Raw genomic sequence first — 57,671 nt, forward strand, 5'->3', positions numbered from 1 at the left:
CGCCCCCGCCAGCACCATCCCGTAGTGGTGGGATTTGTGGCAGTCGCGGTCGACCAGCACGATGTCACCGGGTCGCACCAACGCCTGCACCACGATCTTGTTGCAAGTCGATGTCCCGTTCGTGGCGAAGAACGTCTGCTTGGACCCGAAGGCGCGGCTGGCAAGCTCTTGCGCCTCTTTGATCGGCCCGTGTGGTTCAAGCAAGCTGTCCAGTCCGCCCGAGGTGGCAGAGGTTTCAGCCAAAAAGATGTTCGGCCCGTAGAACGCGCCCATGTCCTGAATCCAATGCGACCGCGTGATCGACTTGCCGCGGCTGATCGGCATCGCGTGGAAAACGCCCGTGGGCTGTTTGGAATATTCGACAAGCGCCGTGAAGAAGGGCGATTTGTTCCGCGCCTGCACCCCGCGCAGAATGTTCAGGTGCAGCTCCATAAAGTCTTCTTGGTTATAAAAGACCCGACGGCAGATCCCCAAATCCAGCCCCGCGATATCCTCGACCGACCGTTCGGTCACCAGATAGGCGTCCAGCTCGGGGCGAACCTTGGCGATCATGCGGCAAAGCTCGGGGCCATAGTTCTCGGGCTGGAGCTTGTCGATCTCTTCTTGCCCGCCGGCGCGGGCGAGGTAGCGCACCAGTATCGTCTCGTCCATCTTGGACTTGAGCGTCAGCCCCGGGCGCACAACGATGGCCTGGATATTATGGTTGAACAGCACCGCGATCAGCGCGTCTTCGATGGATTTGACCACCACGGCTTCGTAGTGGAACGGGTCTTCAGGGCGGCGCATCCGACTGACGTTGGATTTCAGCCAGCGCTCTTGCTGGTCGTTCACATCATCGACGATCAGCACCTCGAAATACGGTTTGGTCAGCGCCCGCGCCTCGGGAGAGAGCATCGCCTCGTCGTCATGTTCGTCGTGATCGATGCTGTCGCGTTCCAGCGGGATGGTGCGACGGCGATAGGCCCCTGTTGTCAGCGCCCGCGTGATGCGGTTCACCGCAAAGGCCATGTCGTCAAAGCTGTTGTTATTCAGCATCCGCTGCAGGTGTTCGAACGCCGCCATGCCCGGAAAGGCCCAATAGGGTTCGATCAGCGACAGGGAGTCAAACAGCGCGGCGCATTTGCTGCGCAGGGCTTCGATTTCCTTGGCTGTGGTGGCGCGGGTCAGGCCGCTCGCCGCTTCACGCAGCGCGCTCCATCGGTCGGACCTCAGCTGAATTGCCGACGAATAATCGTTCATAGAATGCATGAATCGTACTCCGCTTTGGGCGGTCGACTGCTGCATCCCGGTGTCCGGCACTTTGAAAAGCGCCGGACCTGAACGCCGCAGCCTAGCCGCTAGATGTCGGCCCGCTGCCCGGCAGATCACCGGGCTTTACGGGTGGATTTGGTGTCGCTGCAGCCGGAGCCACAGGTGTTTCGGCAGGGGCCGTGATATTGGCAGTCCCCGCCGTTGGATTTGGCAGCGGTTCGGGGGCAAAGCCCGGCTGAACCGCTGGTGTCGTTGTTTCATGCCCTTTGAACACGGGCGCGTCCGGTACCCGCTGCGCGGGCACATCGACGTGCAGACCGGCGCGGGTCCCCTGATGGGGCACCTCAAGCGGGCCAAGCGTGTTCAGATAGGCGTCCGTCCCGCTGGAACGGTCATAGATCGAAAAGTCGGTAGACCGGTCGCGGAAGGATTTAAGCACCTGCCCCAGACCCTTCATGCCGGTTTCGCGCTGACGACGCACCATCGACAGATCGACTTCGATCGGGAACATGTCTTCCTGACCGGCGGACTGGTGCAGGACCATCGATGTTGGATCGACGACCAGCGATTTACCGACGCCACCTGCGCCCAGACCGTTGACAGCAAAGACATAACACTGGAACTGCGCCGCGGTCGCGCGGGCAATCGCCAGCTCTGCGTCGCGGTCGGTGGTGCCCGTCAGAACAGGTGTCAGCAGAACCTCGACGCCTTGGCTGGTCAGCTGGCGCGTGGTTTCGGGGAACCACATGTCATAGCAGATCGACAAGCCGAAACGCCCGACTTCCGGCACGTCGAAGACACAGAATTCGGTACCTGCCGCGATGCCGGATTCATAGGGCCGGAACGGGAACATCTTGGCGTAGCGGCGGATGATTTCGCCCTCGGGGTTAATCACAACGGCAGTGTTGTACACGCGCCCGTCCTCGGGGTTCTTTAGGAACATGGAGCCGGGGATCAGCCAGACACGGTGCTTGCGCGCAGCGGCCTGAAACACCTCGAGCGTTTCATTCTCGGGGGGCAATGCAAACCGGTCAAGTGGGCCAAAGGGGGCGAGCTCGGAAAACAGGACCATCTGGGTCCAGGGAAAACGCGCCATCAGGATGTCCAGTCGCTGGATCATGCCATCGACGTTGGACTCCAGCGCGTTGACGTACATCTGCACGCCTGCGATCGCAAAAGGTGTCATAACTTGTCACTCCGTCCAAACGGGCGGAAGGGGCCGGAAATACTCCGCCCATACGCCCAAGGTGACAAGTCCATACTCCCATTGTTGGGAATATTAAACACGTGACGTGATGGCGAACCCACCGTCATTTGCATGGCTTCTATGCGTAACATGCACAAACTAATCTGTTACACCACCGCTGCTTTGCGGGCCGCACGTGCATTGCGGCCCCGTTGCATGACGACCACGAGGGCCAGCAACAACAGCGCAGGGATAAACATCCAGTATTTACTTGGCGTTGCCACGGGTTTGAGCACGCGCAGCACCTCTTGGTCCCAATCCAGACCCGCCGATTGCGCGGCAGAGTTGTACAGAACGTCGTCGATGAACATCTGATCGCCCTCGACACGGGTAATCACGCCGGCAGCCTCCAGCCGTTCTTCGCCCGTGGTGCCTTCGTTGATGGGCAGAAGGGCGACAAATTCGATCGGATCACCCAGATCATTGATACCCGCGACGCGCAGGCGCAGATCCTCCCCAAGCGGTGTGTCGGCCGCGGCCTGTACAATCTCGGCCGGTGCTTCTTCGGTATAGGGCGGAAAGACCATATCCATCCAGAAACCGGGCCGGAACAGGGTAAAGGCGATCAACAAGAGGGCAATCGTCTCGTAGAAGCGGTTTCGCGCAAGGAACCAGCCCTGGGTCGCCGCTGCAAACAACAGCATAGCAAAGGTCGCGACAATGAAGACGAATATACCCTGCACCACCGTCACATCAATCAGCAGAAGTTCGGTGTTGAAGATGAACAGGAACGGCAGCGCCGCCGTCCGCAAGCTGTAGAAGAACGCGACGACACCGGTCTTGATCGGATCGCCACCAGACACAGCCGCAGCGGCAAAGCTCGCCAACCCGACCGGAGGCGTCACATCAGCCATGATGCCAAAGTAGAATACGAACAGGTGCACGGCGATCAGTGGCACGATCAGACCGTTCTGCTGCCCCAGTGTCACAATGACAGGTGCCAGCAGGGCCGACACAACGATATAGTTCGCCGTTGTCGGCAACCCCATCCCAAGGATCAGCGACAGGATCGCGGTCAGGAACAGGATCGCAAGGATATTGCCGCCCGACAGAACCTCGACCACATCGGCAAGCGCCGACCCAACGCCGGTCTGGCTGACCACGCCCACGATGATACCCGCGGTCGCGGTGGCGATCCCAATACCGATCATGTTGCGCGCCCCGACGACCAAGCCGTCGATCAGGTCACGCACCCCCGCGACCACATCATTGGCAAACTGGCTTTCGCCCCGGAAAATCGCCATCAGCGGGCGCTGTGTCACGAGGATAAAGATCATGTAGGTCGTGGCCCAGAACGCCGACAGGCCAGGGGACAGACGATCCACCATCAAGGCCCAGACCAGAACGACAATCGGCAGGATAAAGTGCAGGCCCGACCGCACCGTTGGACCGGGCAAGGGCAGACGCGTCACCGGCTCGTTCGGATCATCCAGTACCAGCGGCTCTTCCTTCGACCCGATATACAGCAGACCGGCATAGACCGCCGTCAGCAAGGCAAAGATGATATAGCCCGCGCTGTTGGGGAAAGCAGGACGCAGCCAGCCCATGCCGTAGTAGACAGCAAAGCTCAGCGCGCAGATACAGGCGATGATAAAGGCGGACACCAGCAAGCGCTGCACAATCGGCTTCGGCGTATAGGGGCGTTCCAACCCGACCATACCGGCCTTCAGCGCTTCGAGGTGCACAATATACACCAGCGCGATGTAAGAGATCACCGCGGGCAGAAACGCGTGTTTCACCACATCAAAATAGGGGATGCCCACATATTCAACCATCAGGAAGGCCGCGGCCCCCATGACGGGCGGCATGATCTGACCGTTGACCGAAGACGCAACCTCGACCGCGCCGGCCTTTTCAGAGCTAAACCCCACCTTTTTCATCAGCGGAATGGTAAATGTCCCCGTGGTCACGACGTTGGCGATAGAGGAGCCAGAGATCAGCCCCGTCATGGCAGAGGACACAACAGCAGCCTTCGCAGGCCCGCCTTTCATGTGGCCCATCATGCTGAAGGCGACCTGGATGAAATAGTTACCGGCACCGGCCTTATCCAGCAGCGCGCCGAACAGGACGAAGAGGAATACGAAAGACGTCGAGACACCAAGCGCGATGCCGAACACACCTTCGGTGGTGATCCACTGGTGGTTCACGATCTCGGAAAGCGAGTTACCCTTATGCGCGATGATATCCGGCATCATCGGCCCCAAGACGTTATAGACAAGGAAGACCGACGCAACGATCATCAGCGCGGGCCCAAGGGCGCGGCGCGTTGCCTCTAGCAGGATCATGATGCCGATCACGAAAACAACCGTATCTTGCATGTTCGGCGCACCGACACGGCTCGAGATTTCGCGATAATACACAAACAGATACAACGCAGCGGCCGCGCCAACCAGCGCCAAGGCCCATTCCCACAAGGGGATACGGTCTTTGGGCGATCCAAGCACAACGGTTGCGACAATGACGATGGCGACCAGCGGGATCCACCAGGTCGGCGTGCCGTCTTTGGCCGCTACCATGAACAGATAGGCCAGCACGACGGGCACGATAATCCCCAGCCCCAGTTGCACCTTGGTGCGCGCGGCGGGGAAGGCGGCGATGCCAAGGAAAATAGCAAAGGCCAAGTGGATTGACCGGGCTTCGGTGTCGTTAAAAACACCCCAGCCGAAAACAAAAGGAAGCGGGGAGGCGATCCACAGCTGGAACAGCGACCACGCCAGCGCGGTCAACGCCAGAAAGACGCCAACGCTTCCGGTCGCTGACCTGCCACCCGTGTCCGAAGACGCGACAAGTTCATCCAGCTCGCTTTGGCTCAGCCCGCCTTTTCCGGCGGCTTCGGCTTCTACAGCGGCGGCTTGGTGTTGATCGTTCTGTGACATCTTCGTCCCCTTGGTGGCCCCGTATCAGGACAGGTGCACGTTTATTGTCGGTCGACTGCGGTCGTTGCCGCAGGATGCGAACGCGAGGCCCTCCTCGCGTTCGCGAATGGTCAAGCGGCGGGCTTATTCAATCCATCCACGCTCTTTGTAGTACTTCGCCGCACCATCATGCAGAGGGGCGGACAGACCGTCTTTGATCATCTCTTCTTCTTTGAGGTTCTCAAACGCGGGGTGCAGCTTTTTGAAGCGGTCAAAATTGTCGAACACAGCTTTTACAACTTCGTACACGACTTCTTCGTCCACATCAGCGGAGGTCACAAAGGTCGCTTTCACGCCGAATGTTTTCACATCCGCGTCGGTGCCTTTGTACATGCCACCGGGGATGGTGGAGTATGCGTAGAACGGGTTGTCGGCGACCAGTTTGTCGATCGCTTCGCCTTCAACCGGCACCAGCTTGGCGTCGACGGTAGACACGGCTTCCTGGATCGACCCGTTGGGGTGGCCCACGGTGTAGATGATCGCGTCGACCTTGTTATCGCCCAAAGCGGCGGCCTGCTCGGCTGGCTTCAGCTCGGATGCGAGCGCGAAGTCATCCATGGTCCAGCCTTTGGCGTCCAGAACGACTTCCATCGTGGCGCGTTGACCGGAACCGGGGTTACCGACGTTGACGCGTTTGCCTTTCAGGTCGTCAAAGCTTTCGATGCCGGAATCGGCACGCGCGATAACGTTGAAGGGTTCGGCGTGTACGGAAAAGACCGCGCGCTCTTTGTCGAACTTGTCGCCTTCGAACTGCGAAGACCCGTTGTACGCGTGGAACTGCCAGTCGGACTGGGCAACACCCATGTCCATGTCACCCGCCTTGATGGCGTTGATGTTGGCGATGGAACCACCGGTGGACGGAGCGGTACATTTCAGGCCGGTTTTGGCGCTGTCACGGTTTACCAAGCGGCAGATCGACTGACCCACGACAAAGTAGACGCCGGTCTGGCCGCCGGTCCCGATGGTGATGAATTTCTCCTGCGCGGTGGCGGCGGTACCCGCGACCAGTGCAGAGGCGATGGCGATGGACTTGAAAATAGTCATTTGAAGTCTCCCAACTTAATTGTCTGAACACACGTCATTGATGCGCATGCTCTCCGTCATGGTTGAAATGAGCGCAGATATTCCGGAGCAAAACAAGCTGATTTATTGCGATTTTTCCCCGAAATAATGCTCTGACCCTGTGCGAATCGCGGCGTGAAATCATGAATTATTTTCACTATGCGGTACACATGGCACCCGTCATTTAGTGGACGCGTATGGTAAATCGCAACGCGAAAAACGATGTAATAAACTGATTTTCCATATTTATTTCACTTCCCCCAATCCCGTGCCTAGAAATACTAGCGCGCAGCGGCACAAAATCAAAACTGCGGGCCGGAATATGTGCCGGACATCTGCCTTCGCCGCGCGGTACTTTCAGGTTATTTGTGCTATATAACCGAAAAAGCAGCGATTTTCGACCCAGACGCGCCAGCAGGAGCCCCACATGAAAGCACTCAAATCCCTCGGCCGCTTTGGCCTTTTTGCGACTGTCATCGCCCTTTTCGGCGCCTTCGCGATGCTCACAGCGCTGTGGTCGTGGTGGATGATCCTTCCATCAGTGATCTTCGGCATCCTCGCGGTGATGGGGGTGTACGACCTGATCCAGACCAAACATTCGATCTTGCGCAACTATCCGGTGCTGGGGCACATGCGGTTTTTCTTTGAAGGTATCCGCCCGGAAATCAGGCAATATCTGATTGAATCCGATCAGGACGAAGAACCCTTCAGCCGTGATGACCGGTCGCTGGTCTATCAACGCGCCAAAGGCGTGGAAGACGCGCGGCCTTTTGGCACGCGGATGCGGGTCTATGATGCGGGGTATTCATGGGTCACCCATTCTGTCCAGCCGGTCCATATCACCGACACGGATTTTCGCGTGACCATCGGCAACAAGGACTGCAAGCAGCCCTATGACGCGTCGATCTACAATATCTCGGCGATGAGCTTTGGATCGCTGTCAGCCAATGCGATCAGCGCCCTGAACAAGGGGGCCAAGATGGGCCAGTTCGCCCATGACACCGGCGAAGGCGGGATCAGCCGCTATCACCGCGAGGGGGGCGGAGACCTGATCTATGAAATCGGGTCGGGCTATTTTGGCTGCCGCACAGAAGACGGGCAGTTCGACCCCGACAAATTCAAGGAGCAGGCCGCGAGCGACCAGATCAAGATGATCGAGCTTAAGTTGAGCCAGGGTGCCAAACCCGGTCATGGTGGCATGCTGCCCGCGTCGAAGATCAGTGCCGAGATCGCGGCGGCACGGGGCATCCCGATGGGGCACGACTGCATCTCGCCCGCCGCCCATTCAGCGTTCACCTCTCCTGTTCAGATGATGGAGTTTCTGGGCAAGCTGCGCGATCTGTCGGGCGGCAAGCCTGTGGGGTTCAAGCTGTGCATCGGCCACCAGCGTGAATTCATGTGTATGGTCAAGGCGATGCTGGATACGGGGATCGTGCCTGACTTTATCGTCGTCGACGGCACCGAAGGCGGCACGGGCGCTGCCCCGCTTGAATTCGCCAACCACGTCGGCATGCCGATGGTCGAGGGGCTGACCTTTGTGCACAACACCCTGCGCGGTGCCGGTATTCGCGATCAGGTGAAACTAGGCGCGGCGGGCAAGGTCGTATCAGCCTTTGATATCGCCCGTGCGCTGGCTTTGGGCGCCGATTGGTGCAATTCCGCCCGCGGGTTCATGTTTGCGGTGGGCTGTATCCAGGCGCAAGCGTGCCACACCAATCACTGCCCCGTCGGCGTCGCGACCCAAGATCCCACGCGCCAACGCGCCTTGGATGTGGATGACAAAAGCCAGCGTGTCGCGCGGTTCCACCGCAATACGCTGATGGCCTTGGGCGAGATGACAGGCGCCGCCGGCCTAGAGCACCCCAGCGATTTCCTGCCCCGCCATATGATGATGCGGCAAAGCGATAACAGCATGGTGCAGGGTGATCAGGTCTATGGCTACCTGCCCGAAGGCTATCTGCTGGATGATCAATCGCCCGACTATAACGGCAATAAAACCCGTTGGGCGCGGGCGCAGGCCGACAGCTTTGTACCGTTTGATTAAACGCGCCCAAGACCGGAAACACAAAAGGCGCGCAGGTTTCCCGGCGCGCCTTTCATTTTGACGACAGAGCTTACTTTGCTTCTTCGACGACCGCGGCAGCGACGGAGGCTTCGAAAATCCCAAGCCCCTCTTCGATGATCGCATCCGACGCGGTCAGCGGCACCATCACACGCACAGCGTTACCCTGCATGCCACAGCTCAGCAGCAGCAGACCGCGCTTGAGCGCGTGCGCAATAACACGTTTAGTGAAATCACCGTCCGGTGTCGCCGTGTCAAAGTCGGTCACAAACTCGACCGCGACCATCGCACCCAGACCGCGGATATCCCACATGCGGAACGGCGCAGAGCGTGCGCCGATCTCGGCAAAGCGCGCCTTGAGGTGTTCCCCCATGTCCAGCGACCGCTGCAGCAGGCCTTCTTCCTCGATCGCCTCGATCGCGGCAAGCGCTGCGGCACAGGCGACGGGGTTGCCGCCGTACGTGCCACCCAGACCGCCGGGGATCATCGCGTCCATCACATCAGCGCGGCCAATCACACCCGCCAAAGGATAGCCACCCGCCATCGACTTTGCGACGGTGATCAGATCGGGGGTAACGCCGGAGTGTTCGATGGCAAACCATTTGCCGGTCCGGCCAAAGCCCGCCTGCACTTCGTCGGCGATCAGCATGATACCGTGCTGGTCACAGATCTCGCGGAGCTGGTGCATCATCTCGAACGGCACGGGGGTATAACCACCCTCGCCCAAGACGGGCTCGATGATGATGGCGGCCACACGTTCGGGCTGCGCATCGGTCAGGAAGAGGTTTTTCAGGCCGGTGATCGCATCCTCGACCGTGATCCCGTCGCGAGGCGATGGGAAAGGCGCGCGGAAGATATCGGACGGGAAGGGACCAACGTCTTTTTTGTAAGGAGAGATTTTACCCGTCATCCCCAGCGTCAGCAGCGTGCGCCCGTGGTAGCCGCCGGTAAAAGCGATCACACCGGGGCGGCCAGTTGCAGCCCGCGCGATCTTGACCGCGTTTTCCACCGCCTCGGCACCGGTTGTCACCAACAGCGTTTTCTTGGGCGCGTCACCGGGGGCCAGCGCATTCAGCTTTTCCGCCAGTTCGATGTAGGGGGCGTAGGGCACAACCTGAAAGCTGGTGTGCGTGTATTGGTCTTCTTGCGCCTTGGCTGCCGCGATCACCTTGGGGTGACGGTGGCCGGTGTTCAGCACGCCAATGCCGCCGACGAAGTCGATGTAGCGGTTGCCGTCCACGTCCCAAAGTTCCGCGTTCTCGGCGTATTTCGCATAGATCGGCGCCGCAGAGGCAACGCCACGTGGAACAGCCTGTTCACGGCGGGCGATCAACTGAGCGTTGGTTTCGACAGATACGTTTGCATCAAGCATGTCGGGCACGACGCTGCTTTTTGCCGGTTTCTTTGCAGCGGCCTTGCGCGGCTGCTTTTTGACAGTACTAGGCATATACAAATCCTCTTGTTGAAACGCGACCCGCGTTTAAAATCCTCTTATTGCGTTTAATTTAATTGTCAATATAGATTTGCCTCAGCGCGCGTCAGTTGAATCAGATGCGCCAAAATTTGCCTGTGATCGCACCAAGATACGGGTTAGGTAGCTGACAGAAATAATCCGGGGACCGGACGTGGACATAGGTCAAAGACTAAGATCGATTCGAGAAGAACGCGGCCTGTCTCAGCGCGAACTGGCGACCAAGGCAGGGCTGACCAACGGCACCATCTCCCTGATCGAGAAGAACAAGACGAGCCCCTCGGTCGCGTCTTTGAAAAGCCTGCTGGACGCGATCCCGATCAGCATGGCTGAATTCTTTTCAACGCTGGAAGATACGCAATCGCCCAAAGTCTTCTACCGCGAGAGCGAGTTTACCAAAGTCTCCCCCACCTATGACGGTCAGGTGTCATTGCGCCAGCTTGGCAATGCGGAGCAACACTCCTTGCAGGTGCTGCACGAAACCTACCCGCCCGGCGCGGACACAGGGCCCGAACTGCTGGTGCATGAGGGCGAAGAGGCTGGTGTGGTTATCTCCGGAGAGATCGAGGTGACGGTCGACGGTGCCGTCGCCGTGCTGGCACCGGGGGATGGCTATCTTTTTGACAGCCGCTTGCCGCACCGGTTCAGAAACATCGGCGACGTACAATGTATTGTTGTAAGTGCATGTACGCCGCCGAGTTTTTGATTTCGTTTTCTTGACGTGCGGATGGCCCGCACCAAACCTTTGATTATCGTTCGTCGTCGCGCCGGGAATGGCTATGCAATGACGATCTTTGGCGCTTTTTCTCTTCGCTGCCCCGTTGCGTGGTCAGCGAAACGATAGCGATTGCGGCCAAAGCGAGAATCAAAAATGAAGCGATAAACAAATCTGTCGTCATTGATGCCTCCTGTTCGCTTGTGTGGCTCGTTCAGGAGACTAACAGCCCACGGGTCACATGGTTCCACAGGCTGGAGGGCGCAATTGCTGCATTGCAGAGTTTGCGCGGCGCTTTGCTGAGACGGCGAATGTCGCCTGACATACGCGATCGGGACCACATCCATCGCGAAACCACCGAAAGTCCCATGAATCCCGCAGGTTGAACCCCAACAGGCCCCGCTGGCTGGGACGCGAAGGATTCACCGCCGACATAGTGAAAATAAATTTAATTTTACCGAGTTTTCTGCGCCGAACCCTCAGTAGTCGTAGACTTCTTTCGCCTGCAGCGGCACGTGGAATTCAACGCTCAGCGTATAGGTGCCCTCTTCATCAATGATCTCTACCTGCCCGTTCAACTGACGCGAGAACGCGTTGATCAACCGAGAACCAAGGCCGGTCCCTGCTTCGGGATCAATATTGCCGGTGGTGTTCTTAACAAACAGCAACGCCATTTCCGGCTGGGTATGAGACAGGCTCACCTCGATATGTCCCTTTGCCTTGCCGTCGGCGGCGACATATTTCAGCGCATTGGTAATCGCCTCGGACACCAGCAACGTGAGCGGTGCGGCGTCGTCGGGGTCAAGCTGTACCGCCTCGTAGTTTTGCGACACCGTCACGCCAGAGCCGGACGGCAGACCTACGCTAAGGAGCTGGTTCACGATCTCATGCATGAGCGCGCCACCGTCGACACGGGTCAGATTGTCGTTCTGGTAAAGGCTTTTGTGCACTGTCGCGAGGCTGAGGATCCGGTCCTGCAATCGCTGCAGCACGCGTTTCGCATCCGATGTGGTCGCCTGACGGATCTGCATGTTCATGATAGAAGAGATCAGCTGAAGGTTATTCTTCACCCGATGATGCACTTCTTTCAGCAGAATATTCTTTTGGCGCAGGTTGTCTTCTAGCGACGCTTCATCCCGTAGGATCGATTCCGCCATACCGACAAAGGCATGCTCCATATTCACGATCTCGGTCGGGACGACACCCCCCAAAGGCGTGCGCGGCAAGGTTCTGTTCAACGCGAAATGGCGCATCTGCCGACCAAGTTTGCGGATGTGTTTAATGGCCAGACGGTTCAGCGCCCAAAAGGCCACGACAAGGCTTGCCAGCCACATCGCCACCGGCAGCACGAAGCTAAGCGTTGTCATCGCCCCTGCCTGAAGCAGCGGGGAATCCTCGGGCCAGACGCTCATGGCGTAGGCAACACCGGGGACGATGGGCAAAACGGCATAGACGCGGTCCTGCCCTTGCTGGTTGGTATCATGGAAGACGCGACCAGACTGGCCCACATACCATTTCAACGCGGCAAAGGAGGGCAACTCTTGTTCGGCCGCTTCAACGCCATTTTTGGTCGTCAGGATGTCGCCCTGCGCGTTGAAGGTCAGCATCGCGATCGGCTGCGACCCTGTCTCGGGCACCGGTGCGTCGTGAAAAACCTTTTCGGGAATGGACAGGTTGATAAAGCCGATCAGCTCTTCTTCCACCTCAAGCGGGTTGGTGACGATCAGCACCGGTTCCTTGCTTTGCGCCGGCGTGCTGGTGACATTCGCCATGCGACTTTTGTGTTCGATCATCTTTTGAAATACAGGCCGGTCCGACACGTTTCCCGAAACGCCTGTCGATACACAATCCATCCGCCCGTCGTTTTGGATGAAGCTTGCGACCGTATAAAGGTCGGAGGATTGCTGATATTCGCGCATGAAGGCGCTGCACGACACATTGTCAGACTTGATCAGTTTGACCACGGACGCCAAAGCCGCCGCTGCGCCGAACGCTTCCTGAATCGTGCCGCTTTCCTTCGCCGACGCTTGCTCTGTAATGGCAAGCAGCGACAGTTCGGCATTCTCGAGGTTCTGCTCCGCAATCTCTCGCGTCTGCACAACGGCGATCAAACCGATGGGCAGCAACGCAAGCGAAAGGAAAAGCAGCACGCGAAACGCGAGGCCCCGAAAGATATTTGTGGACAGAAACCCCGACGTCACGATCAGAAAGAAGACACTTTAGATGCCGAGATAACCGACATCGTCGCATCATCCGTCATTTCGAGACTTTCGTCATCGCGCAGGCCCATCAGCTCAGCCAGCCGCGCGCGGGCACGGTTCGTCCGGCTTTTGATCGTACCGACGGCAACGCCACACATCTCGGCGGCTTCCTCGTAGGAAAAGCCTGATGCACCGACCAGCAGCAATGCTTCGCGCTGTTCGTCTTTCAGCAAGCCCAGAGCTTTGCGGAAATCGGTCATTTGCATATGCCCGTCATGCGCCGGCTTTTCAGCAAGGCTTTCCGTGAACACACCATCCACATCAGCGACCTCGCGGTTGGCTTTACGACGGGAAGAATAATAGGTGTTCCGCAAAATTGTGAAGAGCCAGGCGCGCATATTTGTGCCGACTTCAAATTTTTCGATGTTGGTCCAGGCTTTGACCAGAGTATCCTGAACCATGTCATCCGCGATGGCACCGTTCCGGGTCAGGCTGATGGCAAAGGCGCGCATGGCGGGCAAATGCTCCACCAGTTGGTCGCGGGGATCAGAATTGCTCATCCTTTTTTACCAGCGTTTTTATCCTGTTCTTTCAACTGATTAAGCAGGTCTTTAAATTTATCGGGAATCCCTTCTTCCATCGTCTCGTCATAAACGCGGCGAAGATTTTCGTCGATAAAGCGCTCACGCTCGTCGTTTTGGCCTGATTGCATGAACAAGTTTCCTGCCTTCTTTAAATACTGTATTTATACATATGACACGGAACCAAACACAGCGTTAGGGGGTTTGGTTCCAGAAATATTTTAAAAGGACGACAATAAATGACGGATGTCACCGAAACACCAAGTGTCAGCGATGCGTTGGGTGAATGCCTTCCTTACCTGCGTCGCTACGCGCGCGCATTGACCGGCAGCCAGAACAGCGGCGACGCTTTTGCAGCCGCCTCGCTCGAAGCGATTTTGACGGACCGGTCGGTTCTGGATGGTGTAGACACCCGCACAGGTGTGTTCCGCGTTTTGTACGGCATCTGGGCCAGCGCCGGTGCGCCTGTCGAAGAAGGTGAGAGCGGCCCCCGCGCCAAGGCGCAAAAGCACCTCGCCAAGCTGACCAACCACAGCCGCGAAGCGTTGCTGCTGCACACGATCGAAGGGTTCTCCTTTAAAGAAGTCGGCCAGATCATCGGTGTTGAAGAGAGCGAAGCCAGCGAGCTGGTGCAAATTGCCCGCCGCGAAATGGCAGATAGTGTTACCGGTTCGGTCATGATCATCGAGGACGAGGCGATCATCGCGATGGACATCGAATCCATCGTCGCCGAAATGGGCCACCGTGTGACCGGTGTTGCGCGCACGCGTGACGAAGCTGTCAAACTGGGCAAGGCGGATGTGCCGGACCTGATCCTCGCTGATATCCAGCTGGCCGATAACTCCTCCGGCATCGACGCCGTGAACGATCTGCTGCGCGATTTGGGTAACCGTCCGGTGATCTTCATCACCGCATTCCCCGAGCGTCTGCTGACCGGTGACAAGCCCGAACCCGCATTCCTGATCTCCAAGCCTTACACGGTGGATCAGGTCGTATCGGCTGTTTCGCAAGCGATGTTCTTCTCGTCGACAGAGACGCTGCACAGCTAAGCCGACATACACGCAAACAAACGAGGCCGCGGTGGTTCCACCGTGGCCTTTTTTTATCGATACTGTGTGACGCAAGCCACGCCTTTAAGGAACTTATATCTACAGGGCGCGTTTGGTTGGTGAACACATGAATAATGGAGACCACCATGGCCAAGGACGTAACCAACACAAGCAACCTGTCTGTCGATGATATCTCGGTCCAGCTGGCCGTTTTGAAAGACGACATCGCGTCGCTGACAAGCACGATGGCCGATCTGACCAAAGCCAAAAGCGCCGAAGCCGCCAACCAAGCGAAATCCACTGCGCAGGATCTGGCGAACTCCGGCCGTGACAAGGCATTGGAAGCGCAGCAAACAGCCGAAGATTTTGTACGTACACAACCAGCCGCCGCATTGGGTATTGCTGCCGGTGTCGGCTTTATCGCCGGTCTGTTTGCGACACGCCGCTAATGTTCGAATATGTGACGGATAGGGTTGCCCAAAAGGCAACCCGAACGGCGCAAACTGCCGCCATCGGCTTTGGCGCAATGCTCTGCCTGATTGTGGGCGGGGCGTTTCTTGCCGTCGCCGCGTGGCTGTTCTTGCTTACCATCACCACACCGCTGGTAGCCTGTCTGATTATGGGCAGCCTGTTTTTCGGTATGGGTCTTGTATTGATTGCGGCCCTGTCGATCCGGGCCCGTGCAATCCGGCGTCAGAAACGCGAAGCCGCCTTACGCGCACAGGCGATGCAACAGGCGCAAGCCACCGGCGGCGTCGGCGGAATTGCCGCGATCATCACGGCTTTCGTCAACGGTCTGAACGCAGGGAAGCAAGCGCGTCGCTAATGCCTTGCACCATAGTGTCATTGGTGAAAGGCCGGTCTACGACGGAATAGATGTAGGTGTCGGGAATGCTTTGACCTTCGCCGTATAGAACATAGGCGACATCTTTCGTGGGCAGGTCTGCGGCAAAGAGTTCCGACAGGTCATTCGACGTGCCGGACACAAGCGCCACGGCCTGAGACGAACAGCTGCGCAGTTCAGAGATAAAAGCGGAAAGGGTTTCGGACACAGACAATGCGGCGTCACCGAATGCCTGTTCCAGCATGTCGATCACATCCGCCCGAACGATCGGGTCAGTATCGAATACGAAAAAAGGAATCACATCGCGCCTTTCTACTCCCGCGAAGGTAGCAATATTTCCAAAGCGCCGCGTTAAACTATGACATACGAGTTAGGAATTTTTTCATGGGTATCGATTGCCGCTATTGTCCGCTTCACAAAAAGGACGCCTTTGTCACCATGACAAGGGAAGAGCTTGAGTTCATGCAGAAATTCAAGGTCGGTGAGCTTAGCGTCGACCCCGGCACGACAATCTTGATGCAGGGTTCCAACTCCCCCCAACTCTATACGGTGCTGTCCGGCATGGGCATCCGGCATAAGTCGCTGGATAATGGTGAACGGCAGGTCATTAACTTTGTCTTCCCCGGCGATTTCATGGGGCTTCAGGCCGGTATGCTTGGCGAAATGGGCCACAGCGTAGAGGCACGGACACATATGCGCATGTGCGTGTTCAACCGCTCGGATTTCTGGACCTTCTTCCGCAGCAACCCCAGCCGCGCGTTCGATATCACATGGCTCGCTGCGATAGAGGAGCATTTCCTTGGCGAAACGCTTGCCACTGTCGGCCAACGCACCGCGCTGCAAGCGGTGTCATGGGCAATGCTCAAGTTCTTTGAACGCGGGATGGGGCTGGGGTTGGTGACAAATAACACAATGACCCTGCCCTTCACGCAACGCGATCTGGCGGATGCTTTGGGTCTATCGCTTGTTCATACCAACAAAACCCTCGCGAAGCTGCGTGACCAGCAACTCGCGTCCTGGTCGGATCAGGTTCTGCAGGTCAACGACCTCGACAAGCTCGCCGACGTCGCCGAAACAGAGCGCAGCAAACCGGCCAAGCGCCCCTTGATGTAGGCGCTATTCCTCGCTCACACTTACCAGATTATCCGCCACATAAGCCCCGCGTTTGCCAAGCGGCCGGTCACGGCCAATGGTGCTGTCAGGGCGCGTGCGCAGTTCAACCTGCGCGTTCCACGACGCCCCCATCAGCACCAGAAAACTGCTGATCCACAGCCAGACCAGCATGGCGATCACAGCGCCAATAGACCCGTAGACCTGATTGTAATTGCCGAAGTTCGCAACGTAATAGCTGAACCCGATCGACACCACCGCCCATGAAAACACCGCGAAAACAGCCCCCCATGTCAGCCAGCCGATGCGCGCCGCACGACGGTTTGGGCCAAAGCGGTACAGCACACCAACACCGGCCAATAGCACCAGTATCGCGATGCTCCAGCGGATGATCTCGGCGACGAAATAGCCGAATACCCCCAAGGGGATGAACGACAGCACAATCGGTGCGATCACCACAGTGATCAGCGCAATCAGCCCCACCATCACCAAGGTAAAGGTCAGCATCAGCGCCCGCAGATAGTGCCGCGCGGCGTTGCGATTGCGTTCACTATACACGCTGTTCAAGCCGATCATCATCGCGCCCACACCTGCCCGCGCCGACCACATCGCCACCAGAACCGAAGCGGCACCAGCCCACCCCAGTTTGCCGGTGCTGGTCGTGACCAACGACACCACCTGATCATTGAGAATATCATAGACGTCATCGGGCAGCAGACCGCGCATGTCTTCCAGCTGGGCGATGACAACCACAGGGTCAGAGATCAGGCTCAGGATCGTGACCAGCGCGGCAAGGGCGGGAAACAGCGACAACATCGCATAAAAAGCGACCCCCGCCGCAATAAGCGAGACGTTCTTTTCAGAGATATCAACCAGCGCCGCTTTCAGCGCATCCCAGTACAGCTTTATGGTGCTCACCGATTTCTGTGTCAAAACCCTTGATCCTCGTTCCCCACGGCTGCGGCCCCTGCCACATCACATTTACGCTACTTTTCCTCTTCTACCTCATCGCGCACCTGACCCCAAGCGACGAGGGTAAAGATGATCGTTCCGCCAACAATGTTGCCCGCAAGCACCGGTAAGAAGAACTCGAACACCGCCGCCATCAGGCCAAGCTGGCCGTCCAGTATCATCACCGCCATCTCGACCGACCCCGCAACGATATGCGCGAAATCCCCAGCGGCGATAAGCCAGGTGAACACAAGGATCAGGAAGAACGACGTCTCATCCGCCTGCGGCATCATCCAGACGATAAGCGCGACGATGACCCCCGCCGGAATGGCCCGCCAGAACCCCTGATAGGCCCCCATGCTGGTTGCGTGATGCGACAGGTCCAGAATGGCGGGTAGCACCTCGGGCGAAATCGCGGGCGTCCAGAGAAACAGCATCGCCGCGGCAAAGGCCCCCACCACATTCGCCGCCAGCACGATCCCCCACAGGCGGAACATACACATCAGCGAATGCCAGGTCTTGGCCCGCATGATCGGCAAAACGGTGGTGATGGTGTTTTCGGTAAACAGCTGCATCCGCCCCATGATCACCGCCAGAAAACCCAGCGAATAGCCCAGGTTCTCGATCAGGAAACGATGCGCGGTATCGGGCAGATAGGTCCGGAACACGGCCTCGCCCAGAACCGACAGGCTGATCATCACCCCCGCCGCGATCCCCGACCAGATCAACGACCGCTTGCTGCGCGCCAGCTCTTCCTCGCCCTCACGGCGGATCACTTCGTAGATCAGCTTGGGCGACAATGCCGTCGCTTCGCTGACCGATTTCTCCTCGGCTTGCGCGTCCTGTGGTTTCTTACGCGAAACCCTGCGTTGAATAAGAGGGGCCATTCCTGCGCTCCTGAAAACTACGAACAAATGGGGCCGAGCCCGCAAAATCTGATTGTGATCCAGCATCAAACTAGCGCAGAAACTGCATAAGCACAGAAAGTAACGCAGCAGGGCCGCATAATGTTCACAGAAAACACCAAACTCATGACGGCAATCCGCGACCGCTTTGCCCATGTTGACAGTTGCCCGTTCCAGGGACCGCGCGTGTTTTTCGAAAACGCTGGCGGCGCGCTGACATTGAACGCGGTCGTCGAGACTTCGACCAAATTCGCAGCCATCCCCGACAATCAGGGGCGCGACAACCCAGCGTCCCATGCGCTGGTCGATATCATCAAACAGGCCCGCGCCGATATGGCGCTGTTTTTCAACGCGCCTGACGGGCAGTTCTTTGTCGGCGAAAGCGGGACAGAGCTGTCGTTCCGCCTGATCCGGACAGCCGTCATGGGCAGCGCCCCCGGTGCCGTCATCGGGTCTACTGTGGAACACCCCGCCTCGCGCAGCGCGGCGCAACACTGGGCCGATGTGGCGGGCAAACCCTATATCAGCGTGCCCCACGACAATGCGACAGGTCAGGTAACGCCCGACGCCTACGCCGCTTTGATGACCCCAGAGGTACGGGTCGCCACGATCCTGCACACCTCCCCCGTGACGGGGATCGCCAATGATGTGGCGGGCATCAGCGCCGCGATCCGCGCCATCGCCCCCGACGCCTATATCTTTGTCGACGGCATCCAGCACGCCAGCCATGGGCATATCGACATCGCCAGCTATGACATCGACGGCTATGTCATCTCTCCGTACAAACTGTTCTCGCGCCACGGCTATGGCATTGCCTGGGCGTCCGAGCGTCTTACCGCGCTGCCGATCGAGACACTGGCGAACGGTCCCGCCGGGAATTGGGAAATGGGTACCCGTGACACGGGCGCCTATGCGACATTCTCGGATGTGGTGCGCTATTTCGACTGGCTCGGCAGCCAGGTGTCAGACGCCACTGCCCCCCGCGCGCGGATAGAGGCCGCCGCCGCTGCGATCCACGACCACGAGCAACAGCTGACCAACGCGCTGCTGTTCGGCACGGGGAACCTCGCCGGATTGGCCGATCTGGCGGGTGTCACGATCCTGGGCGGCACCGACAACCCCGACCGCGAGGGGCTTGTGTCCTTCACGCTCGACGCCCTGCCCGCGGCGGATATCGTGGCCCAACTCAACGCCCAAGGCATCCGGACCCATGTACGCAAGGCGGATCACTACTCCGGCAACATCCTGACCCCGCTCGGGCTTGATGCCGCGGTGCGTGTGTCGCTTTGCCATTACAACTCCATGGACGAAGTCCGCGCCCTGCTCACGGCGATGAAAGACATCGCCGCATAAATGCCCGGTTGCGGCTTCATTTTGCAAAATAAACTCGAATCCGACGGGGCAACTGCAGACTTCGCTTGCCATATATGAACGCCCGTTCAAACATGGCGGTATGACAAGCACTCTCTCTACCGCCATTATCGCCAAGCGTGACGATCTGATCGCGCTGACCCAAGATCTGATCCGTATCCCGACGCTTAACCCGCCGGGTCAGGACTATCGGCTGATCTGCGAATACCTTGATACCCGCCTGCGCAAGCACGGGTTCGAGACGCAGCTGATCCGCGCCTTTGGTACCCCCGGCGATAGCGAGAAATACCCCCGTTGGAACATCATCGCCCGCCGCGAAGGGCGCAGGGCGGGCGAATGTGTCCACTTCAACAGCCACACCGATGTGGTCGAGGTCGGGGCTGGCTGGACGTTTGATCCCTTTGGGGCCGAAATCTCGGACGGCAAGATTTACGGGCGCGGCACCTGCGATATGAAAGGCGGGCTGGCGGCCTCTATCATCGCGGCCGAGACCTTTATCGAACAGCACCCCGATTTCAGCGGCGCAATCGAAATCTCGGGCACAGCGGACGAGGAATCCGGCGGCTACGGCGGTGTCGCCTATCTGGCCGAGCACGGGCATTTCAACCCGGACCGCGTGCAACATGTGATCATCCCCGAACCGCTGCAAAAAGACCGTATCTGTCTGGGGCACCGGGGCGGCTGGTGGGCCGAGATCGAAACCAAGGGCGAGATCGCCCATGGCTCCATGCCGTTTCTGGGCGACTGCGCCGTGCGCCACATGGGCGCAGTGCTCTCCGAGTTCGAAAACAAGCTGTTCCCCGCCATGGCCGCCCGTCACACAGACATGCCCGTGGTCCCCGAAGGGGCGCGTAGCTCAACCATGAACATCAATTCGATCCACGGTGGGCAAAAGGAAAACGACCCGGATTTCGACGGGCTACCGGCCCATTGCGTGCCAGACAGCTGCCGCATCACCATTGACCGGCGCTTTTTGCTGGAAGAACCGCTGGATCAGGTGCGCGGCGAAGTGCGCGCCCTGCTGGAAGGTCTGCGCGAAACGCGGGTCGATTTTGACTACGAGCTGACAGAGCTGAATTCGGTCCTGCCGTCGATGACCGACCGCGATGCGCCGGTCGTGCAAACTGTCGCCCATGCGATCGAGGATATCATGGGCAAGGCCCCTGAATACGTCGCCTCCCCCGGGTCATACGACCAGAAACACATCGACCGGATCGGCAAGCTCAAGAATTGCATCGCCTATGGCCCCGGCCTGCTAGAGCTGGCGCATAAGCCGGATGAATATATCGGCATCGACGATATGATCGACAGCGCCTGCGTGATGGGGGCCGCGCTGGAGACGCTGCTGCTTCCGAAAGGCTAAGGCCCTCAGCCGTCAGCAAAGGCGTGTGGCGCGGCGATTGCCAGACCGTCGACGATCGCGGTCATCGCGGCCCCGCGGTGCAGTTCGGCCTGTGGAAATGCGTCGCGCATAGCGCGGTCGATCACGCCCATCAGGCTGGACCCGCCGACAAAGATCAGCTTGGTCACGGCGTCGGGTTTTACCTCTGCCTGCGCCGTCAGATCGGTCGCAACCTGCGCGATCTCCGCTGCCATCTGCGCCAAACTCGCCGCCATCATCGCCGGTGGCAATGGGACCGTCAGCCCGCGCTCCACGATCTTGAGGTCGATCTGCGGCGGGGCGCTGGCATCGGGGTCATTCGCCGCGATCTTGCCGGCCTCTACCGCGAAGGCCATATCGTGGCCCAGCTCATCCTCCAGCACCCGTTGCAGTCGGTTCAGCAGCTTCGGCTCTACCGCGTATTTCGCCAGATCCTCGACCGCGCGACGCTGTTCGCGGGTGTAAAGGAACGGGATTTTCTGCCACGTTGCCAAATCGGCAAAAACCGCATGAGGGGCGGCGTGGGTTTCATCACCGAACACATGTTTGATCTGGCTGCCCATCCCCAGATGCGGCATCACATGCTGAAGGCTCAGCTCGCGGTCAAAGTCTGTCCCGCCAATGCGCACCCCTTTGCTGGCGAGGATATGAATGCCCGCGTCACCTTCCTGCCGGAAAAGGGTAAAGTCAGACGTACCGCCCCCGATATCGACGATCAGCCCCAGATCGCCGGGTTCAAGCACGGCACGATTGGCCAGGGCCGCGGCCTCGGGTTCGGGCATGAAGCGGACCTGTTTGAACCCGGCTTGCATATAGCATTCGGTCAAATCCACCAGCGCCTGCGCGTCCCGCGCCGGATCGGCACTGTGGAACATCACAGGTCGCCCTGACAGCGCCCGATCAAACTGCTGGCCGGTGGCGCGCTCTGCCTTCGTCTTCAGCTCGGCCAGAAAGCGCGCCACGATGGCGATGAAATCCATGCGTTTGCCCAACAGAACCCGACTTTCGCGCATCAAGGGCGTGCCCAGCAGACTTTTGAGCGCACGCATATAGCGCCCGTCGTCGCCGCCGATCAGCGCCTCTTGGGCACCGCGACCATAGATGATCCGCTTTTCCTCATTATCGAAAAACAGCGCGGTCGGCAGCGTGTTCTGCCCCGCCTCGACGGGAATCAAATGCGGCACACCGTCTACTGCATACCCCACGGCAGAGTTAGACGTTCCGAAATCGATACCCAAAGTGGGTGACATCGTAGCCATGGCGCGCCCCTTCAAAACCTCAAAAAACGGCGCATAAACCGCGCACAGGCTGGGTACAACCGATAATTGCGACAGCATCCCGACGCTGGTCAAACCTGACAGAACTGGTTAACATTTTCCTTATTGCCAACAGGAGACACCCATGGCCCATCTTCGCAAACGTATTCTAGGCACCTGCGCTGCCGCGCTGATGGCCACCGGCGTCGCCGCGAAAAACGACATCACCGTCGCGATGCAACTTGAGCCACCGCATCTGGACCCGACCAGCGCTGCGGCGGGGGCTATTGATCAGGTGCTCTATTCCAACGTTTTCGAAGGGCTGACCCGCTTTATGGGCGACGGATCGGTCGTGCCCGGGCTAGCGCAATCGTGGGAAATCTCTGACGATGGCCTGACCTATACGTTCAAACTGCAAAGCGGCGTGACCTTTCACGACGGAACGACGATGGATGCCGCCGACGTCAAATTCTCGCTTGACCGGATCAATGCCGAAGACAGCGCAAATGCTCAAAAGGCGCTGTTTGGCGCGATCTCGGACGTGACAGTCGTCGACCCGTCGACCGTCGAAATCAAACTGTCAGAGCCGGACGGCAACCTGTTGTTCAACCTCGCCTGGGGCGACGCGGTGATCGTGGCACCCGAAAGCATCGACAATATCAAGCAACTGCCCATCGGCACCGGCGCGTTCAAATTCACCAGCTGGACCCAGGGCGACAATATCCGCATCGAGAAGAACCCGAACTACTGGGGGACCCCGGCCGCGCTGGATATCGCCACGTTCAAATTCATCTCTGACCCGACCGCCGCTTTCGCGTCGATGATGGCCGAAGATGTTGATGTGTTCGCCGGCTTCCCCGCGCCCGAGAATCTGCCGCAATTCGAAGCGGACCCGCGGTTTCAAGTGCTTGTCGGTTCTACCGAGGGCGAAACTATTCTGGCGATGAACAACAAACAGCCGCCGTTTGATGACCCCAAGGTCCGCGCCGCCGTCGCCCATGCCATTGATCGCCAAGCCATTATTGACGGTGCGATGTTCGGATACGGCACGCCCATCGGTACGCATTTCGCGCCCCATAACCCGGGCTATGTCGATCAAACCGCGCTGAGCCTGCATGACATCGAAAAATCCAAAGCTTTGCTGGCCGAAGCCGGCTTTGCCGACGGGTTCGAGACCACGCTGGACCTGCCGCCCCCCTCCTACGCCCGCCGCGGCGGAGAGATCATCGCCGCGCAGCTGGCCGAGGTTGGTATCACCGCCAAGATCAACAATGTCGAATGGGCCCAATGGCTTGAGACGGTGTTCAAGGGAAAGAACTTCGGCATGACAATCGTAAGTCACACCGAACCGATGGATATCGGCATCTATGCCAACCCTGATTACTATTTCCAGTATGACAACTCTGATTTTCAGGCTTTGATGACCAAGCTGAACACGACAACCGACCCGGAAGCACGCAACGCGTTGCTGGGCGAGGCACAGACCATGATCGCCCAAGATCACGTCAACGGTTTCCTGTTCCAGCTGGCGTCACTGTCCGTTGCAAAGGCAGGTCTGACCGGCCTTTGGCGCAATGCCCCGACGCAGGCTGTCGACCTTACCGGTGTTTCTTGGTCCGAATAGGGCGACATCTGAAGAAAGCGATAGAAGGGGGCTTGGGTCGTGCGCAATGCCCCTTTTTTTATACCATTTTTCTATTCCATAAGGTTACCCCCCGCTTGCCCGTGTTGTGCCATTGCCCAAGATCTGCAGCGTCTGAACCTTCGCCGCCACCCGCGTAGGGAAAGCGCGCCCGAAGATATCACTGGTCAAGCCGAACTGCCTTATCCGCCCCTCGGACAATATTAGCACTTTGTTCAACGCCGAAATTGCACAGGGCTGGCGCGCCGTGATCACCACCGTGCTACCCCGATCCCGCATATGGCGTGCGACCTCTGCCACGATCTGTTCAGCATCGGGACAGCTGAAAAGCGACCGCAGCGGATCATCCATCACAACCAGCGCCGGATTGCAGACCAACGCCCGCGCCAGCCCGATCTGCTGTATCTGCCCTTGGGTTAACGAGGATCCCCCACCCCCGCGCACAACACTCATATACCCATTTGGAAGAGCCATAACGGCGTGGTGAACACGGGCCAGCTTTGCAGCGGCGATCACCTGCGCATCCGTGGTATCGGGGCGAAATCTGGAAATATTATCGAAAATCGTCGCGGGCAGAAGATCAATGGTATCGGGCAAATAGCCGATCGCAGGGCCAATCTGCGCGGAAGGCCATCGGGCCAGATTAACGGCATCAAACCGAACCTCACCGGTTGTAGGAGCCGTAACGCCAACCGCCAGTTTTGCCAATATGCTTTTGCCCGCATTTGGCCCGCCGAGCACGCACAGCCCATCCCCCGGTGACAGGTCAAAAGAGACATCCTTCAGCCCGTTCTCCGCCCGCCCCTCGATCCCGTGAGAAACGGCGGTGAAAGAAATCCGGCCCTTTGGTTCAGGCAATGCAACCCCCTCGGGCGCCGGGATATTTTGTGAAAAATGGCGGTGCAGGTGGCGGTGCGCGGACCAACCGCAGGCAATCCCCCGCCAGCCGCTGATCATCTGGTCGATAGAGGCCAGAACGCGCCCCGCCAAGATCGAAGCGGCCATAATCATCCCCGCCGAGATTTGGCCCTGAATGACCAATATGGCCCCGACTGTCAGGATCGAGGACTGCAACATCAGGCGGAACGATTTGCTGAATGATGCCAGCGCATCCGGCGGGGCATGCAGGCGCTGGTGCCACGCCAGACTGCTGCGCTGAAGCCCGCGCCAATATGTGGCAAGATCAACTTGCATACGCATGGCGCGCAGCGGCTCCGCCAGACGGCGACTGTGATAGGACATATCAGCGAGGATATGATCCTGATTTGCCGAGATGCTGATCGTGTTGCGCGTCAAATAGCGGCCCGTTGCCATCACGGCACAAGCCAACGCCACGCCGCCCAGAACCATCGCCCCCAACCAAGGATGAATGATGTATAGGGCCAACAAAAAGATCGGCACAAACGGCATATCACAGACACTTATGAACGCGGGACTAGACAGCAGACGTCTAAGGTGCCCCAGTTGTTGCAGGGGCTCCTGTGCGCTTGCCGGTACGTTGTTCTTTTCATCATTGCTGACCCAAGCCGCGAAACACTCAGCCCCAAGTGCCAGGTCCAAACGCACCGAAAGACGGGCCAAAAGCCGTTGCCGGATCAGATCAAAAAGCCCGAAGAAACAATAGAGAAGCAGTACAATCCCGAAGAGCCCCATCAGCGTGACCACTGACCCACTAGGCAAAACGCGGTCATATATCTGGATCATGTAAATCGATCCTGTGAGCAGCAGGATGTTGATCAACCCACTGACCACAAAAAGCAGCCCAATCCCCCAAGCTGTGATCGCAACGCGGCGGCATAGATGTTGTGCGTCTGCACGTTGCACTTCCCCCAAACCAATCAGTCGTCATGGCCGACATCCCCTTGCGGCCTGACTTCTGTGGTAGGGTGATTTCCTTTACAAAGTGGAAAAATTGGCAAATCCGAAAAGGATCAATATTTCAAATTGTACGTTCACTCTGCGGGGATCGCGGCTTCGCATCCAACATCCACAGTCCTGCCCCAAATATGAAGAATACGAAGCCATAGATGCTGCCCCAAATGTGCACCGTCGACAGCGTGAGGGTGAGCCCAGTAAAGCAGAGTATCCAGCCTAGCCGTAACGCCGCTAGGGTCCGATCCATGGTGAAATCTTTGCGCCCGACACGCCAGAGCGCATAGCCATAGCCGACTGTCAAAAAAGTAAACGCCGGCAATCCGAAACGCATCGCGATAAATAGCCAAAAATTGTCGATACTCGAGGTGTGCATCCAAACCGGCCTGATCCAATCGTTTAGCCCAAGTCCAAATACAGGCGCGCTCCAGACATTGGTCATGCCCCATTGGAAAATAGCAGACCGCCAATAGGCGCTTTCGGCAGAAAATGTCGCATAGCTCATGAAAACTTGGATCGGGGTTCGATTGGAAAGCAAATCAATCACGACGTAAAAAGTAACAAAACAGGTTGAGAGGATTAGCCATCGTCGCCCGATCCTGCGACATAGGTAGCTCCAGAAAATCAGCCCTATCTGCACGATTGCCGCCAGCAGCGCGCCGCTGGACAGCGATAGGAAACAACTGGCGCAAACCACCGTCATAACCACGGACCGCAAACCCAAGCTGTGCCGTCCCGCCAGCCCAATAAAGTACAGGGACGTCGCGATTGTACAAAACAAGCCCCAATGAATTGGATGCTCGAACGAAAGTTGCACCCGCTCCAGCCCCATGCGGCGATCAATCGCCAGGTCCACCGGGGTCGTAAGCCCGGTCATCTTCCACAATTCAATGGGAACAGATGTCCCGCTTTGCGACTCCATTAAAGCCAAAGGGAAGCATAGCACGATCAGTCCCGTGAGGATCTTAACCACTGCGGCAAAGCTGTGTCTGTCTCGGATAAAGGCGCGCCCGATCAAATACCCGCCTAGAAACTCGACCCCGATTGAGCCTGCATTCTGTGTCGCTTCCGCCGGATTGTTGACCGCCAAGGCCAGCGAAACCCAGAGAAAATGCATAAAGAACATAATGTCTGTCAACAAAACACGCCCGAAGTGGCCACAAAACAGGCGGAGACTTAGCGGAATAATCAGCACTGCTAATAGCGCCTTGGTCCCGGTCATATAGACCGACCCTAAATTGAAGCCGACGGGCACCAGCAGGAGCCCGAAATACACGAGCACAACCCGTGATACGGGCCGTTGATGGTATAGTCGTATGCGCTTGAGCGAGCGGTGCTGGTCCGTCGCGTATATGTGGTTCACGTCCAAATCATATCTGTCCTTTCGCAAGAAGAATCTGCGGTGCAACCACCATTGAGCTGAACATTTAATATTGCGTGAAGATTAATCCGCCCTCCGCCTCTTTCCCTGCGAATGCAACGGCTCAGCAAGGTTGATATCTATCGATGCCTACGAATTCTGATCGCAAGGTATGGACTATGCAGATGACACTCGGGCTGGGCATGAAACTGGGGCAAACGATAGCGGGGTCGCCGCCGCTAAAGATTTCGCCCGTCACGGAAATTCTTGCAGATGGTTGGCAGGCCGAGCACCGAGATATGCCGTCGTTTTCCACCACTTCCGAGGCGCGGAATGTGACCGTGAACCGGCGCGGCTTTGATACGGCGGCGACGGCTGTCAGCAGGGCTTCGGTTGTGCAACTCACCATCCGTGTCAGGCAGCCCTACCCGGATCATTCAAATTTTACTGACAAGACCGTGGCGTGTTCAGACTTTGTTTACGCGGGCGATACTATCAACGGTGCAATCAATCACAGCACAAGGCCAGCGCCCCGGCCTATTGCCATGTGGTTAAACCATGACCGTGAGAGGGTAGAAGATGATGCACATATACTAAGGCTGGCAGTTGCCCACGCATATGCCCAACAGGGGCAACCCGTCGCGGCGGTGCGGTTCATCGTCCGCGATACGCTTGGCAACGAAGCATCGCAGCTTGTGTCGTCGCAAAGCAGTCTTGGATTTGACGCGTCGGGGCTCCATGTTCCGCATTATGCAGCGACGGTTGATCTATCAGGCTTGGCCCAGGGGGATTTATTGACTGTAGATGCCACCATCTACCCATGGGTGGGGGACGCCTTTTCCATCAGTGCCGACGCCGATGAATATCCGTCCCCCAACCTGACGACGCTTCGGATGCTGAACGACACGAGCGGCGGGTATGGGGCATGTTATGCCCAAGTCGATGGAACCACGGGCGACGATGCGACGGGTCAGGCTGCGTCTGCGCGCGCAGATGCCATTGCCGCCCCATTTGCGTCAATCGCGGCCGCGGCCGACGCGATCAAGGAATTTAATGCCGCGCATTTTGGGCGGGCGGATGACGCAGGGGGTGGCACGATTTTACTGGCAGAGGGGGCGCATATCCTAACGCCTTTCAAGGCTGCCGGTCGCTCGGCACAGTTGCCCTTGTGTATCAGGGCTGAAGACCCGTCCAAACGGGATACCACGATCTTAACGGACGGTGGGGTCAATCGGTTCAACGGCATACCAACGCACCTCAAGATTTGTGATGTCACTTTGCAGAAAGGCGGGGCGAACACGGTGTTTCTGGACAGTGGCGCGGAGTTGGCAGGCAATCTTTTGATAACAAAGAACTGTCTTTGGGACGCCAACGGATTCGGCAGCTACGGCGCTTGGGTTTACCGGGTGGGGCGCTTTGTACAAATCAACTGCTCCGTCGTGCCCAACGAAGATCCACGCCAGGGCAATTCCTTTTCGACCGAAGCAATCATGGTCACCGCGATCGGCTGCAAAAGCTGTGCCGGAACAATCACCTATCAGGCGCTCGGCTGTTCGGGACTTGACGAATTCACCCTCCGGGCGCCGATTGGCAACCGGCCTGCCATGACCGGCACGTTTTTAGGGTGGAACACATTCAGCAATGGCAGCGCTACCAATGCAATCGTTTCCGCAAGCGCCGAGATCGGCGCGCGGGGCTTTGCTTTTGTAGGGAACATCGTGGAAAGCTGGGGGAGCTCCACAAATGAAGCGCTGCGATTGAACGCTGACAGCGATATAAATGCAGCCCAAAACATCGTTGTGCACAACAATACCATCGCGGGGGAACGCGCGAATTTGCTGTATCTGGACGGCACCGAGAACGTGGCGAAGTCGGGCTCTTTCCGGAACAATCTGTTTCACCGCATCAATATCAAAAGCGATGTATTTTCCGGCGAAACCTCCCTTACCGGCAACTGGCCAGCGCGGTACAAGGTTGGATGGTCGCATAATATCGCAATCGCAGGGTCAAGTAATGAACCCGGCTATGGCCCGTCCTCGTGGCTGGGGGAACTGCCGTCGATCGGTGAGGTTTCACATATCGCCTCGCCTTGGGTCGACGACCGCTCTCACACCGGCAGCAACACGGGCAGCGGTGACTACCGCCCCGACGCACTGTCCGATCTGCCCAAAGTATCACCCGCGCAGGCCCCCTATGGCAGCGACCTTGTGGGAAATACATTGCGCGATAGCGGCTTTATCGGCGCGGTGCTATCCTCCGCGTGATCAAAGACCCGCGCAGAAAACCCTCTCGCACGAAGGTCAGCGCGGGTCTTTCAATCCAGTGCCAGGACAATACCGCGCAAAGCAACGTCAACGGCAAGGCCAGCGCGATGTTCAGCGCTGGCGTCATGTCCCCCCACACCCAAACCACCAGCCCCTGCAGCGGCATCGCGTAAATATATATTCCGTATGAATAATCTCCGACCCTATTGAACATCAGCAGGGGGTCTAGCTTGCAATACCCCGCCCAGAGGCTGGTGTAGGTCACAGCCAGTGCAAGCATTGGAAAAGAAAAAACCGTAGCTTGCACGGCCCATGTCAGGACGATCATCCCAAGGGCGAAGGGCCACCGCAAGTGGATATAATCACGCCAGATCCAGCAGGAGGCCCCGAAAACAAAGGGCAACGACAGCAGCCGCGTTTGCTGTAGGCGCGGATGAATGAGGTCGCCGAGATACGGCGCACCCATCCACGCGATCAGGTATAGCGCCAACAGCACCGCCATCACCCGCCGGCGGGACAGGGCCCCGACAAGGCCGACGAACAGGATAAGCGCATAGCAGGCGACCTCATGCGCGAGCGTCCAAATCGACCCCTCTACGGTGGGATAGGGGTTCGTCGTGAACACGCCCGGCAAGGTATATTGAGGTTTAAACAAGAGTATATTTTGCACGATAAACTGCACCGTATCGGGATGAGACAGGTACGTACCCGCGTCTAACCGGCTGACCAGCGGCCCCATGATCAGCGCCACGATCAAGATGGACACGGCCAACCCCGGCAGCAGACGCGCGGCCCGCGCCATGACAAAGGACAAGGCAGACCCCTGCCGGTCGTAGCTGCCCGCGATGAAGAAGCCGGACAGGCCAAAGAAAACGAAAACCGCCAGCTCCCCCAGCGAATAGCCAAGCGCTGTTTTCAAAGGCTCAACCGTGCCGCGCCCAAGCGCGAGCGGCCACGCGTGAGAGACCAACACAGCCACCGCCGCGAGAAAGCGAATGAGGTTAAAGTGGTTGTCCCGCCCGATGGCAAGCTCGGACAGGCGGGGCGGCTTGGCGCGTCTCTTCATGGTGAACGCCTGCCGTTGCTTTGGCCGCGGCATGTCACTTGTGCGGTCAAAGTCTTCTTAACGGTGCTGTATCGCCTTGGACTCCATCCCATCGGATGCTCCTTTCTTAATCATCAGTCTGCGGACGTCAGGCAGCACCATCGCCAGACCGGCCAGCAACAGAACAAAGCCTGCGGCCCGAAACCCCGTCGGCTGGTCCTGCGTGAAAACCGCCCAAGCCAATAGCGCGACCATACCGATCAGTGGCGGGGCCAATGGCCGGAGCGGCACCTGTTGCACGCGGTGCATCCAGAGCAGCGCAATCATCAGCCCCGCGGCTTCGCCCAGTCCTGCGATATGCACCACATGGGGCAGGCTTGCGCCTTGCAGCACACTCCATGCCGCGAGGGGTAGGAACGTGATACGCAACAGGTCCGTCAAAAGCTCGGTCTTGCGATACCCTTCGCCCAGCGCGACAATCGCACACCCGCCTTTGGCCACCCGCAACGCCTGAACCGCCGTCAAGAGCGTCAGCAGGGGCAGCACAAGGCGGTATTTATCGCCCAGCACATGGTGCACGAAGGAACCGCCAAGCAGGTTGACGGCCATGACCATTCCCGCAGCCAGCACGATATGGCTTTGGATCGTGATGATCGCTTGGGCCCGAAATTCCGGGCGCGCGGCGCTGGCTGACAGGCGGGGTAGAAACAGGCTCATCGTGCTGCGTATCAGGACCAGCGACGGGGTCAGTGTTAGCGATACGGCCATGGAAAACAGGGCCAGCGCCTCTAGCCCCAGAAGACGCCCGACGATGGCGCGTTCGCCATTGAACACCAGAAACATCACCGCGCCGCTTGCCATGAGGGGCCATCCGAACTGCATGCTTTGGACCATAACGGTCCCATCAAACCGCAGCCGATAAGGGCGTTTTGCAACTGCGTGAGACATGAGCGTGCCCAGCGCCATATGCACCAACATGGCAAAAAGCATGATGCGGAAGTCATCGAACACCCGCGATAGGGGCAGCAGCGCCGCCAACGACCCCAGCGGCGGCAGCAGCGCGATCCATATTGCGGCGCGATGTTTGTGGTGACGGGTCTGGCGATAGACGTCCAGATGCATCCCCCCCTGTAACAGCGGCACTACAGAGATCAGTTGAAACGCCCATGTCAGCTGCAACACCCCAAAGGCACGGGCCAGAAACGGCGCGAGAAGGAACAGCGCCGCCGCCCCGATCATGCCACGTATCAGCGCCACACCATGCAGCGCGCTATGAAAATCCGCATCATCCCCCTTGGGCGCATTGACGATCTGTTGTTGAAAGCCAAGCGCGGTCAGCATCTCTATCATAGCAAGCGCGAGCACGAGGCTTGTGCCGATCCCGAAATCTTCGAGGCTGATCAGACGCGACACCACCACCGTTCGCAGCAGCAAGATCGCCGCGGCGCAGGCGTTGCCGGACAGCAGAAAGCCAAACGACCAGATCACGGGCCACCCCCTATCGCGCATATGATGTCAGGGCAGGTCAATGCGGTTCCACCGGTGCAAAAGCCGTTCGGGGTCATGGCCCCGCAGCAGCGACAGCATCCGTCGCGCGCGGTAAAGCCGGATAGACGTCAGCCCGATCAACGCCATCAGACGGTTGCGCGCGCCCTTGATGCGGGGGCTGGTCGCGACCTCTGCCACAGCGCATAGCGGTGACGGAACGAGCAGCAGCGCCTTTATCGCCCACCGGATCCGGCCGCCAGCGCCGGTACATCGCGTCCAGTCATGGGCAAGCTGCCTGTCCCATTTCAGCCGCAGGCCCGTCGCCGTATGCGGCGGGTGATAGACAACCAGATCGGCGGCGAAGCCTATGCGATATCCGGCAAAGGTGGCGCGCTGGCCCCAGTCGCGGTCCTCGGCATGGTGGAGGCCCTTGAAAGGGCCTACCGCGTCAAACACCTTGCGATGCACGATCAGATTGCCCGTCCCCGTGAACCCCTGCTGCGCGATGTAGCGGTCCATCCGATAAGCAAAAATCGCTTGATATGCGGACGCGGGGTCAAGTCTGCGCCCGTTACGTTCGATACGGACATCACCGCCAAGGATCGCATTGGGGTCGCGCGCCATATGCGCGGAAATATGCGCCAGCCAATGCGCGTCGGGCAGGCAATCGGCGTCCAGAAAGGCAAGCACATCGCCCCGTGCCCGCGCCGCGCCAAGGTTACGTGCGGGGCCGGGGCCGGGGATCGGCTGGTGGATCAGGGATACCCATGGGTAATCGTTAACAACTCCTTGCGGTGACCGTGCGGAGCCATTGTCGACGACGATCACCTCGGCTGGCTTCCGCGTTCCGGCGTCCAGCGCGGCAAGGCAACGCGCAAGGGCGTTGTGTTGGTTGAGATGGGGGATCACGACAGTGATGCCGGGTGGGGCGGACGGTGTGTTCATCCCCTCTTAAGACGAGAAGATGGTAAAGATTTCGCTAACGTCGAGGTCTCAGGAACCGCGGAACCCCCGGCGCAGCTGGCTGCTGATAGGCTCTGCCAGATAACTCAACACGGTTCTGTCTTTGGTCTTCAAAAACGCCTCGATCGGCATACCGGGGACCAAACGGACGGAGGCTGGCAGACGGTCCAGCTCGGTACGGGGGATATCCAGAATGACCCGATAAAAGCTGTCGCCATTGCGCGGGTCCACCACCACCTGCGGAGAGATGCTGTAAACGCTGCCGGTCAGTTGCGGGGTCGTGTGCGGGTCAAAGGCGGTGAGCACGAGGGTGGCGGGCTGATCATAGCGTACCAGATTGATCGAGCGCGGATCGACCTGCACCTCGAATTCGAACTTTGACTGCTGCGGCACGATATCCATCAAGGTCGCACCCGCCCCGACAACCGCACCAACGGTCGTGGCGCGCAGTTCATGCACCATCCCGTCGACGGGGGCCCGAAGGGCGATACGGTCAAGCTGCGCTTGGCGGGTGAGGATCGATAGGGTCAGTTCCTGAACTTCGGCAGTGACCTCGCGCAGTTGCAGCGCGACCTGTTCCTGAAACCGGCGATCGGCTTGCAGGCTTTCCAGCTTGAGCGTCCAACGTTGGTGGATCAACCGCGCCAGATCCGCCCGCCGCGCGGCAAGGTCACCGCGCAAACCCGCCCGCGTGGACTGTAGTTGCGACAAACGGACCTGCGGGGCCAGCCCCTTTTCAACCAAGCGCGTGAGGCTGCGCAGCTCTGTCGTGAGGATGGCAAGCTGTTGTTCCAGCGCAGAGATTTGACCGTTAAGGCCCGTGGCCTGGGTTTCGACATCGGCAAGATCACTGGCCATGCGGGCGCGCATTCCCGCGCGCATCTGGGCCCGCGCCTCGAATATCGCGGCCTGCCCTGCCTGCGCTTGCGTCATATCCAGCGCGCCGATTTTTGCTGGCAGATCAATGGCATCGAAACGGGGGGCGGGGCTTTCGTCACGCTCTGCCTCCAGACGGGCGCGCAGGCCCGCTGCCTCGGCCAGACGGGCGCGCGCCATGCGCAGGTCAATCTGCAAGATCGTGGCATCAAACCGCGCCAAGACCTGCCCCGCCTTGACGATATCCCCGTTCTGGACCGGCAATTCTGCCAATACGCCGCCATCCACCGTCTGGATTACCTTGGGCTTGCCCGCCACATCGATCTGCCCCGTCGCGATCACCGCCCCCGAAAGCTGTGTTGTCGCGGCCCATCCCCCAAGCAGCGCAAACAAGCAGAACATCGCGGCCATCGCAGCACCGGTAATGTGCCAAAGGCCGGTCTTGGGCTCGGGGGGGGCATGATGTGACACGGAAAGCTCCTTTGGTTGATGAACCCGGCGGGGATGCTGGGGGTGCATTCACCTTCGACAGAGGCTTGAGGCGCTGCGGCGGCATTCATGCGGCGGAATTGAGGCGCGGAGTCTTCATGGCGGCGCGGTACGGGGTCAGGGGCGCCCTGTTGCCCGATGGGTTTAAACCAAGACAGAGGTCAGCCCCAAGGGGGGAGAGACGGATAAACTCGATTGTTTTCAGTAAACTAGGTCAAAACCTCTGCGGTCAACCTTCAGCAAGCCCCCTCTATGGCCGCTGCAAGTTCACGCCGCTTTTACCGTGCACTTCGGTCACATCTCTAAATACCCGGCATTTTAGACCATTTGATCACATCGCAGCGCATAGGCCCTGCCCCCGCGTTTCCGCGCTGTGCGCTTGGCCTTGATCCTTACCAGACTGTGTATTGTTTCGATCAAAAGCATAGAAACATGGCCACATTGTTTTTGTTTCCGGTCAAAGTGACGCCACATTGTCCCCGTACCCACAACAATACACAGGACGCGGGCCACAGGCCTGCCACCGGTTCAAAGATGTTGAGGGCTGTAACAATGGCAACCAGATTTAACGTTTTCTACCTTGGGAATGTCGGTCGTATCGATACGACCGAGGGAAACCAGATCAGCGAAAACGCACGCTCGCTGGAGGGGGAGACCTTTGGTGGTGCCAACAGCCCGCTTTACAACAACATCAAATCCTTCTCTCCGGGGGCGCGGGGGTATGGAAATACTGCACGCGGCACATACTCTACTGATAACAGTGGGGAAAACGGGTCTGACACCTTCCGCATCGACGATGGCAACAGCCAGAACTTTGACGCCATCGCGTCCTATGCCGCGACGCTGACCTACGCCGACGGTTCCCAGGCGACCGTGACGGCGATTGTCTTCCAATCCACCAACGGCGACCTGTTTCTTGCGCCGGCTGCCAGCTCCTCCGATTACCAATCCGCGCTTGAGGCGGGGCCCATCGACTCCATCACGTTCAACACTGTCTCTTCAAACGAGTCGATGATGTACGCCAGCCGCGTCGATGCCGACTATGTTGCGCCGGATGGCACCGTTGATGGGACGTCGGGTGATGATTCCATGCGTGTGGGATCGACGGACGCGCAAGCGGACGAGGTGGACAACAGCGGCAACGTGGTGAAGCTGGGCGCGGGCAACGACAAAATCTCGGCCGGGTCGGGCGATGACACGATTCTGGGCGGCGCGGGAAATGACTATATCGCAGGCAATGACGGCGACGACCGCATCCACGGCGACGCCGACACCACCGAAGAGACCACGTTTTCCTGGGCCAACCAGAATATCGAGGACGGCGTTAGCGTCACGGGTGGTATCACCGGGGTCACCTCGTCCGGCAATATCCAGGTCACGATGTCGGTGGATCAGGGGGAGAACTTCCGCTCTGCCACGATGGAGCGGAACGACCCGCTGTATGACTACAACGAACTAAGCGACAGTTCATCGATCCATATCCTTGGCGGTGCGGCGGGGTCGGACCCAAATACCGCGAAGATGAGCATCGACTTCTCGTCGCTGGACAGCGGCGTGTCGGACGAGGTGAGCAATGTCACCTTCGGTATTTTCGACATCGATCAGGCCTATGGCTTCGTGGATGAAGTCATCGTGCGCGCCTATGACGCCGACGGCAATCTTATCCCTGTCAATCTGACGGCGGGCAATAGCGATACGCTGGACGTGAACGACGAAACCGGCCGTGCCATCAGCACGGATGCGGGGCGGGGCACGACCAATGCCAAGACGGGTTTCCTGCAGGTCGATATCGCGGGCCCCGTTTCGCGGATCGAGATCGAGTATAACAACCACGACCCCGATGATACCGGCCACGCGATCCGTGTTGGCGACCTCAAGATGTCGACCATCAGCGCGACCGATGCAGGCAATGATACGCTGGACGGTGGGGCTGGCAACGATACGATCTATGGCGACGGCGGGGATGATAGCCTTTCTGGTGGGGCGGACAATGACAGCCTGTCCGGCGGCAGCGGTGACGACCGGATCGAGGGTGGCACGGGCCACGATACGATCGCGGGCGGCACTGGCAATGATGCCATGTCGGGCGGGGATGACGCCGATCTGTTTGTCATGGAAGATGATTTCGGCACCGACAAAATCGCCGGTGGCGAAGGCGGCAAGGACTATGATGTCGTCACCTTCGACGCGCTGAGCAACGGTGTCTCTGTCACCTATACCGGCGCAGAGTCGGGTACCGCGACCGAAGGCCCCAACAGCGTTTCCTTCACCGAGATTGAAAAGCTGGTTCTGACCAATTCATCGGATTACGTGGATGCCAGCATTGGCGGTGTCGCGGTTGATACCGGTGCAGGCGATGACACGATCAAGGTTGGTGATGGTGCCTATAACATCGACGCCGGGACGGGCGACGACCGGATCATTCGCGAGGCGGGCACCACAGCGGACGACGCGAACTCCGTCATCGACGCGGGCGATGGCATCGATACCTATGTCGCGGGCAGCGGGCTGGGGGCGGATCACACCGTCGATCTTGCCGCCAGCCGGCTGGACCACGCAGGAAACGACCGTGGCGATCTGCTGAACTTTGAAAACGTCGCGCTCGAGAACTCTGCCGCGTCGGTCAAGGGCGACAGCAAAGACAACACCATCACCGCGCGCGGGACACAGGACAACAGCTTGTCCGGCGGCGACGGCGATGATTCAATCGATGGCGGCGGTGGCGACGACAATCTGCACGGCGACGCGGGCCGCGATACCCTGATCGGGGGCGACGGCAATGATACGCTGGACGGCGGTCAGGACGACGACCAGCTGACAGGCGGCGACGGCGATGACGTATTCGTCTACTCCGGCGGTCACGACACGATCACCGATTTCAACGCGGGTAATACCGGCCCGCTGGATGATAACGACACCACCAATAATGATTTCATTGATCTAAGCGGCTATTACGACAAGATCTTCGATCTGCGCGCTGACTATGAAGACAATGGCATTCTGGATCAGTCCAACTTCGAGACCACGGATTACACCTATAATTCCAAGTTCGAGGATGGGTCGCTCAAGTTCATCGGCGTGCAGGCGCAGCACTTTACCTATGACAACACCGGCGTTGTCTGCTTTGGCAAAGGCACCGCCATCCGCACGCCGCGCGGGGATGTCTTGGTCGAAGACCTGCGTGTCGGCGATCTTGTCACCACAATGGACAACGGCCCGCAGAAAATCCGCTGGATCAACACGCGGTCTTACGATGCCGGACAAATGCAAAAGGGATCACATCTGCATCCCGTGCTGATCAAACGTGGCACTTTCGGTGCCGAACGGGATCTCTTGGTCTCGCAGCAACATGGTGTTTTGGTCGGCCAGAGCGGCGATAGCTTTGCCCGCGCCAAGCATCTTGCCGACGCGGCCAAAGGCGTGCGCATCGCCAAGGGCAAGAAATCGGTCACCTACGTTCACTTGATGTTCGACGACCATCAGGTGATCTTTGCCGAGAACGTCCCGTCGGAAAGCTTCTACCCCGGCCCGATGGCGCTGACGCAGATGAGCAAACCGCATCGCGCGGCATTCTCCAAGGTACTGCCCGCCTTGGGCACAGGGCGCGTCAGCCGCGAAGAAGTCGCCAAGGTCTATGGCCCTACAGCACGCGTGTTCCTGAAGAAGAAACAGGTGTTGAACCAGCACGGCTTGCCTGCGCGCGGCAAGGGTAAGGCCCCCTCGCGCCTGATCCTGCAAGCAAGCGCTGATCTGGCCCGGCAGCAGGCGACCAAGGCAATTCGGACCCGTAACACAGTCACAACAGCAGAGGCCCGCGCCTGACCCTAAAGCGCGGTATCGTAGGCTGTATCGTAGGCTGTATCGCACAAAAAAGGCGGGCGCATCTCTGCACCCGCCCACAAAACCCTGAAGGGTTAAGTCTTATTTGTCGCCTGGCAGACCAGCAGCGGCCTCACCTACGGTGGCGTCAAGGTTCTGGTTACATACAACCATGAACTGTTCCATCGCGGCTTCGTCCATTGGCTCTGCTGTCATGTTGGATTCAGCAGTGTTACCACCAGTGTCTTCCACAGCTTTCAGGTCACCTTCCAGCGAACCTTCTACAGCCTCATCGTCCGTTGCTTCGGCAGCGGTTACGGTTGTTGTTGTTTCTTTGTCACGCCCACTGCCACCGATGGAACCACCGTTGTCACCGTCATCGATCTCTGCGATCGCAGCGGAAGCCACCATCATCTGGTCGTCTTTCGACAGCTCATTAAATTCGGCACATGACATCGAAGGGCTGGCATGTGCAGCAGCAAATGCTGGTGCGGATACGGTACCCATAAGGGCGGCGATGGCGAGTGTTTTAAATGTATTGGTCATTGTTAAGCTCCTAATTTCTCGTTTCTGCATACCCAACCCCGTGCAGCGCGAATTGGTTCCCATGTCACAAAACTAATCGCTTCACCAAAAAGAGAGCGACGGGTAACCCGCTCGCCTTAAAAAGGTTTTTCTGCGCTGGACGCTGTTGATTTGCGCGCCTACCTTCGGCCGCATGATCCGGTACACGCTCAAACGTTTGCTTTCGCTCTGTATCAGCCTGGCTGTTGCGTCGCTGGTGATCTTTACCGTTATCGAAGTTGCCCCCGGTGACCCGGCCTCTTTCATGCTGGGGATGAATGCGCAGCCTGAAACGCTTGCTGCATTGCGCAGTGAACTTGGGCTCGATGCATCGAAACCGGCGCGCTATCTGGCTTGGGTCGGCGGGCTGCTGCAGGGGGATTTCGGCACCTCCTATACCTACCGCACCCCCGTGTCCGAGATGATCGCCGCGCGGCTTTGGGTGTCCCTGCCGCTGGCGCTGTACGCGCTTGGGCTGTCCACGCTGATCGCCTTTCCCGCGGGGATCTATGCGGCGGCACGGCGTGGCAAAGCCGGGGATATGGGGGTCATGGGGGCCACACAACTGGGGGTCGCGGTGCCCAATTTCTGGTTCGCGATGATCCTTGTGCTGATATTCGCCATCAACCTGCGCTGGTTCGCCGCCGGCGGTTTTGTCGGCTGGGATCAGGGTGTGCTGACGGGGCTTCACGCCCTGACCCTGCCCGCCATTGCGCTGGCCCTGCCCCAGGCGGCCATTCTGGCGCGGGTCATGCGGTCGGCGCTGCTGGATGTCTTGGGCGAAGACTATATGCGCAGCGCCCGCGCCAAAGGGCTGACCGAAAGACAAGCGCTGTGGCGGCACGGGTTACGCAATGCGCTGATCCCTGTGCTGACGATCATCGGGCTGCAATTTTCGTTCCTGCTGGCGGGGTCGATCATCATCGAACAGGTGTTCTATCTGCCGGGGCTTGGACGGCTGGTGTTTCAATCCATTTCGGCGCGGGATCTGATCGTGGTGGAATCCGTGGTCATGCTGCTGGTCTTTTCGGTCATTGTGGTGAACTTCCTTGTGGATCTGGCCTATGCGGCGGTTGACCCGCGTCTGAGGGCGCGCGCATGAACCGGAACCTGATCCTTGGCGCGCTGCTGACCTCGATCTTTCTGCTGTCCGCGCTTGTGTCCTTTGTCTGGACGCCGTTTTCCCATACAGCGATGGATATCCCGAACAAGCTGCAAGGGGTTGGCGGCGCGCATCTGCTGGGCACCGATCACTTTGGCCGCGATATCCTGAGCATGATCATGGTCGGTGCGCGCACCTCTATCGCCGTGGCGCTGGTGGCGGTGGGCATCGGCATGGGCCTTGGCGTGCCGCTTGGTCTGTGGGCGGCAGCCAAACGCGGGTCGCTGGTGGACGAGATCATCATGCGCGGCAACGATCTGGTCTTTGCCTTCCCCTCACTGGTGATCGCAATCCTGATCACGGCGATCTTCGGGGCCAGCGCGGTGAACGCGATTATCGCCATCGGCATCTTCAACATTCCCGTCTTTGCGCGCATCACCCGTGGTGCCGCGCTTAGCCTGTGGGAGCGTGAGTTCATCCTCGCCGCGCGGGTCGCTGGTAAATCGGCGGCGCGGATCTCGGTCGAACATATTCTGCCCAATGTGACCAATCTGTTGATCGTGCAGGGGACGATCCAGTTCAGCCTCGGCATTCTGGCCGAGGCAGGGCTGTCCTATGTCGGGCTGGGCGCGCAGCCGCCGACGCCATCCTGGGGCCGGATGCTGGCAGATGCGCAGACCATGGTCAGCATCGCACCGCATATGGCGCTGGTGCCGGGGTTCGCGATCATCCTGACGGTGCTGGGGCTGAACCTGATGGGCGACGGGCTGCGCGATGCGCTGGACCCACGGTTGCGGGTGCGCCGGATATGAGCTTGCTTAGCATCACCAACCTGTCGGTGGCGATCCACCGGTTCAATATCCTGCAGGGTGTGACCCTCTGGGTCGACGCCGGAGAGATCGTGGCCGTCACCGGCGAAAGCGGGTCGGGCAAATCCATGACCGCGCTGGCGGCGATGCAGCTGCTGCCCAAGGGGACGCAGGCGCGCGGTCATATCATGCTGGGGGATCAAGACCTGCTGGCCCTGCCCGAATCCGAGCTTTGCGCGATCCGCGGCAATGACATCGGCATGGTGTTTCAGGAACCGATGACGGCGCTGAACCCGGTGCAGACCATCGGCCATCAAGTGGCGGAAACCATCCGTATCCACGACAAAACCGTGTCACGTCACGCCGCGGCCCGCCAAGCCGCCGAAACGCTTGAGCGGGTCGGCCTGCCAAATGACCGCTTTCCCCTGTCCCGCTACCCGCACGAGCTGTCGGGCGGGCAACGCCAACGGGTGGTGATCGCGATGGCGATCGCGCTGCGGCCGCGCTTGCTGATCGCCGATGAACCGACCACCGCGCTGGATGTCACGACGCAGGCGCAGATCCTTGATCTGCTGAAATCGCTGGCGCGGGAGGACGGGATGGGGCTGCTGATGATCACCCATGATCTGGCAGTGGTCGCCGATATGGCCGACCGCATCATCGTCATGCGCAAGGGAGAGATCGTCGAACAGGGGCACACACACACCCTGCTGCACACCATGCGCCACCCCTATACGCGGATGCTGTTTGCCGCCTCGACCCATGCGGTCGCCCTGCCTGCCGCCCCGCCTCCGCAGCCGCTGCTAAAGGTGGAAAACGTGAGCCGCGATTACGCCCTGCCGCGCAAGACGCTGTTCGGCAAACCGGGTCGGTTCCGCGCCGTCGATAACGTGTCCTTCACCCTGCAACGGGGGGAACGCCTTGGCCTCGTCGGCGAAAGCGGCTGCGGGAAATCGACCCTGACGCGGGCGCTTTTGGGTCTGGAACCGGTGCAATCGGGCAATATCACGCTGGACGGTGCAGCGGTCTATAGCGGCAGCAAACCCGATCTTGCCGTGCGGCGCAAAATGCAGGTGGTGTTTCAGGATCCCTTCGGCAGCTTCAACCCGCGCCACCGCGTGGACCGGCTGATCACCGAACCGTTCCACCTGCTGCCCGACCCGCCCAAGGGCCGCGCCCGCAGCGATGCCATCGCCGATGCGCTGACCGCCGTGGGGCTGTCGCCGGAAGATGCGACCAAGTACATCCACGAATTCTCGGGCGGGCAGCGCCAGCGCATTGCCATCGCCCGCGCCCTGATCATCCGCCCCGACCTCATCCTCTTTGACGAGGCGGTGAGCGCGCTCGATGTCTCGGTTCGGGCGCAGATCCTTGATCTTCTGGCCGCGCTTTGCAGCGCCTATGACCTGACCTATCTCTTTATCTCCCATGATCTGTCCGTGGTGCGCACGGTCACGGATCGGGTGCTGGTGATGAAATCGGGGCAGATTGTCGAACAAGGTGCCACCGCCGACGTCTTTGATCGCCCGCAACACCCTTACACGCAAAAACTCCTCGCCGCCGCGCCCCGTTTGCCGGATCTGTGATGCCCTTCTTCATTTTGCCAAATAAACTCCCCGCGGAGCGTCCCGCACCAACCAAAGGCCCTGCCCTATGAAACCCGGACCCAGAAACCTGATCACCGATGTGCCCGGCCTTCGAGTGGGAAACGCGCAGGACGATGCGCTGAAATCCGGTACGACGGTGCTGCTGGCGGATGACCCCTTTACCGCCTCTGTCCATGTGATGGGCGGTGCTCCCGGCACGCGCGAGACGGATTTGCTCGCCCCCGATAAATCGGTCGCCGCGGTGGATGCGCTGGTGCTGTCGGGCGGGTCGGCCTATGGGCTGGATGCCTGTTCGGGCGTGGTGGACGGGCTGCGCGCGGCAGGGCGCGGGTTTCGGCTGGGCGATGCGACGATCCCGCTGGTGCCGGGGGCGATCCTGTTCGACCTGCTGAACGGCGGTGACAAGACCTGGGCAGAGAATCCTTACCGCGCCTTGGGCCGTGCCGCCTATGACGCCGCGGCTGAAGATTTCACGCTTGGCACCATCGGCGCGGGCACCGGCGCGCTGAGCGCGATGGTGAAAGGCGGGCTGGGGTCCGCGTCACTGCAACTGCCCGATGGGACAATGGTCGGCGCATTGGTCGCGGCCAATCCGGTGGGGGCCGTCACCACGCCGGGTGACCATCACTTCTACGCCGCCCCCTTCGAGGTGGATGCAGAGTTCGGCGGCATGGGCCCGGACCCGGCGACGGGGCTGGGGATGACGCTGGAAAGCCGCAAGATGGCGTCGATGTCCCCGCGCGAAAATACGACGATCGCGATTGTCGCCACGGATGCGACCCTCACAAAGGCGCAATGCCAGCGGATGTCCGTTGCGGCCCATGACGGGATCGGGCGGGCCACGGTGCCTGCGCACACCCCCTATGACGGTGATCTGGTCTTTGGCCTGAGCACCGGCGCGCATGAGGTTGCCGAAAGCATTCTGCCGCTGATCGGCCATGCCGCGTCACTGTGTCTGGCGCGGGCGATTGCGCGGGCAGCCTATCACGCGACGCCGGCGGCGGGCGATCTGCTGCCCTGCTGGTCTGATCTGAACAGCTAAACTCATAAAAAAGCCCGCGCTCCCCTTCTGGAAACGCGGGCCAATTCGGCTGGTTAGAGCCGCTTATTCGGTTTTCTCGGCCTCTGCATCGTCGGCCATGGGCGCGTCTGCTGCGGCCTCGGCTTCGGGAGAGAACGTCGCGAGATAGGCCGCAACATCTTCGCCGCCTTTGCGCATTCTGAACGACATTTTCGAACGGGCTTTCTTGTCATCCAGTGTGGTGCGCAGGAAATCGGTGGGGTTCTGCAGGTATTCGGCCATATTGGCTTCGTCCCAGACCAGACCGGCTTCACCGGCGGCAACCAGATCATCGCCATAGCGATAGTCTTCGACGGTGCCGGCCTGCTTGCCGATGATCCCGTAAAGGTTCGGACCGACCTTGCCGCCCCGCTGGAAGGTTTCGCCAGCGTCGTCCACGATCATGTGGCAGGCTTTGCATTTGCCGAACTGCTTTTCGCCGGCGTCTGCGTCACCCATGCTATGGCTGTCTGCCAGGGCCGGAACCGCGATCACGGTGGCCAGTAGAGCGCTATAGATATGTTTCATTGCGATTTCCCATATGTATCAATCATCCTGTAACCTAGGGGGCGCCCCCGTGATTTCAACGGGCGCTTTTGTCGCGGGGGCGATGCTGGGGCTCAGGCGCGGGGGCCTATTGTCACCTCAAGCGTCGCGATCCCGTCAACGCCGCCGGTCACGACATCCCCTTCCACAAGGGCTGCGACACCGGCCGGTGTGCCCGTCATGATGATATCCCCCGGGGCCAGCGCCATAGATTGCGACAAGATCGCCACATGTTCACGCACTGACCAGATCAGATCGGCCAGATCGGCGTCCTGCCGCACCTCACCGTTCACGGCAAGCCAGATGCGGCCCTGTTCCACAGACGGGACATCGGCGATGGGTTTCAGCGCGGCAATCGGGGCGGAGTTGTCAAAGGCCTTGCCCCAATCCCATGGCCGACCGGCTTTCTTCGCCTCTGCCTGCAGGTCACGGCGGGTCAGGTCGATCCCGACCGAAGCCCCCCAGACGTGATCCATCACGTCAGTTTCCGCGATGTTGCGCCCGCCTTTGCCGATGGCGATCACCAGCTCGATCTCGTGGTGCAGATCCTCTGTCTGGGGCGGATAGGGGATGGTGCAGGGCGTATCCAGTGCCGCATCGGCGGGTTTGGTGAAAAAGAACGGAGCCTCACGCGTCGGGTCTTTGCCCATCTCGCGGGCGTGCGCCTCGTAGTTGCGACCCACGCAGAAGATGCGGCGCATGGGAAAACGGGCGTCGGTGCCCTGCACAGCCAGACTGGCCTGTGGCGCGGGGGGGAATACAAAATCATCAGCGGGCATGGGGCATATCCTTTGCAATAGTCGTGTCACAGACATACGCCCCTGCGGCAGCCCCGTCATCCGATAAGACACCAAAAGGCAGGTTAGACATAAGCTGCAACGCAAAAGGCCGACACAATACGTGCCGGCCTTTGTTTTCGTTCACCTTTGGGCCCTGCGCTATTTCTCGGGCTGGGGCGCCGGTTTTTCAACCGGATCGGCGGCGCCTGCGGGGGTGTCGTCGATCAGCTCTGCATCCTCGATATCGGCGCGGGTGGCGACAGGCGGCTTGGCATCCGCGCCCGAGTTATCCTCTAGTGCGCCGACGATCAGCGGCAGCATCTGCACACCACCGGGCATGGCGACTTCGGACATGGGCGGGGTTTTCCACGCCAGCGTATCGAAGCTGTGGCAGTTTTCGCAGATCGGCTTCCAGCTCGCGTGGATATGTTGGCAGTTGTCACAAATCCACTGAGGGCCGCGCGATACGGTCAGCGCCCGTGCCAGCCAGCCTTTAACGATGGTATCCGAAGCCCCCTCGCCCCGTTCGATGGCCGCCATCAAGGTGACCGAACGCGCGGTCGGGTCGGTTTCGACCAGATCCCCCAAGGACCGGCGCGCTTGCGGGAAATCTTCGGCGGCGATGTTCAGCTCTGCCAGAAGCATCTTGGTCTCGGGGTGGTCGGGCTGCACGCGGGTCAGCGTGGTAAACCGCTTGAGCCGCTCTTTCGGGGTCTCGTCCGGCTGGATCGCGGCGAAGGCACCGGCCAAATCGGGGTGCGGTTGTACGTCCCACGCTTTTTTCAGCACGCGGGCCGCATATTTCGGTTTGCCCTGATCGATATAACCATGCGCCGCCATCACGGCTGCGGGGATCAAATCGGGGGATAGGCGGTTCGCCTCGATCGCGGCCTCGCGGGCTTCGATGCTGTTGCCTTCGGCAATGACGTCTTTCGCCTCGGACAGGGCGAGCACGGCATCGCGACGTTTATGCACATCACGCGGCATCTGGCCGTTCTTGAGCTTGGTGTTCAGCGTTTGGCGCGCACCGGCCCAATCTTCTTTCTCGGCCTGCAGTTTCAGCAGCACATCACCGGTTTCGGCGTGTTTCGGTTTGATGGCAAAGGCTTTCTCGGCCAGCTTCAGCGCGGTTTCCGTGTCGCCTTCGGCCAGCTTCTGTTTCATGATCCCGCGCACGCCGACAAAACGGGTGCGTTCGTTGGTGACCAGTTTGCGATAGGTCTCTTCTGCCTTGCGACGGTCGCCCGCCATTTCCGCAGCCTGCGCGATCAGCAAATTGGTCAGGTCAGGACGTTCAAGGTATTTATCCGCCTTTGCAGCCTTGGCCATCGCCAAACGCCCTTCGCCGCTGGCCAGCGCCATAAGCCCTTCGGAGAGCGCCTCGTAGCCTTTGCGTTCGCGGTTGCGGTCGAAATAGCGCGACAGCGCGGTTTCGTCGCCGTTCAGGAAATGCCAGACCGCAACCAGCAGCGCAAAGATCTTGAGCATGATCCAGACCGCGACAACCAGCAGGACCACGGCGATCACGGATTGCAGCGGGCCAAAGCTGTATTCGGTGCCCATCACGGTGACCTGCAACCCGCCCGAGCTTTCCAGCAAGAACGATGCGCCCCAGGTGATGGCGGCAATCACCGCAACGAACACAACGATCTTAATCAGTGACCAAAGCATAAATCAGGTTCCTCAGTTCGCCGTCAGGCGTTGTGTCAATGTCTGTACGGCGTCTTGGGCGTCGTGGCGCGCTTGCGCATCAGAGAGCCATTCGGACAGGGGCTCTTGGGCTTCGGGCGGCAGGGCTTTCACCTCTGCCAGCGCATCGGCCAGACGCCCGTCGCGCATTGCGGCTTCGGCGCGGGACAGGATCGCGTCGGGGTCATCCCCATCACGCGGTGCAACCGACCGCGCCCCCAACTGCTGCTTGAAGAAGCCGCCAATGCCGCCCCCGTCCACATCAGGCGAGGCCGCACGTGCCGCGGCAAGCGATGCCCGTGCCGCATCGGGGAAACGGTCCTGAAGATTGGCAGCGGTGACAACGCCCGTCGCCGCCGTATCGGCAAGGGCCGGTGGGACATCCTGAATACCATTGGCTTGCAAATCGGCGATCTCTGCCTCGAAGGGCTGGCCGGTTGTGACGGCAGAGACGATCCGGCCCAAGGCGGATTGCAACGTCGCGGCCTGTGCGGCTTGCGCCGTCGCTTCTTCAACGCTGAGCGCATTATCGAGCAGACGTTGAATTTCATCGCGCTGCGTCTCGACCGAGGATTGCAGCGCTGCCAGTTCCTGTTCAAAGGCTGACGTATCGACGGGGGCCGGAGCCTCTGCCGCGGGGCGGTTGCCCAGATCATCCACACGGGTGGCCAGCTCGGCCACCAGCGCCTGAACCTCTTGCAGGGCGGCGTCATCGGTGGGCGCGGGGGCCGGGTCTGTCTCTTCCAGCGCCTTGATCCGTGCTTCTTGCGCGGCGATCGTGTCGGTCAGGCTAGATTGCGAGGTGTCCGCAGGGCGCAGGCCCGCCTGTTCCAGCAGATCATATTCCGCCACGGCGAAGCCGATCCCGCCCGCGATGATCCCGCCGAACAGCATCGGCCAAAAGACACTACCGCGCTTTTCAGGCTCTGCCACGGGCGTGACGGGGGGCGGCGTCTTGGTCGGCGTGGCCGGTTTCGCCGTTGTGGTCGATGCGGTTGACGTCGCGGGCTTGGACGCAGTTGTTGCCGGTTTATCAGAGGCCGTGTCCGGCTTTACATCTTTCGCGTCGGGCATTGCGTCGGATTTCGCGTCACTTGGCTTCGCCTCAGGTTTGGCAGACGTCGAGGCGGTCGCGGTGGTGGCGGGCGAAGCAGCCTTGGCCGCTGTATCACTGCCCCCCGTTTTCACGGTGGGTGTCGTTGCCTCTTTGGCGTCGCTTGCTTTCGCAGCACCCGATGCTGTGTCGGTGGTTTTCACGCTTTCGGGTTTGGCACTCGCTTTGTCTTCGCTGGCTTTACCTGTCGCGGTTTTATCGGCGCTCGCCGCGCTTGCAGCAGATGTCTGGGCCGCAGGCTTGGGCTTGGCGGTTGATGGCTTCGCCGTTGTCCCAGCCGGTTTTGTCGCGGTGGACGATCCGGTTTTCTTGGCTGTGGTCTTCGGCTTGGCGGCGGCAGCAGACGCCTTTGATGTCGAAGATGTCTTCGGGGTGTCGTCACCTGAACTGGGTGTTTTCGCTTTCGCCACGCTTAAAAACCTTTCCGATTCTGACCTGATATCAGACGTATTGCACAACCTTAGACGGCATCTAGGTCGACCTTCAAGCTAACCTGTTCCAATCCACCGCAGTTTCAAGCGTAAAACGCAGTGACGTGGCGGTTGGTTCAGGGGCGATGAGTATCTGCTGAACCGCTGTGCGGTCCAGCGCCTCGGCCACGGCGGGGCTGAGGGCGATGATGGTGGCCCGCCGCGTGTCATGAGCCTGATCAGCGAATTGCGCGGCGGTGCGCGGGGAAAACAGCGGCACGATCGACGGGCCATCTGCCAGCGCGGCTTGGGCGTCACGCGTCAGAGGTAGCGCCTGCTGGTCATAAAGCACCACAGGGCGTGTCGGCAGACCGGCCTGCGTTAACCGTTCGGCAATATCCCCGCGCTGATGCGTGCCGCGCAGATGCAGCAGGGGCGTTGCGGGGCGATGTGCCTTTATCATCGGAAGCAAATGCGCAGCATCGGGGGCGTGACACGCGACATGCCAGCCCTTGGCCGCAGCCGCCTGCGCCGTCGCCTCGCCCACACAATAGGCCCGCAGGGCGCCGCCCTTCGGGCCATGCGCCACCCCATTGACCGAGGTAAAGATCACCCCGCCGATGCCGCCCAGATCAACAGGCGCTGCGGTCGGTAGGATTTGCAGTAACGGGCTGGTCACCACCCGCACCCGCGACAGCAGCGCATCCGCCAGGCTGGCCGCAAACGTCGCGCAGGCGGGTGCAGGGCGGGTCAGGATCAACGCTGGTTTTGTCATCTGACGCTTGGGCCCCAAGGATTGTTCCACCTGCCCCAAGGTGTTACTTGGCCCCTGTCACCCTTGCAACGGAAACAGCCATGTTACTTCTTGGATTGGAAAGCAGCTGCGATGATACCGCCGCCGCACTGGTGCGTCAGCTGCCGGGGCATCGCGCCCTCGTGCTGTCCTCCGTCGTTGTGGGGCAGACCGAGCTTCATGCCTCTTTCGGCGGTGTCGTCCCCGAAATCGCCGCCCGCGCCCACGCGGAAAAGCTGGACCTTTGTGTCGAAAAGGCGCTGGCCGAGGCCGCGCTGACCTTGGCAGATGTGGACGGTTTCGCCGTGACCGCGGGACCGGGGCTGATCGGTGGCGTGCTGTCAGGCGTGATGTGCGCGAAGGGGCTGTCTGCCGCGACGGGCAAGCCGCTTTATGGCGTGAACCATCTGGCGGGCCATGCGCTGACGCCACGGCTGACCGATGATGTGCCCTATCCCTATCTGATGTTGCTGGTGTCCGGCGGGCACTGTCAGTTCCTGCTGGTGCACGGGCCGGACCGGTTTGAACGCCTGGGCGGCACCATCGACGACGCCCCGGGCGAGGCTTTTGACAAGGTGGCGCGCCTGATCTCACTGCCGCAACCGGGGGGCCCCGCGATTGAACAGGCGGCCAAGGCGGGCGCCCCCAAACGCTTTGCCCTGCCACGCCCGCTGCTGGACCGACCCGATTGCGACATGTCTTTTTCGGGGTTGAAAACGGCGGTGCTGCGCACGCGGGACAAGGTGATCGACGAAAAAGGCGGGTTGAGCGTTCAGGATCAGGCCGATCTGGCTGCCGGGTTCCAGGCTGCCGTTACCGATGTACTGGCAGAAAAGACCCGCCGCGCCTTGCGGAAATATCTGGACCATGCCCCTGATGTGCGCACTCTTTGTGTTGCGGGTGGTGTGGCCGCGAACAAGGCAATAGGCCGCGGGTTAGAGACTGTTGCCGCCGAAGTAGACTGCGCCTTTATCGCGCCGCCGCTGTCGCTGTGCACCGATAATGCCGCGATGATCGCCTTTGCCGCGATCGAGCAAAGCCAGCTGCGCGCGCCTGATGATCTGACCCTGTCGGCCCGTCCGCGTTGGCCGCTGGACACAAGCCAGCCCGCCATGTTGGGCAGCGGCAAAAAAGGAGCGAAAGCATGAGCATTGCCGTTCTGGGGGCCGGTGCCTTTGGCACTGCGTTGGCAATCTCTTTGGCGGGTAAGGGCGCGGTGACGCTATGGGCGCGGGATGCGCAGGGCATGGGGCAAAGCCGCGAAAACACCGCCCGCCTGCCCGGTTGCCCGCTGCCCGAGGGCCTGTTCGTGACCGAGGATCTGGCAGAGGCCGCCAAGGCGCTGACCTTGCTCGCCGCCGTCCCGATGCAAAAGCTGCGCGGATTTCTGCGCGATAACGCTGCCGCATTGGATGGCAAGACCATCGTCGCCTGTTGCAAGGGGATCGAGCTGAACACCGGCCTTGGCCCTGTCGCCGTGATCCGCGAGGTGCTGCCCCATGCGACCGCAGCGATCCTCACGGGGCCAAGCTTTGCCGCGGATATTGCGCGGGGGCTTCCCACGGCGCTGACCCTTGCTTGCGCTGATAAAACCACCTGCGCGACCCTACAACAGAGCCTAACAACAGCAAACCTGCGTCTTTACCGCACCTCTGATACCGTGGGTGCGGAACTGGGGGGCGCGTTGAAAAACGTTGTGGCGATCGCCTGCGGTGCGGCGATCGGGGCCGGTCTGGGCGAAAGCGCCCGCGCCGCCGTAATGACCCGTGGCTTTGCCGAAATGCAGCGGCTTGCCGCGCATCACCACGCGGATCCGGTGACCTTGGCGGGCCTGTCCGGTTTTGGCGATCTGACGCTGACCTGCACCTCGACCCAATCGCGGAACTACCGGCTGGGGCTGGCCCTCGGCCGGGGGGAGCCCTTTGACAGCGCCACCACCGTCGAAGGTGCCGCCACCGCGCGGGCGGTCGATGCGCTGGCCCATGACAACGGGCTGGATCTGCCGATCACCGCCGCCGTTGCAGGTCTGGTCGAGAACCGCTTAGATGTAGCCAGCGCGATGAAAGCGCTTTTGACCCGCCCTTTAAAGGAAGAATAACATGCTGGTTGCCCTTATTGCCAAAGACAAAGCTGGCGCGCTTTCCGTGCGTCAGGAGAACCGCCCCGCCCATGTGGAGTATCTGAAATCCACTGGCGTCGTTGCCCAGGCCGGTCCGCTGCTGGATGATGCCGGCGATATGATCGGGTCTTTGGTCATTCTGGATGTCGCCGACAAAGCCGCGGCTCAGGATTGGGCCGACAATGACCCCTATGCCAAGGCCGGGTTGTTCGCCGATGTGCAGCTGATCCCGTGGAACCGGGTGATCGGGTAATGGCCTACTGGCTGTTCAAATCCGAACCCTCGACCTGGGGCTGGCCGGATCAGGTCGCCAAGGGGGACGCGGGCGAGGAATGGGACGGCGTGCGCAACTATCAGGCGCGCAACTTCATGCGCGAGATGGCGGTTGGCGATCTGGGGTTCTTCTACCATTCGCAAGGCGAGCGCGCGATTGTCGGCATTGTCGAGGTCTGCGCCGCCGCGCATCCCGATAGCTCGACCGAGGATGCACGCTGGGAATGTGTCGATATCAAAGCCGTGCGCCCGTTTGAAAAACCGGTGACGCTGGACGATATCAAGGCCGATGGCCGGTTCGATGATATGCCGCTGGTCAAAAGCCCGCGTCTGTCTGTCCAGCCTGTCACAGCAGAGCAATGGAGCGCGATCTGCGCCCTTGGAAACACCAAACCCTAGAGCCTAATACACGATTTAGGCACACGCTTTGGACATAAAAACGCCCGCTGAACCAAGCGGGCGTTTTCAGTTCGACAGGGTCAGATTTACGCGTAAACGGATTCTTTGCCGAAGTGTTTGGTCAGCATATAGTAGACCACCGCGCGGTATTTGTTCCGCTCGGATTTGCCGTAAGTCTCTACGGCCTTGTGGATACCGTCCATCAACTCGGGGCTATCCGAGAGACCAAGCTTTTTGATGAGGAAGTTGTTCTTGACCAGCTCAAGCTCGCTTTCCTGCGACGCGGCGATGGTCTGCGCATCAGCGTTATAGATCGACGGACCGCAACCGATGGTCACTTTCGTCAGCAGGTCCATATCTGGCGTCATGCCGCATTTCGTTTGCAGATCGTCGGCATATTTCGCGATCCATTCATCTCTTTTGCCCATTCGTGGTCTCCAACCGTTGATTTGACCGATGTTTCCGGCCTTGTTTCAGACCCTAAAGCGGTTTTGACGCGCGCAAAAGAATTTTTTCCCGCCTGCGTTGGTCTGTGCGGTTTTCGGCATGTCTTGATTGCGGGTCGCCCCGCGTCAAACGCTTGTACCGAAGCGGTTTTTCCGCAAAACTACGAGGATGAAGACCGCCCTCGCCACCGCTTTCGCCCTTTGTCTTGCGCCGTTTCCTGGCGTCGCGGGGCCGCTGCCCGACCCTGTTGATCCGGCCAGCTTTGCGCCCGTCGATCTGGACGAGGCGATCCTCGGGCAGTTGCTGTTTTACGATCCGATCCTGTCGGGCAACCGCAATATCGCCTGCGCCACCTGTCACCACCCTGATTTTGCCACCAGCGATGGCGTGTCGCTAGGTCTGGGCGAAGGTGGGGTCGGGCTGGGGCTGGAACGGCGCGGGGATCCCGACAACATGCCGCCCCACCGCATCCCGCGCAATTCGCCTGCGTTATTCAATCTGGGCGCAAGGGAATTCACCGTGCTGTTCCACGATGGCCGGATCGAGGTTGACGCCGAAATGCCGTCCGGTTTCCGCACGCCGCTGGACGACGATATGCTTGACGGTTTTGCGTCTTTGCTCTCGGCGCAAACCATGTTTCCGGTGCTCAGCCCCGACGAGATGGCCGGCCAGAATATGGAGAATGACGTTGCCAAAGCCGTGCGTCAGGGTCTGATCACGGCGCAGGGCGGGGCGTGGGATATTCTGGCGCGACGGGTGGCGGGTCTGCCCGACTACGCGCAGCGGTTCCAATCGGTCTATGATCATATCACCACGCCCGACGACATCGGATTTACCGATATTTCAAACGCGATTGCCGTCTTTGTGGCCCATGAATGGCGGTCCGACAGCTCTGCCTTTGATGCCTATCTGCGCGATCCGTCAGCCGCGCTGGACGCCGATGCGCAAAAGGGCATGGCGCTGTTTTATGGCGCGGCGGGCTGTAGCACCTGCCACGCGGGGGCGTTCCAGACCGACCATAGTTTTCACGCGATGGGGGCACCGCAGCTTGGCCCCGGCAAGGCGGCCGTGTTTGAAACCCACACCCGCGATACGGGGCGTATGGGTGTGACCGGCAATGGGGCCGATGCCTATGCGTTTCGCACGCCATCCCTGCGCAATGTGATGCAGACCGGCCCTTGGGGGCATGCGGGCGGGCACAGCCAGATAGAGAAGTTCTTGCGCGATCATATGGATCCGGCCCGCGCGGCCAAACGCTTTGCTCCCGGCGCGGCTGACAGAAACGGGGTGCGCCTGCCGCCGCTGGACGGGGATGACTGGCGCGAGATGGACGACCCCGCCGCCCGCGATGCCATCACCCAAGCCGCGATGATCCGCGCGCCCAAAGGGCTGAATCCGGGTGATATCGCCGCGTTAGTCTCTTTCTTGCGCAGTCTGGATGACCCGCAGGCGCTGTCGGGACGCTTGGGTATCCCTGACACGGTGCCAAGCGGTCTGGCCGTGGGCGGTGCGCCCTGATCAATCGGGCTGCGTGACCGTGATCTGATCGCCTGCCGTCATGCGCATGGGGTCGCTTTGTGTGCCGTCTGGCCAGCGGACCTGCACCGTTGCTTCTGCAGCGTCGCCGATGCCGAAATGCAGCGGTGCCAGCACCGCCCCCGCATGACCGCCGCCAAGGGTGACTTGCTGGCTTTGCACGGCGTCGCCCTCCGTCACGATCACCCGCGCGCCCACGGCAAAGCGATTGCCGCCCGCGCCCCGCACCGCGATGCGCACAAAGCGGCCTGCCTCGGGCGTCACATTGCGATACATACGCATCGGCGCGCGCCGGTTCACCACGGCAAGATCCAGCAGCCCGTCGCCATCAAAATCCGCTAGTGCCGCCCCCCGTGACCGCGCGATATCGGCCACACCTGCGGTGTCGCCGGCCTCGGTAAAGCGGCCATCCGCCCCTTGGATCAACAGGTTATTCGGATCGCGCATCGCCATGCCGGGCATCTGGTCGACATTGCCCTTGGCGATAAACAGATCGGCGCGGCCATCGTTGTTCACATCGGCGAAACTGGCGTGCCATCCGGTAGACGGGCGGCCATCGCCGGGCACATAGGGGCGCTGCGCATAGGTGCCGATGTCATAGGGCGCGCCGCGATAGCTGCCGTCGGCTTGCGCCACCTGCATCAGCTGGTCCCCCATAGAGGTGAGCATCAGCTCGTCCCGTTGGTCGCCCGTCAGGTCACGGCTGGCGATTCCCATCCCCCAAAGCGAAACTTTGGCCCAGCCGTCCGCTTCGGTCAGGAACCGCTGTTCGGCGATATCCCACATCTGCTCGGCCCCGCCGGAGACGTAATAGTGTCTATCATTGGAGATTCGTAGCGATTTGAGCCCACGCGCATCCTCTGCAGCAAGCATCGACAGGGCGCAATACCCCGGCGACAGCGCGTGCGCGGTATAGCGGGGCGAGGTGCCGCCCTTGGGCGCGAGCAGCGTGTTGCTATCACAGGCGCCAAACGGCCCGTCGGGATTGGCGCGGTCAACATAATGGCCGATAGCAAGCGTGGGAAAGGATGCGCCATCCTCCCACCAGGCGGTGAAGGCGGTGGTCCATTGATCGGTTTGCGGGATGCCCCATGCCTCTGTCACATCGGTGAACTGGCAATCCGCGCCGCCCTGAAGCACGCGGTCCGGCCCGACGCGCATGACATATAGATCAAGCAGCCCGTCACCGTTCATATCGACAGGATAGGCCCCCGTGGCACCCGTAATCTCGGGGTCGATCACAGCCCGTTCAAAGGCGATTTCCCCCGTGTCAGAGACGTTTTTGAGCAACAATAGCGGTGCAGTGCCACCTGCGGCCACCAGATCGGGCAGCCCGTCGCCCGAACAGTCAAACGCCGACACACCGCCGCCGACAAAATGTTCCCACCCGCCGGTATAATGGTGGTCCGGCAGGCCCGCGCTGATGTCCTGAAACAACGGATCGGCTTGGGCAGCAGAGGCAAAGACACAGGCTGCCGCCAGCAAACGATGGATCACGCAGCATTCTCCCCCAGCAGGGCGTCGGTCACATCGGACAAGGCCAGTGCGGCGGCCCCTTTCGCCCAGACGGACCCGCCCCAAGCGTGGATATCGACAGGGGTCGGCGCGCGGCCTGCGGGTAGGATCATAGAGTTCATCTCGCTTAGCACATCGTCAACGTTCAGATAGTCATAGCGCATCCGTTCGCCGCTGAGAATGATCCGTTCGGGGTCAAACAACTGCACGATATTGGCAAGCCCGACGCTCAGGAACCGTCCGGCACGGTTAAAGATCGCCAGCGCGGCTTCGTTGCCCGCGTTCGCCTCGTCATACAGGGTTTCGATCATCGACACGGCAGAGCTTTCGGCGCGCGGGTCGCGTTCAAACGCGGTGCCTGCCTCGCGGATAATGGCGTAATCGGCGACATAGGCCTCAAGACAGCCGCGCTGCCCGCAACGGCACAGGGCACCGTCCAACTGCACCTTGGTGTGGCCCAGTTCCATCCCCGGGCCAAGGGCACCGCGGAACAGCCGGTTGTTCAGCACCAGCCCCATGCCGACGCCGCGTTCAATGGTCACCACGGCAAAGTTGGAAATCCCCCGACCGGCCCCGAACCACAGCTCGGCCAGCGTCAGCAGGTTGGTGTCATTGTCCAAAGACACAGGCAGCCCCAGCGTTTTCGACAGCAGATCGCGGAGCGGCATGTCTGTGTCCAGCATCACCGGCGACCATTTCACGATCCCGAGGCTCGCATCCACCAGCCCGGGCAAGCCGATTCCCACCGCGCTGATGTCGGACATCACGCGCCCCGATTTCTGCAACAGCCTGTCCATGAGGGAACTGACTTCGGTCAACATATCCTCGGTAGACTGCCGCAGCGACGCACTGGCGACATGGGCCTCGGCGATGATCGTGCCGGCAAGATCCAGCAAAACCGCGGTATGGCGTTCGTCCGACAGCTTCATGCCCACGACGAAACGGCTTTGCGGGGCGACCCGCAGGGCAATGGGCGGGCGGCCACGGCTGGGGCCGCGCTGGCTGTCCTCTACCTCTTGCAGCAGACCGCGCGCGATCAGATCAGAGGTGATGGTGGTCACCGACCCGGGGCTGATGTTGAGCTTGCGCGCCACATCCATGCGCGGCATCTGCCCGTTCGCACGGACCTGTTCAAACACCTGTTGGCGCAGCGGGCGTGTATCATCCTGCGGCAAGGCCAGCAGCGGGCCACAGCCTGAAGAGACAAGTTTTGACCCCTCCGACCCAAGGTCGCGAATTAGTTCGCTCGCCAAACTTTATCCTCCCGATGTAATTTGAAATTCCCCTGCAACAGGTTAATCCCTCTGTCTCCCACAGGAAATAAGCCGTGTTTTGCCGATCTGTGTCAAATTCTTTGTGTCATAATGTAAAATTTATTTTGACAACTGAATTAAAGTGCGCAACCTCATACTACGACGTCACCGATGCCACCAAGGACATCGGATCATTTCATCTGGGAGGAAAGAAATGCGTAAACTCTTTATGGCAGCGGCCGTCGCCACTGCTGGCTTCACTCAGACCGCAGCAGCCGAGGATATCACCGTCGGCGTGAGCTGGTCGAACTTCCAAGAAGAGCGCTGGAAAACAGACGAGGCCGCGATCAAGGCCGCGCTGGACGCTGCCGGTGCGAAATATGTCAGCGCCGATGCGCAATCGTCGTCGGCCAAGCAGTTGTCGGATGTGGAAAGTCTGATCGCCCAAGGCGTTGATGCGCTGATCATCCTTGCCCAAGACAGCCAGGCCATCGGCCCCGCAATCACCGCAGCCGCGGACGAAGGTATTCCGGTTGTGGGCTATGACCGCCTGATCGAGGACCCCCGCGCCTTTTACCTGACCTTCGACAACGTCGAGGTGGGCCGTATGCAAGCGCGTGCAGTGCTGGAAGCGATGCCAAAGGGCAACTATGTGATGATCAAGGGCTCGCCCACCGATCCGAACGCCGACTTCCTGCGCGGCGGCCAGCAAGAAGTGCTGCAATCCGCGATTGATGCGGGCGATATCACCATCGTTGCCGAAGCCTATACCGACGGCTGGCTGCCCGCCAACGCACAGCGCAACATGGAGCAGATCCTGACCGCGCAAGACAACAACGTTGATGCGGTTGTTGCCTCCAATGACGGGACAGCAGGCGGCGCCGTTGCCGCGCTGACCGCGCAAGGCATGGAAGGCACGCCCGTGTCCGGCCAGGACGGCGACCACGCCGCGCTGAACCGTGTTGCCAAGGGCACGCAGACCGTCAGCGTCTGGAAAGACGCCCGTGATCTGGGCAAGAACGCTGCCGAAATCGCTGTTGCCCTTGCCGGCGGCACCGAGATGGCAGACGTGGACGGCGCGCAGGAATGGACATCGCCTGCGGGCACAGCCCTGTCGGCCAAGTTTCTGGCCCCCGTGCCTGTCACCATCGACAACCTGAACGCGGTTCTGGACGCAGGCTGGATTTCGAAAGAAGCCCTGTGCCAAGGCGTGACAGACGTCGCGGCCTGTAACTAAGACCAGAATGCACACCCCGCCCCCTGATGCGGGGTGTGCCACCCGTTTGCTTCAGCCCGGCTGCCGCGCTTTGCGGCCCCGCTGATTGACATTGCGACCCAATCCGGAAGCCAATCACATGACAGATACGACCACCGAAACCGGGGCAGATGTACATCCGTCGCCGACAGCGCCCAAGCGCTCTTTTCTTAGCCAGCTCGAAATCGATACCCGTCTGTTAGGGATGATCG

The 57,671-nt window shown here is 60.0% G+C and carries 51 protein-coding genes (2 of these 51 running past the window's edge); 23 read left to right on the forward strand and 28 right to left on the reverse strand.

Annotated elements, in window-relative coordinates:
* From SJY36_RS15225 to SJY36_RS15240, 4 genes are all read right to left on the reverse strand, one after another.
* Positions 1-1,248: the 5' end (the start) of an aminotransferase class I/II-fold pyridoxal phosphate-dependent enzyme gene (locus tag SJY36_RS15225; RefSeq protein WP_005850610.1), read on the reverse strand. The gene continues 1,491 nt to the left of window position 1, outside the view; only the first 1,248 of its 2,739 coding nucleotides appear in the window; the start codon lies at positions 1,246-1,248; its stop codon lies off the left edge, out of view.
* Between the two features lie 82 nt (positions 1,249-1,330).
* Positions 1,331-2,437 carry a carbon-nitrogen hydrolase family protein gene (locus SJY36_RS15230; RefSeq protein ID WP_009825643.1) on the reverse strand — a complete coding sequence of 369 codons (1,107 nt, stop codon included), beginning with the start codon at positions 2,435-2,437 and terminating at the stop codon, positions 1,331-1,333.
* Positions 2,438-2,604: 167 nt separating this feature from the next.
* On the reverse strand, positions 2,605-5,373 hold the full coding sequence (locus SJY36_RS15235; protein WP_386176223.1) for a TRAP transporter permease: 2,769 nt from the start codon (positions 5,371-5,373) through the stop codon (positions 2,605-2,607).
* A 123-nt stretch (positions 5,374-5,496) separates the two neighbouring features.
* Complete coding sequence (locus SJY36_RS15240; protein WP_005850616.1) at positions 5,497-6,456, reverse strand: TAXI family TRAP transporter solute-binding subunit; 960 nt, start codon at positions 6,454-6,456, stop codon at positions 5,497-5,499.
* 445 nt (positions 6,457-6,901) lie between these two features.
* Between SJY36_RS15240 and SJY36_RS15245 the strand changes: the two genes are divergently transcribed.
* A complete protein-coding gene (locus SJY36_RS15245; protein WP_386176225.1) occupies positions 6,902-8,518 on the forward strand; it encodes an FMN-binding glutamate synthase family protein in 1,617 nt (538 codons plus the stop codon).
* Between the two features lie 70 nt (positions 8,519-8,588).
* Here SJY36_RS15245 and gabT read toward each other — a convergent pair whose 3' ends face one another.
* Entirely contained in the window at positions 8,589-9,983 is a 1,395-nt protein-coding gene (gene gabT, locus SJY36_RS15250) for a 4-aminobutyrate--2-oxoglutarate transaminase (RefSeq protein WP_386176227.1), read from the reverse strand.
* Between the two features lie 178 nt (positions 9,984-10,161).
* On the opposite strand from gabT, the gene SJY36_RS15255 reads away from it, so the two are divergent.
* The gene (locus tag SJY36_RS15255; protein ID WP_184583643.1) at positions 10,162-10,713 is read left to right on the forward strand and encodes a cupin domain-containing protein; all 552 of its coding nucleotides are present in this window, start codon (positions 10,162-10,164) and stop codon (positions 10,711-10,713) included.
* A gap of 43 nt (positions 10,714-10,756) precedes the next feature.
* On the opposite strand, the gene SJY36_RS15260 is transcribed toward SJY36_RS15255, so the two are convergent.
* From SJY36_RS15260 to SJY36_RS15275, 4 genes are all read right to left on the reverse strand, one after another.
* Complete coding sequence (locus SJY36_RS15260) at positions 10,757-10,906, reverse strand: hypothetical protein (protein ID WP_005850628.1); 150 nt, start codon at positions 10,904-10,906, stop codon at positions 10,757-10,759.
* 295 nt (positions 10,907-11,201) lie between these two features.
* Positions 11,202-12,872, reverse strand: a complete 1,671-nt coding sequence (locus SJY36_RS15265; RefSeq protein ID WP_386176229.1) for a sensor histidine kinase — start codon at positions 12,870-12,872, stop codon at positions 11,202-11,204.
* Positions 12,873-12,925: 53 nt separating this feature from the next.
* Positions 12,926-13,483, reverse strand: coding sequence for an RNA polymerase sigma factor (locus SJY36_RS15270; RefSeq protein ID WP_386176231.1), 558 nt, complete (start codon positions 13,481-13,483; stop codon positions 12,926-12,928).
* The gene (locus tag SJY36_RS15275; RefSeq protein WP_005850632.1) at positions 13,480-13,635 is read right to left on the reverse strand and encodes a NepR family anti-sigma factor; all 156 of its coding nucleotides are present in this window, start codon (positions 13,633-13,635) and stop codon (positions 13,480-13,482) included. The genes SJY36_RS15270 and SJY36_RS15275 overlap by 4 nt, the downstream gene beginning before the upstream one ends.
* Before the next feature lie 108 nt (positions 13,636-13,743).
* On the opposite strand from SJY36_RS15275, the gene SJY36_RS15280 reads away from it, so the two are divergent.
* The 3 genes from SJY36_RS15280 to SJY36_RS15290 all read left to right on the forward strand — a co-directional run bounded on the left by SJY36_RS15280 (position 13,744) and on the right by SJY36_RS15290 (position 15,379).
* Complete coding sequence (locus SJY36_RS15280; RefSeq protein ID WP_184583645.1) at positions 13,744-14,553, forward strand: response regulator; 810 nt, start codon at positions 13,744-13,746, stop codon at positions 14,551-14,553.
* Between the two features lie 146 nt (positions 14,554-14,699).
* Positions 14,700-15,002, forward strand: coding sequence for a YqjD family protein (locus SJY36_RS15285; RefSeq protein ID WP_235183729.1), 303 nt, complete (start codon positions 14,700-14,702; stop codon positions 15,000-15,002).
* A complete protein-coding gene (locus SJY36_RS15290) occupies positions 15,002-15,379 on the forward strand; it encodes a hypothetical protein (protein ID WP_009825649.1) in 378 nt (125 codons plus the stop codon). The genes SJY36_RS15285 and SJY36_RS15290 overlap by 1 nt, the downstream gene beginning before the upstream one ends.
* Here SJY36_RS15290 and SJY36_RS15295 read toward each other — a convergent pair.
* Positions 15,342-15,698, reverse strand: coding sequence for a hypothetical protein (locus SJY36_RS15295; RefSeq protein ID WP_009825650.1), 357 nt, complete (start codon positions 15,696-15,698; stop codon positions 15,342-15,344). The genes SJY36_RS15290 and SJY36_RS15295 overlap by 38 nt on opposite strands.
* Before the next feature lie 83 nt (positions 15,699-15,781).
* Between SJY36_RS15295 and SJY36_RS15300 the strand changes: the two genes are divergently transcribed.
* Positions 15,782-16,510 carry a Crp/Fnr family transcriptional regulator gene (locus SJY36_RS15300; RefSeq protein WP_005850638.1) on the forward strand — a complete coding sequence of 243 codons (729 nt, stop codon included), beginning with the start codon at positions 15,782-15,784 and terminating at the stop codon, positions 16,508-16,510.
* Between the two features lie 3 nt (positions 16,511-16,513).
* Here SJY36_RS15300 and SJY36_RS15305 read toward each other — a convergent pair whose 3' ends face one another.
* Together SJY36_RS15305 and SJY36_RS15310 are read right to left on the reverse strand one after the other, a co-directional pair.
* Entirely contained in the window at positions 16,514-17,440 is a 927-nt protein-coding gene (locus SJY36_RS15305; RefSeq protein ID WP_386176234.1) for a YihY/virulence factor BrkB family protein, read from the reverse strand.
* A gap of 53 nt (positions 17,441-17,493) precedes the next feature.
* Entirely contained in the window at positions 17,494-18,345 is an 852-nt protein-coding gene (locus SJY36_RS15310) for a formate/nitrite transporter family protein (RefSeq protein ID WP_009825653.1), read from the reverse strand.
* Between the two features lie 120 nt (positions 18,346-18,465).
* Between SJY36_RS15310 and SJY36_RS15315 the strand changes: the two genes are divergently transcribed.
* Both SJY36_RS15315 and SJY36_RS15320 read left to right on the forward strand, forming a co-directional pair.
* Positions 18,466-19,716, forward strand: coding sequence for an aminotransferase class V-fold PLP-dependent enzyme (locus SJY36_RS15315; protein WP_386176237.1), 1,251 nt, complete (start codon positions 18,466-18,468; stop codon positions 19,714-19,716).
* A gap of 100 nt (positions 19,717-19,816) precedes the next feature.
* Positions 19,817-21,097, forward strand: coding sequence for an acetylornithine deacetylase/succinyl-diaminopimelate desuccinylase family protein (locus SJY36_RS15320; protein ID WP_386176239.1), 1,281 nt, complete (start codon positions 19,817-19,819; stop codon positions 21,095-21,097).
* A 5-nt stretch (positions 21,098-21,102) separates the two neighbouring features.
* Here the strand turns inward: SJY36_RS15320 and SJY36_RS15325 are convergent, their stop codons facing one another.
* Complete coding sequence (locus SJY36_RS15325; protein WP_386176241.1) at positions 21,103-22,374, reverse strand: Hsp70 family protein; 1,272 nt, start codon at positions 22,372-22,374, stop codon at positions 21,103-21,105.
* A gap of 142 nt (positions 22,375-22,516) precedes the next feature.
* Between SJY36_RS15325 and SJY36_RS15330 the strand changes: the two genes are divergently transcribed.
* Positions 22,517-23,995 carry an ABC transporter substrate-binding protein gene (locus SJY36_RS15330; RefSeq protein ID WP_386176243.1) on the forward strand — a complete coding sequence of 493 codons (1,479 nt, stop codon included), beginning with the start codon at positions 22,517-22,519 and terminating at the stop codon, positions 23,993-23,995.
* A gap of 84 nt (positions 23,996-24,079) precedes the next feature.
* Here SJY36_RS15330 and SJY36_RS15335 read toward each other — a convergent pair whose 3' ends face one another.
* Together SJY36_RS15335 and SJY36_RS15340 are read right to left on the reverse strand one after the other, a co-directional pair.
* A complete protein-coding gene (locus tag SJY36_RS15335) occupies positions 24,080-25,717 on the reverse strand; it encodes a type I secretion system permease/ATPase (RefSeq protein ID WP_386176245.1) in 1,638 nt (545 codons plus the stop codon).
* Between the two features lie 235 nt (positions 25,718-25,952).
* Positions 25,953-27,161, reverse strand: a complete 1,209-nt coding sequence (locus SJY36_RS15340) for an O-antigen ligase family protein (protein WP_386176247.1) — start codon at positions 27,159-27,161, stop codon at positions 25,953-25,955.
* 263 nt (positions 27,162-27,424) lie between these two features.
* Between SJY36_RS15340 and SJY36_RS15345 the strand changes: the two genes are divergently transcribed.
* A complete protein-coding gene (locus SJY36_RS15345; RefSeq protein ID WP_386176249.1) occupies positions 27,425-29,509 on the forward strand; it encodes a hypothetical protein in 2,085 nt (694 codons plus the stop codon).
* Here the strand turns inward: SJY36_RS15345 and SJY36_RS15350 are convergent.
* From SJY36_RS15350 to SJY36_RS15365, 4 genes are read right to left on the reverse strand one after another with little or no spacing between them, the layout of a single operon-like run.
* Positions 29,481-30,575, reverse strand: a complete 1,095-nt coding sequence (locus tag SJY36_RS15350; RefSeq protein ID WP_386176251.1) for an acyltransferase family protein — start codon at positions 30,573-30,575, stop codon at positions 29,481-29,483. The two genes, SJY36_RS15345 and SJY36_RS15350, sit on opposite strands and share 29 nt — an antisense overlap.
* Before the next feature lie 57 nt (positions 30,576-30,632).
* The gene (locus tag SJY36_RS15355; protein ID WP_386176253.1) at positions 30,633-32,042 is read right to left on the reverse strand and encodes an oligosaccharide flippase family protein; all 1,410 of its coding nucleotides are present in this window, start codon (positions 32,040-32,042) and stop codon (positions 30,633-30,635) included.
* Between the two features lie 27 nt (positions 32,043-32,069).
* Positions 32,070-32,987, reverse strand: coding sequence for a glycosyltransferase family 2 protein (locus tag SJY36_RS15360; protein WP_386176255.1), 918 nt, complete (start codon positions 32,985-32,987; stop codon positions 32,070-32,072).
* Between the two features lie 48 nt (positions 32,988-33,035).
* A complete protein-coding gene (locus tag SJY36_RS15365) occupies positions 33,036-34,352 on the reverse strand; it encodes an HlyD family type I secretion periplasmic adaptor subunit (protein WP_386176257.1) in 1,317 nt (438 codons plus the stop codon).
* Between the two features lie 570 nt (positions 34,353-34,922).
* Between SJY36_RS15365 and SJY36_RS15370 the strand changes: the two genes are divergently transcribed.
* Positions 34,923-38,192, forward strand: coding sequence for a Hint domain-containing protein (locus SJY36_RS15370; protein ID WP_386176259.1), 3,270 nt, complete (start codon positions 34,923-34,925; stop codon positions 38,190-38,192).
* Between the two features lie 99 nt (positions 38,193-38,291).
* Here SJY36_RS15370 and SJY36_RS15375 read toward each other — a convergent pair whose 3' ends face one another.
* The gene (locus SJY36_RS15375) at positions 38,292-38,735 is read right to left on the reverse strand and encodes a hypothetical protein (protein ID WP_386176261.1); all 444 of its coding nucleotides are present in this window, start codon (positions 38,733-38,735) and stop codon (positions 38,292-38,294) included.
* A 172-nt stretch (positions 38,736-38,907) separates the two neighbouring features.
* Between SJY36_RS15375 and SJY36_RS15380 the strand changes: the two genes are divergently transcribed.
* The 4 genes from SJY36_RS15380 (at position 38,908) to SJY36_RS15395 (ending at position 43,313) form a co-directional block, all read left to right on the forward strand.
* On the forward strand, positions 38,908-39,855 hold the full coding sequence (locus SJY36_RS15380; RefSeq protein WP_037965886.1) for an ABC transporter permease: 948 nt from the start codon (positions 38,908-38,910) through the stop codon (positions 39,853-39,855).
* A complete protein-coding gene (locus SJY36_RS15385) occupies positions 39,852-40,667 on the forward strand; it encodes an ABC transporter permease (RefSeq protein WP_386176263.1) in 816 nt (271 codons plus the stop codon). The genes SJY36_RS15380 and SJY36_RS15385 overlap by 4 nt, the downstream gene beginning before the upstream one ends.
* A complete protein-coding gene (locus SJY36_RS15390; protein WP_386176265.1) occupies positions 40,664-42,250 on the forward strand; it encodes an ABC transporter ATP-binding protein in 1,587 nt (528 codons plus the stop codon). The genes SJY36_RS15385 and SJY36_RS15390 overlap by 4 nt, the downstream gene beginning before the upstream one ends.
* 67 nt (positions 42,251-42,317) lie before the next feature.
* Positions 42,318-43,313: a P1 family peptidase gene (locus SJY36_RS15395; protein ID WP_386176267.1), complete on the forward strand. Its 996-nt coding sequence runs from the start codon at positions 42,318-42,320 to the stop codon at positions 43,311-43,313.
* 63 nt (positions 43,314-43,376) lie between these two features.
* Here SJY36_RS15395 and SJY36_RS15400 read toward each other — a convergent pair whose 3' ends face one another.
* The 4 genes from SJY36_RS15400 to SJY36_RS15415 all read right to left on the reverse strand — a co-directional run bounded on the left by SJY36_RS15400 (position 43,377) and on the right by SJY36_RS15415 (position 47,239).
* Entirely contained in the window at positions 43,377-43,859 is a 483-nt protein-coding gene (locus SJY36_RS15400; RefSeq protein ID WP_243250918.1) for a cytochrome c family protein, read from the reverse strand.
* A gap of 92 nt (positions 43,860-43,951) precedes the next feature.
* Positions 43,952-44,656 carry a fumarylacetoacetate hydrolase family protein gene (locus tag SJY36_RS15405; protein ID WP_184583658.1) on the reverse strand — a complete coding sequence of 235 codons (705 nt, stop codon included), beginning with the start codon at positions 44,654-44,656 and terminating at the stop codon, positions 43,952-43,954.
* Positions 44,657-44,815: 159 nt separating this feature from the next.
* Positions 44,816-46,327: a heme biosynthesis protein HemY gene (locus tag SJY36_RS15410; protein ID WP_386176269.1), complete on the reverse strand. Its 1,512-nt coding sequence runs from the start codon at positions 46,325-46,327 to the stop codon at positions 44,816-44,818.
* Positions 46,328-46,339: 12 nt separating this feature from the next.
* Entirely contained in the window at positions 46,340-47,239 is a 900-nt protein-coding gene (locus tag SJY36_RS15415) for a COG4223 family protein (RefSeq protein WP_386176271.1), read from the reverse strand.
* Here SJY36_RS15415 and SJY36_RS15420 point away from each other — a divergent pair.
* The gene (locus SJY36_RS15420) at positions 47,220-47,951 is read left to right on the forward strand and encodes a hypothetical protein (protein WP_386176273.1); all 732 of its coding nucleotides are present in this window, start codon (positions 47,220-47,222) and stop codon (positions 47,949-47,951) included. The two genes, SJY36_RS15415 and SJY36_RS15420, sit on opposite strands and share 20 nt — an antisense overlap.
* Here SJY36_RS15420 and SJY36_RS15425 read toward each other — a convergent pair.
* On the reverse strand, positions 47,943-48,644 hold the full coding sequence (locus SJY36_RS15425) for a uroporphyrinogen-III synthase (RefSeq protein ID WP_386176275.1): 702 nt from the start codon (positions 48,642-48,644) through the stop codon (positions 47,943-47,945). The genes SJY36_RS15420 and SJY36_RS15425 overlap by 9 nt on opposite strands.
* 80 nt (positions 48,645-48,724) lie before the next feature.
* Here SJY36_RS15425 and tsaD point away from each other — a divergent pair, with 80 nt between their 5' ends.
* From tsaD to SJY36_RS15445, 4 genes are read left to right on the forward strand one after another with little or no spacing between them, the layout of a single operon-like run.
* A complete protein-coding gene (gene tsaD, locus SJY36_RS15430) occupies positions 48,725-49,810 on the forward strand; it encodes a tRNA (adenosine(37)-N6)-threonylcarbamoyltransferase complex transferase subunit TsaD (protein WP_386176277.1) in 1,086 nt (361 codons plus the stop codon).
* A complete protein-coding gene (locus tag SJY36_RS15435) occupies positions 49,807-50,760 on the forward strand; it encodes an NAD(P)H-dependent glycerol-3-phosphate dehydrogenase (protein ID WP_386176279.1) in 954 nt (317 codons plus the stop codon). The genes tsaD and SJY36_RS15435 overlap by 4 nt, the downstream gene beginning before the upstream one ends.
* Position 50,761: 1 nt before the next feature.
* On the forward strand, positions 50,762-51,034 hold the full coding sequence (locus SJY36_RS15440) for a YciI family protein (protein ID WP_005850688.1): 273 nt from the start codon (positions 50,762-50,764) through the stop codon (positions 51,032-51,034).
* Positions 51,034-51,453, forward strand: coding sequence for an EVE domain-containing protein (locus SJY36_RS15445; RefSeq protein WP_037942475.1), 420 nt, complete (start codon positions 51,034-51,036; stop codon positions 51,451-51,453). The genes SJY36_RS15440 and SJY36_RS15445 overlap by 1 nt, the downstream gene beginning before the upstream one ends.
* An 86-nt stretch (positions 51,454-51,539) precedes the next feature.
* Here the strand turns inward: SJY36_RS15445 and SJY36_RS15450 are convergent, their stop codons facing one another.
* Positions 51,540-51,881 (reverse strand): DUF2853 family protein, encoded by a 342-nt coding sequence (locus SJY36_RS15450; RefSeq protein WP_005850691.1) that lies wholly within the window; start codon positions 51,879-51,881, stop codon positions 51,540-51,542.
* 187 nt (positions 51,882-52,068) lie between these two features.
* On the opposite strand from SJY36_RS15450, the gene SJY36_RS15455 reads away from it, so the two are divergent.
* Positions 52,069-53,418 (forward strand): cytochrome-c peroxidase, encoded by a 1,350-nt coding sequence (locus tag SJY36_RS15455; protein ID WP_386176282.1) that lies wholly within the window; start codon positions 52,069-52,071, stop codon positions 53,416-53,418.
* Here the strand turns inward: SJY36_RS15455 and SJY36_RS15460 are convergent, their stop codons facing one another.
* Together SJY36_RS15460 and SJY36_RS15465 are read right to left on the reverse strand one after the other, a co-directional pair.
* Complete coding sequence (locus SJY36_RS15460; protein WP_386176284.1) at positions 53,419-54,933, reverse strand: CRTAC1 family protein; 1,515 nt, start codon at positions 54,931-54,933, stop codon at positions 53,419-53,421.
* A complete protein-coding gene (locus SJY36_RS15465; protein ID WP_386176510.1) occupies positions 54,930-56,090 on the reverse strand; it encodes an ROK family protein in 1,161 nt (386 codons plus the stop codon). The genes SJY36_RS15460 and SJY36_RS15465 overlap by 4 nt, the downstream gene beginning before the upstream one ends.
* Before the next feature lie 328 nt (positions 56,091-56,418).
* Between SJY36_RS15465 and xylF the strand changes: the two genes are divergently transcribed.
* Both xylF and SJY36_RS15475 read left to right on the forward strand, forming a co-directional pair.
* A complete protein-coding gene (gene xylF / locus SJY36_RS15470; protein ID WP_037942471.1) occupies positions 56,419-57,441 on the forward strand; it encodes a D-xylose ABC transporter substrate-binding protein in 1,023 nt (340 codons plus the stop codon).
* Between the two features lie 118 nt (positions 57,442-57,559).
* Positions 57,560-57,671, forward strand: partial view of a sugar ABC transporter permease gene (locus tag SJY36_RS15475; protein WP_037942469.1) — the 5' end (the start) only. 1,208 nt of this gene lie beyond the right edge of the window; only the first 112 of its 1,320 coding nucleotides appear in the window; the start codon lies at positions 57,560-57,562; its stop codon lies off the right edge, out of view.

The organism is Sulfitobacter sp. R86518 (assembly GCF_042466275.1).
GTDB lineage: Bacteria > Pseudomonadota > Alphaproteobacteria > Rhodobacterales > Rhodobacteraceae > Sulfitobacter > Sulfitobacter pontiacus.

What these genes read in the sequence shown, in the direction of transcription:
- SJY36_RS15345 (WP_386176249.1), top strand. Translation starts at nt 27,425, where the DNA reads ATGCAGATGACACTCGGGCTGGGCATGAAACTGGGGCAAACGATAGCG.
- SJY36_RS15375 (WP_386176261.1), bottom strand. Translation starts at nt 38,735, where the DNA reads ATGACCAATACATTTAAAACACTCGCCATCGCCGCCCTTATGGGTACC.
- SJY36_RS15270 (WP_386176231.1), bottom strand. Translation starts at nt 13,483, where the DNA reads ATGAGCAATTCTGATCCCCGCGACCAACTGGTGGAGCATTTGCCCGCC.
- SJY36_RS15280 (WP_184583645.1), top strand. Translation starts at nt 13,744, where the DNA reads ATGACGGATGTCACCGAAACACCAAGTGTCAGCGATGCGTTGGGTGAA.
- SJY36_RS15300 (WP_005850638.1), top strand. Translation starts at nt 15,782, where the DNA reads ATGGGTATCGATTGCCGCTATTGTCCGCTTCACAAAAAGGACGCCTTT.
- SJY36_RS15415 (WP_386176271.1), bottom strand. Translation starts at nt 47,239, where the DNA reads ATGCTGTTCGGCGGGATCATCGCGGGCGGGATCGGCTTCGCCGTGGCG.
- SJY36_RS15360 (WP_386176255.1), bottom strand. Translation starts at nt 32,987, where the DNA reads ATGAACACACCGTCCGCCCCACCCGGCATCACTGTCGTGATCCCCCAT.
- SJY36_RS15445 (WP_037942475.1), top strand. Translation starts at nt 51,034, where the DNA reads ATGGCCTACTGGCTGTTCAAATCCGAACCCTCGACCTGGGGCTGGCCG.
- SJY36_RS15450 (WP_005850691.1), bottom strand. Translation starts at nt 51,881, where the DNA reads ATGGGCAAAAGAGATGAATGGATCGCGAAATATGCCGACGATCTGCAA.
- SJY36_RS15435 (WP_386176279.1), top strand. Translation starts at nt 49,807, where the DNA reads ATGAGCATTGCCGTTCTGGGGGCCGGTGCCTTTGGCACTGCGTTGGCA.
- SJY36_RS15420 (WP_386176273.1), top strand. Translation starts at nt 47,220, where the DNA reads ATGATCCCGCCGAACAGCATCGGCCAAAAGACACTACCGCGCTTTTCA.
- xylF (WP_037942471.1), top strand. Translation starts at nt 56,419, where the DNA reads ATGCGTAAACTCTTTATGGCAGCGGCCGTCGCCACTGCTGGCTTCACT.
- SJY36_RS15385 (WP_386176263.1), top strand. Translation starts at nt 39,852, where the DNA reads ATGAACCGGAACCTGATCCTTGGCGCGCTGCTGACCTCGATCTTTCTG.
- SJY36_RS15260 (WP_005850628.1), bottom strand. Translation starts at nt 10,906, where the DNA reads ATGACGACAGATTTGTTTATCGCTTCATTTTTGATTCTCGCTTTGGCC.
- SJY36_RS15395 (WP_386176267.1), top strand. Translation starts at nt 42,318, where the DNA reads ATGAAACCCGGACCCAGAAACCTGATCACCGATGTGCCCGGCCTTCGA.
- SJY36_RS15235 (WP_386176223.1), bottom strand. Translation starts at nt 5,373, where the DNA reads ATGTCACAGAACGATCAACACCAAGCCGCCGCTGTAGAAGCCGAAGCC.
- SJY36_RS15390 (WP_386176265.1), top strand. Translation starts at nt 40,664, where the DNA reads ATGAGCTTGCTTAGCATCACCAACCTGTCGGTGGCGATCCACCGGTTC.
- SJY36_RS15400 (WP_243250918.1), bottom strand. Translation starts at nt 43,859, where the DNA reads ATGAAACATATCTATAGCGCTCTACTGGCCACCGTGATCGCGGTTCCG.
- SJY36_RS15240 (WP_005850616.1), bottom strand. Translation starts at nt 6,456, where the DNA reads ATGACTATTTTCAAGTCCATCGCCATCGCCTCTGCACTGGTCGCGGGT.
- SJY36_RS15410 (WP_386176269.1), bottom strand. Translation starts at nt 46,327, where the DNA reads ATGCTTTGGTCACTGATTAAGATCGTTGTGTTCGTTGCGGTGATTGCC.
- SJY36_RS15320 (WP_386176239.1), top strand. Translation starts at nt 19,817, where the DNA reads ATGACAAGCACTCTCTCTACCGCCATTATCGCCAAGCGTGACGATCTG.
- SJY36_RS15350 (WP_386176251.1), bottom strand. Translation starts at nt 30,575, where the DNA reads ATGAAGAGACGCGCCAAGCCGCCCCGCCTGTCCGAGCTTGCCATCGGG.
- SJY36_RS15440 (WP_005850688.1), top strand. Translation starts at nt 50,762, where the DNA reads ATGCTGGTTGCCCTTATTGCCAAAGACAAAGCTGGCGCGCTTTCCGTG.
- SJY36_RS15335 (WP_386176245.1), bottom strand. Translation starts at nt 25,717, where the DNA reads ATGATCCAGATATATGACCGCGTTTTGCCTAGTGGGTCAGTGGTCACG.
- SJY36_RS15290 (WP_009825649.1), top strand. Translation starts at nt 15,002, where the DNA reads ATGTTCGAATATGTGACGGATAGGGTTGCCCAAAAGGCAACCCGAACG.
- SJY36_RS15425 (WP_386176275.1), bottom strand. Translation starts at nt 48,644, where the DNA reads ATGACAAAACCAGCGTTGATCCTGACCCGCCCTGCACCCGCCTGCGCG.
- SJY36_RS15330 (WP_386176243.1), top strand. Translation starts at nt 22,517, where the DNA reads ATGGCCCATCTTCGCAAACGTATTCTAGGCACCTGCGCTGCCGCGCTG.
- SJY36_RS15275 (WP_005850632.1), bottom strand. Translation starts at nt 13,635, where the DNA reads ATGCAATCAGGCCAAAACGACGAGCGTGAGCGCTTTATCGACGAAAAT.
- SJY36_RS15310 (WP_009825653.1), bottom strand. Translation starts at nt 18,345, where the DNA reads ATGGCCCCTCTTATTCAACGCAGGGTTTCGCGTAAGAAACCACAGGAC.
- SJY36_RS15380 (WP_037965886.1), top strand. Translation starts at nt 38,908, where the DNA reads ATGATCCGGTACACGCTCAAACGTTTGCTTTCGCTCTGTATCAGCCTG.
- tsaD (WP_386176277.1), top strand. Translation starts at nt 48,725, where the DNA reads ATGTTACTTCTTGGATTGGAAAGCAGCTGCGATGATACCGCCGCCGCA.
- SJY36_RS15370 (WP_386176259.1), top strand. Translation starts at nt 34,923, where the DNA reads ATGGCAACCAGATTTAACGTTTTCTACCTTGGGAATGTCGGTCGTATC.
- SJY36_RS15285 (WP_235183729.1), top strand. Translation starts at nt 14,700, where the DNA reads ATGGCCAAGGACGTAACCAACACAAGCAACCTGTCTGTCGATGATATC.
- SJY36_RS15230 (WP_009825643.1), bottom strand. Translation starts at nt 2,437, where the DNA reads ATGACACCTTTTGCGATCGCAGGCGTGCAGATGTACGTCAACGCGCTG.
- SJY36_RS15315 (WP_386176237.1), top strand. Translation starts at nt 18,466, where the DNA reads ATGTTCACAGAAAACACCAAACTCATGACGGCAATCCGCGACCGCTTT.
- SJY36_RS15325 (WP_386176241.1), bottom strand. Translation starts at nt 22,374, where the DNA reads ATGGCTACGATGTCACCCACTTTGGGTATCGATTTCGGAACGTCTAAC.
- gabT (WP_386176227.1), bottom strand. Translation starts at nt 9,983, where the DNA reads ATGCCTAGTACTGTCAAAAAGCAGCCGCGCAAGGCCGCTGCAAAGAAA.
- SJY36_RS15405 (WP_184583658.1), bottom strand. Translation starts at nt 44,656, where the DNA reads ATGCCCGCTGATGATTTTGTATTCCCCCCCGCGCCACAGGCCAGTCTG.
- SJY36_RS15245 (WP_386176225.1), top strand. Translation starts at nt 6,902, where the DNA reads ATGAAAGCACTCAAATCCCTCGGCCGCTTTGGCCTTTTTGCGACTGTC.
- SJY36_RS15455 (WP_386176282.1), top strand. Translation starts at nt 52,069, where the DNA reads ATGAAGACCGCCCTCGCCACCGCTTTCGCCCTTTGTCTTGCGCCGTTT.